Source organism: Paenarthrobacter sp. YAF11_1, assembly GCF_052113445.1.
In the GTDB taxonomy this organism is placed as follows: domain Bacteria; phylum Actinomycetota; class Actinomycetes; order Actinomycetales; family Micrococcaceae; genus Arthrobacter.
On the sequence record NZ_JBFRDF010000021.1, the window covers coordinates 1 to 57,671 of the forward strand.

47 protein-coding genes and 3 tRNA genes (1 of these 50 running past the window's edge) are annotated in these 57,671 nt (G+C 63.7%); 33 read left to right on the top strand and 17 right to left on the bottom strand.

Annotated elements, in window-relative coordinates:
* Positions 1–1,418: phosphomannomutase/phosphoglucomutase (locus AB4Y77_RS21850; protein ID WP_442015336.1), on the bottom strand; the 1,418-nt coding region annotated here is incomplete at its 3' end.
* Here AB4Y77_RS21850 and AB4Y77_RS21855 point away from each other — a divergent pair.
* Both AB4Y77_RS21855 and AB4Y77_RS21860 read left to right on the top strand, forming a co-directional pair.
* Complete coding sequence (locus AB4Y77_RS21855; RefSeq protein WP_442015337.1) at positions 1,336–3,516, top strand: RecQ family ATP-dependent DNA helicase; 2,181 nt, start codon at positions 1,336–1,338, stop codon at positions 3,514–3,516. The genes AB4Y77_RS21850 and AB4Y77_RS21855 overlap by 83 nt on opposite strands.
* A 158-nt stretch (positions 3,517–3,674) precedes the next feature.
* Positions 3,675–5,108, top strand: a complete 1,434-nt coding sequence (locus AB4Y77_RS21860; protein WP_442015338.1) for an MFS transporter — start codon at positions 3,675–3,677, stop codon at positions 5,106–5,108.
* Positions 5,109–5,146: 38 nt separating this feature from the next.
* Here AB4Y77_RS21860 and AB4Y77_RS21865 read toward each other — a convergent pair.
* A tRNA-Ser gene (locus AB4Y77_RS21865) sits at positions 5,147–5,234 on the bottom strand.
* Positions 5,235–5,387: 153 nt separating this feature from the next.
* A complete protein-coding gene (locus tag AB4Y77_RS21870) occupies positions 5,388–7,655 on the bottom strand; it encodes a prolyl oligopeptidase family serine peptidase (RefSeq protein WP_442015339.1) in 2,268 nt (755 codons plus the stop codon).
* Between the two features lie 60 nt (positions 7,656–7,715).
* On the opposite strand from AB4Y77_RS21870, the gene AB4Y77_RS21875 reads away from it, so the two are divergent.
* Positions 7,716–9,722 (top strand): FAD/NAD(P)-binding protein, encoded by a 2,007-nt coding sequence (locus tag AB4Y77_RS21875; RefSeq protein WP_442015340.1) that lies wholly within the window; start codon positions 7,716–7,718, stop codon positions 9,720–9,722.
* A 114-nt stretch (positions 9,723–9,836) separates the two neighbouring features.
* On the opposite strand, the gene AB4Y77_RS21880 is transcribed toward AB4Y77_RS21875, so the two are convergent.
* From AB4Y77_RS21880 to AB4Y77_RS21895, 4 genes are all read right to left on the bottom strand, one after another.
* A complete protein-coding gene (locus AB4Y77_RS21880; protein ID WP_442015341.1) occupies positions 9,837–14,372 on the bottom strand; it encodes an ExeM/NucH family extracellular endonuclease in 4,536 nt (1,511 codons plus the stop codon).
* A gap of 182 nt (positions 14,373–14,554) precedes the next feature.
* On the bottom strand, positions 14,555–15,046 hold the full coding sequence (locus AB4Y77_RS21885; protein ID WP_311214990.1) for a septum formation family protein: 492 nt from the start codon (positions 15,044–15,046) through the stop codon (positions 14,555–14,557).
* A 163-nt stretch (positions 15,047–15,209) separates the two neighbouring features.
* Complete coding sequence (locus tag AB4Y77_RS21890; RefSeq protein ID WP_311214989.1) at positions 15,210–15,995, bottom strand: VOC family protein; 786 nt, start codon at positions 15,993–15,995, stop codon at positions 15,210–15,212.
* 202 nt (positions 15,996–16,197) lie between these two features.
* A tRNA-Ser gene (locus AB4Y77_RS21895) sits at positions 16,198–16,288 on the bottom strand.
* 102 nt (positions 16,289–16,390) lie between these two features.
* Here AB4Y77_RS21895 and AB4Y77_RS21900 point away from each other — a divergent pair.
* From AB4Y77_RS21900 to AB4Y77_RS21935, 8 genes are all read left to right on the top strand, one after another.
* A complete protein-coding gene (locus tag AB4Y77_RS21900) occupies positions 16,391–17,374 on the top strand; it encodes an NAD(P)H-quinone oxidoreductase (protein WP_442015342.1) in 984 nt (327 codons plus the stop codon).
* 30 nt (positions 17,375–17,404) lie between these two features.
* The gene (locus AB4Y77_RS21905; RefSeq protein WP_311214987.1) at positions 17,405–17,947 is read left to right on the top strand and encodes a PadR family transcriptional regulator; all 543 of its coding nucleotides are present in this window, start codon (positions 17,405–17,407) and stop codon (positions 17,945–17,947) included.
* Positions 17,948–18,148: 201 nt separating this feature from the next.
* Positions 18,149–20,419, top strand: coding sequence for a carbon starvation CstA family protein (locus tag AB4Y77_RS21910; RefSeq protein ID WP_442015343.1), 2,271 nt, complete (start codon positions 18,149–18,151; stop codon positions 20,417–20,419).
* On the top strand, positions 20,419–20,610 hold the full coding sequence (locus AB4Y77_RS21915) for a YbdD/YjiX family protein (protein WP_442015344.1): 192 nt from the start codon (positions 20,419–20,421) through the stop codon (positions 20,608–20,610). Before AB4Y77_RS21910 ends, AB4Y77_RS21915 begins: the two co-directional genes overlap by 1 nt.
* 84 nt (positions 20,611–20,694) lie before the next feature.
* On the top strand, positions 20,695–21,348 hold the full coding sequence (locus AB4Y77_RS21920; protein WP_311214984.1) for a bacterial proteasome activator family protein: 654 nt from the start codon (positions 20,695–20,697) through the stop codon (positions 21,346–21,348).
* 8 nt (positions 21,349–21,356) lie between these two features.
* A complete protein-coding gene (locus AB4Y77_RS21925) occupies positions 21,357–21,797 on the top strand; it encodes a hypothetical protein (RefSeq protein WP_089593773.1) in 441 nt (146 codons plus the stop codon).
* A gap of 135 nt (positions 21,798–21,932) precedes the next feature.
* Positions 21,933–22,772, top strand: coding sequence for an aldo/keto reductase (locus tag AB4Y77_RS21930; protein ID WP_311214983.1), 840 nt, complete (start codon positions 21,933–21,935; stop codon positions 22,770–22,772).
* 149 nt (positions 22,773–22,921) lie between these two features.
* The gene (locus AB4Y77_RS21935; RefSeq protein ID WP_311214982.1) at positions 22,922–23,875 is read left to right on the top strand and encodes an Lrp/AsnC family transcriptional regulator; all 954 of its coding nucleotides are present in this window, start codon (positions 22,922–22,924) and stop codon (positions 23,873–23,875) included.
* On the opposite strand, the gene AB4Y77_RS21940 is transcribed toward AB4Y77_RS21935, so the two are convergent.
* Positions 23,859–25,307 carry an amidase gene (locus tag AB4Y77_RS21940; RefSeq protein WP_442015345.1) on the bottom strand — a complete coding sequence of 483 codons (1,449 nt, stop codon included), beginning with the start codon at positions 25,305–25,307 and terminating at the stop codon, positions 23,859–23,861. The genes AB4Y77_RS21935 and AB4Y77_RS21940 overlap by 17 nt on opposite strands.
* Positions 25,308–25,572: 265 nt before the next feature.
* Here AB4Y77_RS21940 and AB4Y77_RS21945 point away from each other — a divergent pair, with 265 nt between their 5' ends.
* The 4 genes from AB4Y77_RS21945 (at position 25,573) to AB4Y77_RS21960 (ending at position 28,904) form a co-directional block, all read left to right on the top strand.
* A complete protein-coding gene (locus tag AB4Y77_RS21945) occupies positions 25,573–26,322 on the top strand; it encodes a DUF5058 family protein (protein WP_311214980.1) in 750 nt (249 codons plus the stop codon).
* Positions 26,323–26,368: 46 nt separating this feature from the next.
* A complete protein-coding gene (locus tag AB4Y77_RS21950) occupies positions 26,369–27,109 on the top strand; it encodes a hypothetical protein (RefSeq protein ID WP_311214979.1) in 741 nt (246 codons plus the stop codon).
* A gap of 49 nt (positions 27,110–27,158) precedes the next feature.
* A complete protein-coding gene (locus AB4Y77_RS21955; protein WP_442015346.1) occupies positions 27,159–28,397 on the top strand; it encodes an amidohydrolase in 1,239 nt (412 codons plus the stop codon).
* Between the two features lie 75 nt (positions 28,398–28,472).
* Positions 28,473–28,904, top strand: coding sequence for a DUF3592 domain-containing protein (locus AB4Y77_RS21960; protein ID WP_159704633.1), 432 nt, complete (start codon positions 28,473–28,475; stop codon positions 28,902–28,904).
* A gap of 54 nt (positions 28,905–28,958) precedes the next feature.
* Here the strand turns inward: AB4Y77_RS21960 and AB4Y77_RS21965 are convergent.
* A tRNA-Thr gene (locus AB4Y77_RS21965) sits at positions 28,959–29,031 on the bottom strand.
* A 216-nt stretch (positions 29,032–29,247) separates the two neighbouring features.
* Here AB4Y77_RS21965 and AB4Y77_RS21970 point away from each other — a divergent pair.
* On the top strand, positions 29,248–29,979 hold the full coding sequence (locus AB4Y77_RS21970; protein WP_442015347.1) for an HAD family hydrolase: 732 nt from the start codon (positions 29,248–29,250) through the stop codon (positions 29,977–29,979).
* On the opposite strand, the gene AB4Y77_RS21975 is transcribed toward AB4Y77_RS21970, so the two are convergent.
* Genes AB4Y77_RS21975 through tmk form a run of 3 tightly spaced genes read right to left on the bottom strand, consistent with a single transcriptional unit; the run spans position 29,976 to position 33,387 of the window.
* Positions 29,976–31,571 (bottom strand): alpha/beta hydrolase, encoded by a 1,596-nt coding sequence (locus AB4Y77_RS21975; protein WP_442015348.1) that lies wholly within the window; start codon positions 31,569–31,571, stop codon positions 29,976–29,978. The genes AB4Y77_RS21970 and AB4Y77_RS21975 overlap by 4 nt on opposite strands.
* An 8-nt stretch (positions 31,572–31,579) precedes the next feature.
* Positions 31,580–32,731 (bottom strand): DNA polymerase III subunit delta', encoded by a 1,152-nt coding sequence (locus AB4Y77_RS21980; RefSeq protein WP_442015349.1) that lies wholly within the window; start codon positions 32,729–32,731, stop codon positions 31,580–31,582.
* Positions 32,728–33,387, bottom strand: a complete 660-nt coding sequence (tmk, locus tag AB4Y77_RS21985; protein WP_311214973.1) for a dTMP kinase — start codon at positions 33,385–33,387, stop codon at positions 32,728–32,730. The genes AB4Y77_RS21980 and tmk overlap by 4 nt, the downstream gene beginning before the upstream one ends.
* An 82-nt stretch (positions 33,388–33,469) precedes the next feature.
* Between tmk and AB4Y77_RS21990 the strand changes: the two genes are divergently transcribed.
* Positions 33,470–34,654 (top strand): trans-sulfuration enzyme family protein, encoded by a 1,185-nt coding sequence (locus AB4Y77_RS21990; RefSeq protein WP_442015350.1) that lies wholly within the window; start codon positions 33,470–33,472, stop codon positions 34,652–34,654.
* A gap of 10 nt (positions 34,655–34,664) precedes the next feature.
* Positions 34,665–35,006 carry a DUF2516 family protein gene (locus AB4Y77_RS21995; RefSeq protein ID WP_311214971.1) on the top strand — a complete coding sequence of 114 codons (342 nt, stop codon included), beginning with the start codon at positions 34,665–34,667 and terminating at the stop codon, positions 35,004–35,006.
* A gap of 32 nt (positions 35,007–35,038) precedes the next feature.
* On the opposite strand, the gene AB4Y77_RS22000 is transcribed toward AB4Y77_RS21995, so the two are convergent.
* Positions 35,039–35,860, bottom strand: coding sequence for a class I SAM-dependent methyltransferase (locus AB4Y77_RS22000; RefSeq protein ID WP_442015358.1), 822 nt, complete (start codon positions 35,858–35,860; stop codon positions 35,039–35,041).
* 70 nt (positions 35,861–35,930) lie between these two features.
* Between AB4Y77_RS22000 and AB4Y77_RS22005 the strand changes: the two genes are divergently transcribed.
* The gene (locus tag AB4Y77_RS22005) at positions 35,931–36,677 is read left to right on the top strand and encodes a phosphoglyceromutase (RefSeq protein WP_311214970.1); all 747 of its coding nucleotides are present in this window, start codon (positions 35,931–35,933) and stop codon (positions 36,675–36,677) included.
* A gap of 30 nt (positions 36,678–36,707) precedes the next feature.
* On the opposite strand, the gene AB4Y77_RS22010 is transcribed toward AB4Y77_RS22005, so the two are convergent.
* Positions 36,708–37,265: a phosphate signaling complex PhoU family protein gene (locus AB4Y77_RS22010; protein WP_442015351.1), complete on the bottom strand. Its 558-nt coding sequence runs from the start codon at positions 37,263–37,265 to the stop codon at positions 36,708–36,710.
* A 199-nt stretch (positions 37,266–37,464) separates the two neighbouring features.
* On the opposite strand from AB4Y77_RS22010, the gene AB4Y77_RS22015 reads away from it, so the two are divergent.
* Entirely contained in the window at positions 37,465–38,790 is a 1,326-nt protein-coding gene (locus tag AB4Y77_RS22015; RefSeq protein ID WP_442015359.1) for a sensor histidine kinase, read from the top strand.
* Entirely contained in the window at positions 38,787–39,467 is a 681-nt protein-coding gene (locus AB4Y77_RS22020) for a response regulator transcription factor (RefSeq protein WP_020608526.1), read from the top strand. Before AB4Y77_RS22015 ends, AB4Y77_RS22020 begins: the two co-directional genes overlap by 4 nt.
* Positions 39,468–39,560: 93 nt before the next feature.
* On the opposite strand, the gene AB4Y77_RS22025 is transcribed toward AB4Y77_RS22020, so the two are convergent.
* Positions 39,561–40,103 (bottom strand): hypothetical protein, encoded by a 543-nt coding sequence (locus AB4Y77_RS22025; RefSeq protein WP_442015360.1) that lies wholly within the window; start codon positions 40,101–40,103, stop codon positions 39,561–39,563.
* A gap of 293 nt (positions 40,104–40,396) precedes the next feature.
* Between AB4Y77_RS22025 and AB4Y77_RS22030 the strand changes: the two genes are divergently transcribed.
* From AB4Y77_RS22030 to rlmB, 6 genes are all read left to right on the top strand, one after another.
* A complete protein-coding gene (locus tag AB4Y77_RS22030; protein WP_011690592.1) occupies positions 40,397–40,879 on the top strand; it encodes a CarD family transcriptional regulator in 483 nt (160 codons plus the stop codon).
* A 111-nt stretch (positions 40,880–40,990) separates the two neighbouring features.
* Entirely contained in the window at positions 40,991–41,773 is a 783-nt protein-coding gene (gene ispD / locus AB4Y77_RS22035; protein WP_311214968.1) for a 2-C-methyl-D-erythritol 4-phosphate cytidylyltransferase, read from the top strand.
* On the top strand, positions 41,773–42,330 hold the full coding sequence (ispF, locus tag AB4Y77_RS22040; RefSeq protein WP_311214967.1) for a 2-C-methyl-D-erythritol 2,4-cyclodiphosphate synthase: 558 nt from the start codon (positions 41,773–41,775) through the stop codon (positions 42,328–42,330). Before ispD ends, ispF begins: the two co-directional genes overlap by 1 nt.
* Entirely contained in the window at positions 42,323–42,679 is a 357-nt protein-coding gene (locus tag AB4Y77_RS22045) for a hypothetical protein (protein ID WP_442015352.1), read from the top strand. The genes ispF and AB4Y77_RS22045 overlap by 8 nt, the downstream gene beginning before the upstream one ends.
* A 35-nt stretch (positions 42,680–42,714) precedes the next feature.
* Positions 42,715–44,172, top strand: a complete 1,458-nt coding sequence (gene cysS, locus AB4Y77_RS22050; protein ID WP_442015353.1) for a cysteine--tRNA ligase — start codon at positions 42,715–42,717, stop codon at positions 44,170–44,172.
* A gap of 80 nt (positions 44,173–44,252) precedes the next feature.
* A complete protein-coding gene (gene rlmB, locus AB4Y77_RS22055) occupies positions 44,253–45,245 on the top strand; it encodes a 23S rRNA (guanosine(2251)-2'-O)-methyltransferase RlmB (protein WP_311214964.1) in 993 nt (330 codons plus the stop codon).
* 831 nt (positions 45,246–46,076) lie between these two features.
* Here the strand turns inward: rlmB and AB4Y77_RS22060 are convergent.
* A complete protein-coding gene (locus tag AB4Y77_RS22060; RefSeq protein WP_442015354.1) occupies positions 46,077–46,886 on the bottom strand; it encodes a carbon-nitrogen hydrolase family protein in 810 nt (269 codons plus the stop codon).
* Between the two features lie 238 nt (positions 46,887–47,124).
* On the opposite strand from AB4Y77_RS22060, the gene glgX reads away from it, so the two are divergent.
* The 3 genes from glgX to AB4Y77_RS22075 are packed head-to-tail and all read left to right on the top strand — an operon-like array spanning position 47,125 to position 50,078.
* Positions 47,125–49,239, top strand: coding sequence for a glycogen debranching protein GlgX (gene glgX, locus AB4Y77_RS22065; protein WP_442015355.1), 2,115 nt, complete (start codon positions 47,125–47,127; stop codon positions 49,237–49,239).
* A 26-nt stretch (positions 49,240–49,265) separates the two neighbouring features.
* Positions 49,266–49,712, top strand: a complete 447-nt coding sequence (locus AB4Y77_RS22070; protein ID WP_442015356.1) for a ribonuclease domain-containing protein — start codon at positions 49,266–49,268, stop codon at positions 49,710–49,712.
* 6 nt (positions 49,713–49,718) lie between these two features.
* On the top strand, positions 49,719–50,078 hold the full coding sequence (locus AB4Y77_RS22075) for a barstar family protein (RefSeq protein ID WP_354232656.1): 360 nt from the start codon (positions 49,719–49,721) through the stop codon (positions 50,076–50,078).
* A gap of 180 nt (positions 50,079–50,258) precedes the next feature.
* Here AB4Y77_RS22075 and glgP read toward each other — a convergent pair whose 3' ends face one another.
* Entirely contained in the window at positions 50,259–52,883 is a 2,625-nt protein-coding gene (gene glgP, locus AB4Y77_RS22080; protein WP_442015357.1) for an alpha-glucan family phosphorylase, read from the bottom strand.
* A gap of 125 nt (positions 52,884–53,008) precedes the next feature.
* On the opposite strand from glgP, the gene AB4Y77_RS22085 reads away from it, so the two are divergent.
* The 3 genes in view from AB4Y77_RS22085 to AB4Y77_RS22095 are tightly spaced (at most 1 nt apart) and all read left to right on the top strand, a layout consistent with a single transcriptional unit that may run on beyond the window.
* On the top strand, positions 53,009–55,093 hold the full coding sequence (locus AB4Y77_RS22085; protein WP_311214994.1) for an alpha-1,4-glucan--maltose-1-phosphate maltosyltransferase: 2,085 nt from the start codon (positions 53,009–53,011) through the stop codon (positions 55,091–55,093).
* Positions 55,093–56,889 (top strand): maltose alpha-D-glucosyltransferase, encoded by a 1,797-nt coding sequence (gene treS, locus AB4Y77_RS22090; protein ID WP_311214957.1) that lies wholly within the window; start codon positions 55,093–55,095, stop codon positions 56,887–56,889. The genes AB4Y77_RS22085 and treS overlap by 1 nt, the downstream gene beginning before the upstream one ends.
* A 1-nt stretch (position 56,890) precedes the next feature.
* Positions 56,891–57,671, top strand: the 5' portion of a protein-coding gene (locus AB4Y77_RS22095; RefSeq protein ID WP_311214956.1) for a 1,4-alpha-glucan branching enzyme. Its footprint extends 2,891 nt past the window's final position; 781 of the gene's 3,672 nt are visible here — the first part of the coding sequence; its start codon is at positions 56,891–56,893; its stop codon lies beyond the right edge, outside the window.

Below are 57,671 nucleotides of genomic sequence, written 5' to 3' on the forward strand. Positions count from 1 at the left end.
TATGCCCGGACCAGTGCGAGGACGCGGTCGCGGATCTTTTCCATGGTGGGCTGGTCCTTGGCTTCGGCGTTCAGGCGGAGGAAGGGTTCGGTGTTGGATGGGCGCAGGTTGAACCACCAGCTGCCGTCCTTGGCCGTGAAGGTGCTGCCGTCCATGTGGTCGATGTCGAYGTCTTCGGTTTCAAAGTCGACGCGGACGCGTTCAACGGCGCCTGCTTTGTCCTCGATCTCGGAGTTGATCTCGCCGGAGGAGACGTAGGGCTCGTACTGGCGGCCGAGCTCGGACAACGGACCGTCCTGCTCGCCCAGGGCAGCAAGGACGTGCATGGCGGCGAGCATGCCGGTATCGGCGTTCCAGAAGTCCCGGAAATAGAAGTGAGCGGAGTGCTCCCCGCCGAACACGGCACCTTCTTCGGCCATGACGGCTTTGATGAAGGAGTGTCCCACGCGGGTCCGCACCGCACGGCCGCCATCTTTGGCGACGAGCTCCGGGACGGCTTTTGARGTGAGGAGGTTGTGGATGATCACAGGAGTTTGTTCCCCCGCAGCCTGGGCGCGGGCGATTTCGCGGCGGGCSACCATGCCGGTGATCGCGGACGGCGAGACAGACTCGCCCTTCTCGTCGATCACGAAGCAGCGGTCAGCGTCGCCGTCGAACGCCAGGCCGATGTCCGCGCCGTGCTTGACGACGGCGGCCTGCAGGTCGCGCAGGTTTTCCGGTTCCARRGGGTTGGCCGGGTGGTTGGGGAAGGAGCCGTCCAGTTCAAAGTAGAGCGGGACAATCTCGAACGGCAGCGCCGGGAGCAGCTTGTCGCCAAGCACYGCCGGGGTKGTCAGCCCTGCCATGCCATTGCCGGCGTCGACAACGATCTTCAGCGGACGGGAGCCCGAAAGGTCCACCAGTTGGCGCAGGTATTCCGAGTAGTCCTTCAACACATCACGCACGCCGATCTCGCCGCGCGTACCCGCGGCCGGGATGGTCCCGGAGTTCAGGTACTGCTCGGCCAGGGCCTGGATTTCCTTCAGGCCGGACTCCGAGGAGATGGGCTGGGCGCCGGCTTTGGCCATTTTGATGCCGTTGTATTCGGCCGGGTTGTGGCTGGCCGTGAACGTGGCACCGGCRGCGTTCAACGCACCGCAAGCGTAGTAGAGCTCATCGGTGGAGATCAGATCCAGCAGAAGGACGTTCGCTCCGCGCGTTGCTGCACCGTTGGCGAAGGCCTGGCTGAACTCCGGCGAGGAAGGACGCATGTCTCCTCCGACCAGGACGGTCTCGCCTTCAAGGCCCAGGACGTCGATGAAGGCAGCACCCACGGCCTCGACGATTTCAGCCGTGATGGACTCACCAACGATCCCTCGGACGTCATACGCCTTAAAGGATGCCGAGAGGTCGAATGTCTTGTTCTGCTCGCTAGTCACGCGCTCAATCCTACTGTGGCACCCGGAGGCCCAGTTCCATGACGGCCAGTACGAGGCCATCGAAGCGTTGGTTGATGCCGGCCGCCGGGCCTTGGTGGTCCAGCGTACAGGTTGGGGAAAATCGGCTGTCTACTTCGTTGCCTCGCTGCTGCTGCGCAGGCGGGGTGCGGGCCCCACTCTGATTGTTTCGCCGCTGCTGGCGCTCATGCGGGACCAGGTTGCCGCAGCCGCACGGGCAGGAGTGCGGGCTGTGGCCATCAACTCCGCCAATGCTCTGGAATGGGACACCGTCCTGGCCCAACTGGCCGCTGACGAGGTGGATGTCCTCCTGGTCTCTCCCGAGCGGCTGACCAACCCCTCCTTCCGGGAGAACCAGCTCCCGGAACTCATCCGCCGTACCGGCCTTTTGGTCATTGATGAGGCGCACTGTATTTCGGACTGGGGACACGACTTCCGTCCGGATTACCGCCGGATTGCGGACCTTATCGCTCAGCTGCCAGCGTCCGTTCCGGTCCTGGCCACCACAGCCACTGCCAATTCCAGGGTGGTCCACGACATCGAGGAGCAACTCGGTGATGGAGTACTGACCATCCGTGGTGCCCTGGGCCGTGAATCGCTGCGGCTCGGCGTCCTGACACTGCCGGATTCCCGGGACCGGCTGGGGTGGTTGCTGACCCACCTGGCAGATATGCCTGGCAGCGGCATCATCTACACACTCACGGTCTCGGCGGCTGAAGATACTGCCAGACTCCTGGCCGAGGCCGGGCACAACGTCCTCTCCTACACAGGACGCACTGATCCTGCCGACAGAGAACGTGCGGAACAACTCCTAAAGGAAAACCAAGTGAAGGCCCTCGTGGCCACGTCCGCGCTGGGGATGGGCTTCGACAAGCCTGACCTGGGCTTTGTCATCCACCTTGGCGCGCCGTCGTCGCCAGTGGCCTACTACCAACAAGTTGGCCGTGCAGGACGTGGAGCGGCCAACGCAGATGTCCTGCTGCTTCCCGGCTCCGAAGACCGCGAAATCTGGCAGTACTTCGCCACGGCCTCCATGCCGTCGGCCGAGAAAGCGAACGCTGTCCTCGCTGTCCTCGGCGAGGCCGGTTCAGCGCTGTCCACGGTGGCTCTGGAAGCCAGGGTGGACCTTCGCCGAACACCGCTGGAACTCCTGCTCAAAGTCCTTGCGGTCGATGGAGCCGTGGAACGCGTTGGTGGGGGCTGGCGATCCACCGGGCTCCCGTGGAACTACGACGCCGAACGCTACGCACGGATCGCCGAAGCGCGGGTGGATGAGCAGGATTCCATGGTCATCTACCAGGACACCGCCGGGTGCCGCATGGAATACATCACCTCAGTGTTGGACGACGAAACGGCTGCCGCGTGTGGGCGCTGCGACAACTGCGCTGGCCGATGGTTCCCCGTGGACGTGGCAGCCTCCGCCGCCGACGCCGCAGGGCAGACACTGCGCCGGGCCGGAATAGCCGTGGAACCACGCCTTCAATGGCCCAGTGGAATGGACCGCCTCGGAGTGGCGGTCAAGGGAAAGATCAAGCCTGATGAAAGCGTGTCCGAGGGGCGGATTCTTGCCAGGCTCACCGACCTTGGCTGGGGTGGGTCGCTCCGCGAACTGTTCGCCGCCGGGGCGCCGGACCGGGCAGTAGACCCTGCCATGCTGCAGGCATGTGTCCAGGTACTGCGCGAATGGTCAGGTGCTGAGGGCGGGACTCCGTGGAGCGGAGTCGGCCGTCCTGCAGCCGTGGTCAGTGTTCCGTCACGGAGCAAGCCTCAGTTGGTTGAGTCCTTGGCTCAAGGAATAGCGGGCATAGGGCGGATGCCCTACCTCGGACAACTGCAACCACAGCACGGCGGGCCCACCGGCGCACGTGGAGGGAACAGTGCGTACCGGCTGGCAGGGGTTTGGGACAGGCTTGTGGTCGGTCCCGATCTCGCCCAGGCTTTGGCAGGTCTCGGTGGCCAACCCGTGCTGCTGGTCGATGACCTCATTGACAGCCGCTGGACCATGACGGTCTCGGCCAGGGCGTTGCGCCAAGCCGGCGTGAGCGCGGTACTGCCGCTGGCGCTGGCCCAAGCCGGATAGTGCCGCCACACGGGTAGTGCCGCCCAAACCGGGCAATGCGCTGGCCCACTCGAAGGCATAACGACGTCATGTTGTGATCGCTCCCACGCTGCCTCTATAGGATCAAGCAAACAGCCTGCTGCCCGTCGCAGGCATACGCTAAAACCCGGACCGGAGCCATGAGCGCAAACCAGAGCAACACCGACGTCGATGCCTCCGACCAGACGACGTGGCGGCCACGCCTGGCGCTGCTGGTGGCTGCAACGTTTTTCATGGAGTTCCTGGACGGGACCATCCTCACCACGGCCATTCCCAGCATCGCCTCCGATTTCCGGGTAGCGCCGGCGGACATCAATATCACCATGACGGCGTACCTGGTGACGGTCGCCATGGGCATTCCGTTGAGCAGTTGGCTGGCGGAGCGGTTCGGTGCCCGCACAATTTTCTGTCTCGCGATATCCGTGTTCACTCTTGCCTCCCTGCTCTGCGCGATCAGCACGGACCTGACCATGCTCACGCTCAGCCGGGTGGCGCAAGGCATGGGCGGAGCCATGATGGTTCCCGTGGGTACCCTGGTGGTGCTCCGGGGCACTCCCAAGTCCGAACTCCTCCGGGCCACCGCCTACCTCGTGTGGCCGGGCCTCCTTGCTCCAGTGTTGGCGCCGATGGTGGGTGGGGCGCTCACCACCTTCCTGTCATGGCACTGGATCTTCATCATCAACATTCCGCTTGGGCTGGCCGCCTTCATCGCTGCCCTCAGGCTGGTGCCGCGGACACAGCTCGACGGGAAGCGCCGGCTGGACTGGTTCGGACTGTTGCTGACAACGCTGGGCGTAGGCGCTTTGGTGGTGGGGTTGGAGACCTTGGGTGGGCACGCATCAAACGTCCTGGCCGCAGGAGTTGTCTTTGCCGGGGTAGTGTCCCTCGCAGGCGCGGTCTGGTGGATGAGCAAAGCGAAAGTTCCCCTGTTCAACCTCAGCGTCTTCGGTACCAGGACCTTCAGGGCAACATCCACCGGGGGTTTCATTTACCGGCTGACCATCAGTTCGGTCCCTTTCCTGCTGCCACTGATGTTCCAGGATGGTTTTGGCTGGGATCCACTGAAGGCCGGTGTCATGGTGGCAGCGGTGTTCGTGGGCAACATTGGAATCAAACCAGCCACTACGCCGTTGATCAAGCGTTTCGGGTTCAAGCCGGTGCTCGTTTTTGCCTCGTTCGCGTCGGCCGTGACGTTTGCGATGTGCGCCTTTCTTGACGCCCAAACACCCGAGCCGCTCATTTTCGCCTTGCTGTTGTTCAGCGGCGCGTTCCGTTCCATCGGTTTCTCCGCCTACGCCTCGGTACAGTACGCGGACATCGTTCCGGGGCAGTTGCCCTCGGCCAACGCCATCTCGGCAACGCTGGTTCAGTTGGCGGCAGCGGCCGGGATCGCCGTGGGTGCTTTGTTCCTGCGCCTGTTTGAGGCCACCGAGGTGTTCGGTCCTGATCAGGTGGCGGCCTACAAGGGAGCCTTCGTCGCCATGGCTGTTCTGATGCTGATCAGCACTGTAGACAGCCTCACCCTCCACCGTCATGCGGGTGCTGAAGTCAGCGGCGGCGCCAAACGGGGTTAAACGCAAAAGGTCCCGGTTCGAAAACCGGGACCTGTTCGCGGAGACGGGGGGATTTGAACCCCCGGTGGAGTTGTGCCCCACACTTCATTAGCAGTGAAGCCCATTCGGCCGCTCTGGCACGTCTCCCTTTGCTATTGCTAGCCCACCAAGGATACGCAGAACGTGCCGTCGAGCGCAAAACGCGGCCATTCTCCCGCCCATTTCGCTGGTTCGCTGCGGGACGGGCCGTGCGAACGGCCTGGCAGGCAGCGAACCAGCGAATCGGGCGGGTCGGAGCTACTAGTTGCTTCCGGCCAGCGAACGCCACAGGAAGTGGTTGCTCCGCGCCTGCAACGCCGCCGCCTGCCTGTTGTCCGAGGCGCCGGCATGGCCACCTTCCAGGGCCTCGTGGAACCACACATTCGGGATGCCCATGGCCTGCATGCGTGCAGCCATCTTGCGGGCTTGGACGGGTCCCACACGGTCATCGGAGGTGGCAGTCCAGATGAACGTCTCAGGGTATTCCACGCCGTCGTGCAGCAGGTGGTACGGCGAGAAGGTGCGGATGAACTCCCACTGCGCGGGGACATCGGGGTCCCCGTATTCGGCAATCCACGAGTAGCCGGCCGAGAGCTTGGTGTACCGGCGCATGTCTAGCAGCGGCACGCCGCAGGACACGGCACCGAACAGTTCGGGGTACTGGGTGAGCATGTTTCCCACCAGAAGCCCGCCGTTGGAGCCGCCGACGCAGCCCAGACGCGAGCGGCTGGTCACGCCGCGGGAGATCAGGTCACGGGCCACCGCAGCGAAGTCCTCGTAGGCGCGGTGACGGTTTTCCTGGAGGGCAGCCCGGTGCCATGAGGGCCCGTATTCGCCACCGCCCCGGATGTTGGCCACTACGTACACGCCGCCGCGCGAGTGCGTGCCGGAGCCGTCCTCGGAGGAAACGCCCACTGTTCGCCGCTCAAGCCACGCCCGGCCGATCGATCCGCTGTAGGCGGGGGTCCGGGAGATCTCGAACCCACCGTAGCCGGAGAGCTGCGTGGGGTTTTGGCCATCGAGTACCAGATCCCTGGACGCCACCTGGAAGTATGGAACCTTCGTTCCATCGGCAGAGACGGCAAAGTGCTGCTGGACCTCGTATCCGGCTTCGTTGAAGAACGACGGCGACCGCTTCACTTCTGCGTGCCGGCTCTCCACGCCGCCGGACTGCTCGCCATCGGCGTCGCCCGCACCACCGGCGGACTGCCCGTCACCACCGCGCGTAAGCGCCCCCCGCGTGAGAGTAGTCGGAGTGGTGAAGCCGGTAGCCACCAGCCAGAAATCGTTGCCGGCTGCGCCCTGGTCCTCGTCGTCCACGGCATAGGCATTGACATCGTGCAGCGGCGGGCACGCATCCAGAAGGGTGGATGCCCACGCACCAGCCGAGTCGACAGTGGACGGGTCCAGCACCCGAATCTCCGAGGAGACGTCGCGCAGGAGGTTCAGCAGCAGGTAGTCCTTGGTCCAGCTCCAGGACTGCAGCGACGTCTGGGTGTCCGGAGTAAACAGGACCAGCAGCGAACGGGACCCCGCAAGGTAGGACTCGAAATCGGCCGCCAGCAGGGACCCCGCCGGGTACACGGAGCCGTCAACGTCCCAGTCTTTCTGCGGACGGAACAGCAGCCAGTCGCGGTGGGCGCTGATGTTGACGTCGGTGGGAACCTCGATTGCCACCCACGAGTCCTCGCTCAGCAGCCAGGTGCTCCGGTTGTAGAAATCGATGTAGTCCACGGCGAAGGTCCGCTCGTAGCCCGGGGTCGAGTCATGGGCCACCATGGCCAGCATGTGGTCCTCGGGAATCTCAAAGAGCCGCTCGGCCTGGGCCAGTGTCTGTCCGCGTCGCAGCTTCACGCCGGTCCGTGCATAGGAGGACGTGGTTGCGGGCAGTCCCTCCGCAGTGCTGGACACCAGCAATGTGTCGGCGTCGAACCAGCTGACGTTTCCCTTGGCCGTGGGGAGGTCAAAGCCGCCCTCCACGAAGGTGCGGGATTCGACGTCGAACTCGCGGTGGCGGTCCGCGTCGCCGCCGTCGGGGGAGAGCGAGACCATGGCCAGGCGGTATTCGTCGCCATCGGCCGGCCGGAGGAAACCGGCGCCATGGAAGACCCACTCCACATCTTCGGCGGCGGCAAGGGCATCGATGTCCAGCAGGACATCCCACTTGGGTTCCTCGGTGAGGTAGCTTTCCCAGGTGGTACGGCGCCAGAGGCCTTTGGGGTGTTCCTGGTCCTTCCAAAAGTTGTAGTAGTAGCCGCCCCGCTTGGAGACCATGGCGATGCGGTCTGTTGAGTCAAGGACTTCAAGGATGCCGGCTTCAACAGCGGCGTACTCGGCGTCCTCGAGCAGTTCCTCGGTGCGGGCGTTTTGTTCGCGGACCCATGCCAGCTGTTCCTCGCCGTGGATCTCCTCAAGCCAGACGTTTTCATCCGTGGGCTCAGGCGACACGTCCGCAGCGTGGCGCGGCCCGGAGGGGCTGGCGGTGTCATTCTCGGGAAGTGGCGTCTGATCAGCTTCTGTGGTGGTCATCGCCCCATCCAAGCAACACTGTTCTGCCGTAAGCAAGTCACGCAGAAGTTAGGCTTGAGCGTGGCTAAATCGCAAACCAACCGTGTCGCCCTGATTGGGGCCGGCCCTCGGGGTACCAGCGTCCTGGAGCGGTTGCTTGCGAATTGGGCTGCCGGGAGTCCTCCGGGGACCACCCTGCACCTTGATGTGGTGGATCCTTTCCCGGCCGGATCGGGCCACGTGTGGCAGCCCGAGCAGTCGCGGTTGTACCTGATGAACACCCAGTCTTTCTATCCGACGCTCATCCCCGAAGACCCTATGTTGGCCGCGCCGCTGGCAGGTGGTTCCTTCGACCAGTGGCGTGAGGCCCGGCGTCGTGACGGCGCGGAACTGAACGACGCTGAGAAGGCCGAGTTGGCCACCCTCGAGTCGAACAATTTCCCCAGCCGCGCGCTGTACGGCAGGTATCTGCGCCAAACCTTGGCGGCGTTGCTCGAACGGCTTCCCGACGGCGTCGAGGTCACCTTCCATGAGACGACCGCCGTGGCGGCTCGCCCTCGGTTGGAGGGCAGGGCCAACAGTGCGGAGGGCAGGGCCAACCGCGCGGGGGACGGCGCTGCGAACGCTATGGCGGACGGGTTCGACGTCGAACTCGCCAACGGCGTCACCCTCACGGTCGGCTCCGTGGTCCTCGCCATGGGGCACATTGAGTCCCGGCTGAATCCGGAACAGCGCTCATTCAAGCGCGCCGCTGACGAGCAGGGCCTGCTGTATTTCCCGCCCGCACCGCCGGCCGACGTTGACTGGCAAACCGTGCCGGATAACGAACCCGTGCTGGTCCGTGGCATGGGATTGAATTTCTTTGACGTCATGGGCCAGTTGACGGAGGGGCGCGGTGGCAAGTTTGTTGATGCAGGTGCGCCGGGAGCCGGGGTATTGGAGTATCGGACTTCGGGGCGCGAGCCGAAAATCATCGCCGCCTCCCGCCGCGGCACGCCGTACCGGGCCAAGGCCGGCCTGGACGGCTACTATCCGAGCAGCATCACCATGCGGTACCTGACCGAAGACGCCGTGGACGTGTTCCGTGCAGCGGGAATCCAACCTGGTTTTGACCATGATCTTTGGCCGCTGTTGCACCGCGACGCTTTGTGGGCATACTACTCAACGCTGGCCCGCTCCCAGCCGACGGCCATCAAGGACCCTGCGCAGTTCCTCGCTGATCTTGAGGACGCGCTCCAACCGCACGCGCACACCACCACGCACTGGGAGTCCAGCGTGGGTGACCTCGTGGAAAAGCACGTTGTGTCCTCCCGCCGGCTGAACCTCCGCGGGCTTGCCGCTCCATTGGCAGGACGCACCTTTGCCTCCCGACGTGAGCTGGACTCGGCCATCACGGCCTACCTGGATGATGATGCGCGGCGATCCGCCCTCGGCGAGGCGGACCCCGTCAAGATGGCCATTGGTGCGCTCCACACCGGCCGGGCCATCCTCAAATCGGTGGTGGCCGATGGCGGCATCACGGACGAATCGTGGCTCTCAGGGTTGCGTGGCTGGTTCGAGTCCTTTGTCGAAGGGCTGGCCAGCGGGGCCCCTGCATTGCGCTCGGAGCAGCTGGCCGCTTTGGCGCGTGCCGGCGTCGTGAGTTTCGTGGGACCCGACCCGGCGTTCAGCGTGGACCGGGCAGCCAAGGTGTTCAGGGCGGTTTCACCGTGGGTGCACGATGCCCCGGCCGAAGCACCTACCTTGATCGAGGCGATGTCGCCGGCTAACAGGGTGGGCAGGAACGTGTCCCCGCTGCTGGAGCAGCTGATGGCTGATGGCCTGGTGCGGACCAAGATCATGATGGGCGGCGAGGGCGCGCCTGTGCAGACCACAGGACTGGACGTTGAGCCGCATCCTTACAGGCCCCTGGCCGCAAACGGGTCCGTCACAAAGAACCTGTATGTTTTGGGTCTTCAACTCTCGGCGGTGCAGTGGGGCACGGCCATCGCCGCGGAAGCCCGGCCCCGGACCGGACCGGCCTACGCCAGCGGACAGCGGACCCTCCGGGATGCCGACGAGATTGCCCGCAGCATTCTGGCCCGCTGAGCCACGCACGGCTACGGTTCGACACAGCGCGCACAAAGATCAGCGAGCACAAAGGCAGGGCCCTCACGAAGGGAAAGTTCGTGAAGGCCCTGCCTTTTGGCGTTCAGGGGGTTGCTAGCCCCGCAGGCACCTCTGGTACTCCAACCAGGCGAACGCGTACCGCAGCCACCCCACAATGTCGTACCACTTGGACGGCTTGGCAGGTGCGGTGCACTGTGGCGGGTTCGGGCCGCTCTCAGCAACCGTCACCAGCGCCTTCACCACGGTTCCGCTTTCGACGGCGGTGAGCACCAACGTGCCGGAGCCGGCCGCTGCCGAGGCGGGAACCTTGAGGTCCACCGTGGCTGCACCTGCAGTCACCGGAACAGCTCCGAGCGTCACCGCCGCACCCTTGCTGTCAACAAAGACCGCGTTGAGGGTGGCGTTGGCGGGGCTGCCGATGGATGTCAGGTTCAGCTTGGAGACGGCCAGTGCGATGGGCTCGCCTGCCTTGACCTCGGCTGCGGTGGAGTTCGCCACGGCGACTGAACGACGGGCAAAGTCCGGCGACACCGGTTTGTGCTCCTGCAGGTATTTGATCCAGGCGTCGCGATCCACCAATCCGGTGTCCTTGGTGTTGCTGCCTTCCTTGAAGACCCGGAAGTTGTCGCCACCGGTGGCAAGGAAGCTGAACGTGCCGATCTTGTACTGCTTCGCGGGATCGATGACGGCGCCGTTCACCCAGATGCCGGTGACCCGGTCGCCTGCGGGACGGGCGGCATCGTAGGTGTAGTTGACGTTCTTGGACAGGCCAAGCTGCTGGTAGGGCCGGCTGGGCACGGTGCCGTCAGCGTTGGTCTGCCACTGTTGCTCCAGGAGTGTCTTGAACTGGGCACCTGTCAGTGACGTGGTCCACAGGTTGTTCACGAACGGCAGGACCGCATTGGCTTCGGCGTAAGTGACGGTGCCATCCGGGGCGTAGTAGAGCTCGTTACGCAGGCCGCCAGGGTTCACGACGCCGATCTCCGCCGCACCCAGTTCGGGTGCCTTGAGCGTCTCCACCAGGGAATCCGCCACCAGGTTGCCCAGCGTGGATTCGTTCGCGCGGTCGTCCCGCTTGGGGGCGCCGCCGGCAGGATCCGGGGTGAAGGCGGTGGTGATATCGGCGGTCACTGCGCCAACGGGCTGGTTGCCGATTTCAGCAGCTTGGGCCAGCGCCTTGTCCACGATGGTCTTCACTGCAGCCACCCGCGGGTAAGCAGCAACCAGGCTTTCGGCGGTCTCGGTGGTCCGATCCACGATTGCGGCCTTGTACGCCGTCACCGACTTGCTGGCGGTGTCCACTGTGAGCGTCACGCTGCCCACGTTCTCGCCGTAATTTCCGGTCTGCACAATGGGACGGGTCTTGCCGGTCGGCTGGCCGTTGGAGTCCAGCACGGGTGCGTCCCAGGCGTATTCCTTGTGGGTATGTCCGGTGAAGATGGCAGCAACGTCTGGAGTGGTTTCGTTGACCAGCTTGGCGAAGGGCCCGCCGGCGGCAACTTCCTGCTCCAGCGTGGCGCCCTCAGGAGTGCCGGACGCGGCGCCGTCGTGGTTTTCCACGATAATCAGGTCGGCCAGATCGTCAGCCTTGATCTTCGCTGCAACTCGGTTGATGGCCTCCACAGGATCCCCAAATTCGAGGTCCGTGATGCCTGCCGGCGTTACCAGGGAAGGAACTTCCTGGGTGACCGTGCCGATGACTGCTACCCGCATCCCGTTCATGTCCAGGACCTTGTACTCCGGCAAAACTGGAGTGGTGGTGCCCTTCTGGTAGACGTTCGCACCGAGGTACGCGAACTTTGCGTTGGTACCTCCGGCGACGACGCGGTCGCGCAGGTCCTGCCAGCCGCCGTCGAACTCGTGGTTGCCCACAGCGGAAGCCTGGAGCTCCAGGGCGTTCAGGACGTCGATGGTGGGCTGGTCCTTCGCTACTGAAGAAGCGAAGAGCGAGGCGCCGATGTTGTCGCCGGCCGAGATGAAGGCCGTAGCGCCGGGGGCAGCTGCCGCGCGGAGCTTCTCCACCGTTCCGGCAAAGAGCACGGTGTTGGTGTCAATGCGGCCGTGGAAGTCGTTGATCCCCAGGAACTGCAGGTCAACGCTTGCGGGTGCTTCCGTGGTCAGGTTCAGGCCCACCACCACAGGATCGTGGTCGCTGGCCCGGAACTCGTCCGCGGCATAGTAGTTGGTCACATTGTTGTTATACCTGCTGTACTCCAGCGCGACGGACTCCACGGAGTTGATGTTCCAGATGTCGGTGCCAGTGACGGCCTTGGCGGCAGCAGGGGAAGCGAGGATGTGGTCCAGGGAACCCACCATGCCGCCGAACAGGTAGGAGTGCTTGCCGGTGCCCACCTCAAGGTCGGAATAGCCGGCGGCGGTGAGGACGTTGATGGGGTCTTCCTTGGCGTAGGCGTTGAAGTCACCGATCAGGAAGACCTTGTCCGTGCCCTTGGACGCCTGGAGATCCTTGGAGAAGGCAAGCAACGATTCAGCCTGCTTGGTGCGGGCAATGTTCGAGGCGCCCTGGCCCTTGTCGGTATCGTCCGGAGTAGCGGCGGAGCCCTTGGACTTGAAGTGGTTCACGATCGCGATGAACTTCTTGTCATCGGCTCCGCCAACCGGTTTGAAGACCTGGGCCAGCGGCTTGCGTGCGCTGGCGAAAGCCACGGTGTCGTTGTGGATGATGGATTCGCCCACAGGCTCAGCCACGGCCTTCTTGAAGATGAACGCAGTGCGGATCATGTCTTCATCGCTCAGCGGGGGAGCGTTGGCGGGCGTGCGTACGTAGTCCCACACGCCAGGTGCCTTGACGTTGAGGGCCTCTACCAGCTTGGACAACGCGTAGTCGCGCTCCTTGCCGAACTGTGCGGAGTTCTCGATTTCCTCGAGGGATACGACGTCGGCACCGGACTTGGTGATGGCCGCTACGATCTTGGCCTGCTGGCGCTCGAAGTTCTCCGCATTGGCAGCACCGCGGGCGTTGCAGCCTTCCTTGACCGTGATCGGGTTGCCCTCGCGGTCAGTGTAGAAGACGCAGCCTGCCAGCTGGTCACCGGTGGTGGGGAAGTAGTTCAGCACATTGAAGGACGCCAGTTTGAGGCTGCCTCCCACATCAGCGGGACCTTCGGGCCGGGTGGCGGTGAAGCCGGCCGGTTGGACCGAGTCAGCGTTGTCCGCGTTGAGTGCGGTGAGTGGCTGGAACTTCCAGGAGTTGTTGCCGTAGCCCAGGATGACGTCGGTCCGGAACTGTGCGGGCGAACCCACGCGGACAGGATCCGAGGTTGTCAGATATGGCAGTTGCTGGGCCTTGGTGGTGGCGTCCTTGAGGAAGTTGGTGGACGCGCCGTCGTCGAGCTTGATGCCGCGCAGCGCGTTGTCCGCCACCACGGCGGCGTACTCCGGTGACCCGTAAACCGCCACTGCGGTGGGCTGGACCAAAGGCGAGGTCCCGGCTGCGAGGCCGATTTCGCCGTATTGGTTCAGGGAGTAGTTATCCGTGACAGTGAAGTCGCCCTGGGGAGCCACGAGCATGCCTTCGAGGCTTTCCCTCGCGGCCTCATTCGCCGGCAACGCAAACGGCGTGGACTTGACCTCGGGGGCCGCTTCAGTGAGCTTCGTCAACCCTGCAGCTTCAACGGTGAGCTGGGTCTGGTTGGCGAATTCGCTGACGACACCTGTGAGTTCCAGATAGTCGCCCTGCTGGACGGTTCCGGTGGTCGAGGGTGAGTAGACGAACAAAGCGTCCGACGACGTCCTGGCCGCCCCGGCAGTATCGCCGCCAGTTCCGGGGGTCTGGACGTAGTAGCCGTTGAACCCGCCGGTTGCGTACAGGGCGGTGATCTTGCCGCGGGTGGTCACGGTGCTGCCGGCCAAGGGGCTGACCGTACCCGTTCCCTGGATTTCGGCAATGGTCTTGACGCCGGGCTCCGGCTCCGGATCCGTGGGCGGCGTCCCGCCGCCATTGGAGGCCGTGGGCGTAATGGTGGCGTTCAGGCTGAAGTCTGTGGCGTTGGAGTCTGTATCTGCCCCGTTGGTCCGGTTCAGGCTCTTGACGTCCGAGTTTCCACTGGGCGCAGTTGCCGCAGCGGTCTCGAAGGTGTTGGAGGTGCCATAGCCAAGGAGGTCGGCGATGGCGGCGTTGCCCGTCACTGATCCAGCCGGCAGCGGGGACACAGCGGTGGCCTGCTTGGCCAGGACCAGCGTTCCCGTGGTGCCGCTGGGGTTCAGCGTTCCGGTGGCCTGGACATCGGCCGTGGGTAGTGCCGGGGCGGTGGAGGTTCCGCTGTTGGTGGCTCCCTGGACCAGGAAGTAGCCCTTGGCGGGGATGCTGCCGGTCAGGGGAGTGATCCCCGTGGGTGCGGCGGTGGCTGTTCCTGAACGGTACTGCAGCGACCAACCTGCCAGGCTGACGGGTGAATCCGAGGAGTTGTAGAGCTCAATGAATTTGTTCTTGAATGCGGCGCCGGCACTGCCACCGCTGAGGTAAGCCTCGTTGATGACTACCGGCGATGAGCCGGCAGGGGCGGACGGATCATCCGCTGCCATGGCAGGCGCGGCCGTCAGCGGGGCGGCAAGCAACCCCGCTGACAAGACCGTTCCTGCCAGTACTTTCCAATGTTGTTGTTGCATCCGCTCTAACTTTCATTAGGGGACCCTGTGGGGCCCTTTGGACGACGCCCGCAATCTTGTGAAGTGGGCGCTGTTCCGGAAGTTACTCCGGGGTAAACCTGGTGCTCGGGCATAGCAGAACACGATGGAATGAATGGGAGGTGGACCGAGGGTGGCCGCAGGGTTCCCTCGGTGCTCCCGCGTTACTTCGCGGCGCCCTTGAGGGTCCCTGCGGTGGCGGCTCCTGCTGCGCCACCGATCAGGCAGACGATCTCCCGGTCTCCGTTTTTCCAGGAATCACCGGTGGGGTGGAGGAAAGTGACGTCCAGCTCGGATTCCTCGAACGGCAAGCCAACGAACGGCGCGAACTGGGCTCCGCAGTACTCTTCAGCCTTGGCACCCACCTCAGCGTCGCCGGGGAACGTGGACGCGTCCATGTTGGTCAGCGCGTAGGCCTCGAGGTCGTGGCTCTGATCGCACGGAATGATGGTGACATCCATAACTTCCTGGCTGTCCGGATTGGCGATGCAGTCGCCCAACTTCACTTTGAAGGCATCGGCCTTGGACGATTCCGTAGGCTTTCCTGATTCGTCCCGCTTGGCGTCGCCGCTGCTGATCAGCGAGCAGCCCGCCAGTGCGATCGAGGCCATGCCCAGAACAGCGGCAGTCCTGAGTGGGCGTGAAAAGTGGTGCATGTGGGTCCTCATTCCCCGGGGGATAGCAGGCAACAGGCCTGCGATCAACAGTGGGGGACCAGACAAGGACCCACGCCGGCTGATCCCCCAACGCCGGCAATGAGCGGATCCGGCCGGCCACCCCTGGGTAGGGGGCAGCCGGGCAGGCCCGATGTGATGAAACCTAGGCCGTTTGGCCCAGGTCCTGGATAACTTTGAAGACAGCTCCCGTGGGGTCCTGCAGCGTCGCCAAACGACCAAACGGAGTGTCCTCTGCAGGTTGTGTGATGGTGGCGCCCAAGGCCGTGGCTTGCTCCACGGTGGCGTCCGTATCCTCCACAGCGAAGTAGACGCTCCACATGGAGGGGACCTGTTCCGGAAGGAAACCGGAGGCATCCATGATGCCGGCCTTGGCGTCGTCTCCGGCGCCAAGGGTGGTGTACCGGAACTCCGGAGTATCGCTCATGACGTCCGTGTCCCAGCCGAAGACCTTTTGGTAGAAGGTGACTGCTGCCTCGTAGTCCTTGGAAAGGAGTTCATGCCACGCGGGAGCACCGGCCTCAGCCGCCAGCTCGTAGCCCGTCATTTCACCGAACTCCCAGGCGCCGATGGACGCGCCCGAGGCATCACCGTACATGGCCATGCTGCCCTGCTCCGGGACTTCCATGGGTTCCAAATACACCTGGCCTCCGTGGGCGGCGGCTGCCTCGGTGGTTGCCTTGATGTCATCGGTGCGCAGGTAAGTGGACCAGACATCCGGCATGGCACCCATGTCAGCCTGCTTCGCCATGATGCCTGCCACCATCCGACCGTCCTTCAATGCCGTGATGTAGCCGCCGTACTTTTCCTCATCCCCGGTCTCATACGTCCATCCGAAAAGCGCGTTGTAGAACGTCTTCGCTTTCTCAGTATCGGACGTCATCAGATCAATCCAGCAGGGTGCACCGGGAGTGATGTCAGGCTTAGGCATGGGTCAGGCTCCTGTTGTTATTCCGCGGCGAAAGCTACGGCATATGTCAATGGTGTGGAGACAGACAGAACACTATGCGGGGGGTCTGACACTTTCAATGATCTTCCGGGTGTCAGTTCTCAGTTGCGCGCTCCTGGCGGCCCTGCGGAACAGCATTTAAACAACAAAGATGCCCCGGGTCCTGGAACCCGGGGCATCTCATTGGCGGAAGGTAAGGGATTTGAACCCTTGGTACGGGGTTACCGCACACTGGTTTTCAAGACCAGCTCCTTAGGCCGCTCGGACAACCTTCCTCGCCTAGTAGTGTTTCATAGGGAGTTGGCTGTTCCAAAACATCACCTCCTCCAACCCCTGCCCCGGGGGCTCGAGGACCAGCAAGAAACCGGGAGTTCGTCATGAAAGCCGTCTACATCTCAGAGCCAGGCGGGCCCGAAGTCCTCGAAATACGCGAGGTCCCCGCACCGGTGCCAGGCGCCGGCGAGGTCCTGATCGACGTCGTGGCTGCCGGCCTGAACCGTGCGGATGTCCAGCAGCGGCGCGGTTTCTACCCGCCACCGCCGGGCGCATCCGACATTCCCGGGCTTGAGGTCTCCGGCCGCATTGCAGCCTTTGGTCCCGGCGTCACCAAGGCGTTCTCCGTGGGGGACAAAGTCGTTGCGCTGCTCTCCGGCGGCGGCTACGCACAGCAGGTGGCCGTCCCCGCGGAACAGGTCCTGCGGATTCCCGAAGGCGTGGACCTCATTACCGCCGCGGCCCTGCCCGAAGTTGCTGCCACCGTCTACTCAAACCTCATCATGACCGCGCAGCTGCAGCCCGGGGAGACAGTACTCATCCATGGCGCCACAGGCGGCATCGGCACCATGGCAATCCAGTTGGCCAAGGCCCACGGCGCAACGGTAGCCACCACTGCCGGAACCGACGAGAAAGTGGGAACCGCCAAGGCCTTCCTGGGGGCCGACATCGCCATCAACTACACCGAAGAGGACTTCGCTGAAAGCCTCAGGGCGCAAAACGGGGGCAAAGGCGCGGACGTGATCCTCGACGTCGTGGGTGCCAAGTACCTCCAGCAGAACGTCGACGCGCTCGCCGAATACGGCCGCCTGATCGTCATCGGCCTGCAGGGCGGGACCACCGCAGAGATCAACCTGGGCCAACTCCTCAGCAAGCGGGCTGCCGTGATAGGTACAGCGCTTCGGCCGCGGTCTGTGGCAGAAAAAGGCATCATCATGTCCGCCGTCCGGGAGTCTGTGTGGCCGATGCTCACCGACGGGAGGATCAGGCCACTCGTGGCCAAATCCTTCCCGCTGGACCACGTCCGGGAAGCCCACCAATATTTCGACTCGGGCGAGCACGTGGGCAAGGTCCTGCTGCTCCTCTGATCCGTCCGTCCAACCGCAGCGAGGAGCCATATGTCCATCCGGCACAGCCTGCTGGCCCTGCTCCAGGACCAGCCCCGGTACGGCTATGAGTTGCGCGTCGAATTCGAGGACCGGACCGGTGCCGCCTGGCCGCTGAACATCGGACAGGTCTACACCACCCTGGACCGCCTTGAGCGCGACGGCCTGGTCAGTAAAGACGGCGACGACGGCGGCGGCCACGTCATCTACAGCATCACTGACGCTGGTGCTGGGGAAGTCGAGGCTTGGTTTGGCGGCGCCGTGGACCGTGGCGCCCCGCCGCGAAACGAGATCGCCATCAAGCTGGCCCTTGCCGTGACGCTGCCCGGTGTGGATACCTCCGCGGTGATCCAATCCCAGCGTGAGGTGTCCGTCAGGGCGTTGCAGGAACACACGCTGGCGAGGAAGGCAGTGTCAGCCAACCAGCGTTCCGTGGACACCGCCGGACTTCTGGTGCTCGATTCCCTGATTTTCCAAGCGGAAGCCGAAGTGCGCTGGCTGGATCTGTGTGAAGCCCGCATGGTGCAGGCGCAGGCCAACGGGGGAGCGGGCTAGTCTCCTCCGGTGCGCGGAGCATGGTCATCCGCCGCAAGGCTGTGACCGTTCACCGCCGCTTTGTTCCACCGCGGCGCGTGCACCCTTTACTTGTCTGTGACGGTTGTTACTGTGCTGGAAGGCACCCGGCGATGCGGTCCCCACCGCGAAGATCGCCACAAGAGCAGTACCCATCACTGCAGCAGTTCTCAAGGAGGAGATATGGGCAAGGTTCCTGACAAGACCGGACTCGCGGAAGGGCTGGATCCTACATTGCCTTCCCCGGCCGTGGATGACTCCGTCCGGGAGGCTGAAGAGAGTAAGTGGACTCCGGCCAAGATCGGGCTGTGGGTGGCGATCTCGCTGCTGGGAGCGGTGGCATGGTTCATGCTTGCGCTGGTACGCGGCGAAACGGTGAACGCCATCTGGTTCGTTTTCGCCGCGGTATGCACCTATCTGATTGGCTACCGCTTCTATTCCAAGGTCATTGAGCGCTACTTGCTCAAACCGGATGATCGCCGCGCCACTCCTGCCGAGTACAAGGCTGATGGCAAGGACTATGTCCGTACTGACCGCAATGTGCTGTTCGGCCACCACTTCGCCGCCATTGCCGGCGCGGGGCCGCTGGTGGGACCTGTCATCGCAGCCCAGATGGGCTATTTGCCAGGCACTATCTGGATCATCATCGGCGTCGTTCTTGCCGGTGCCGTGCAGGACTACCTGGTCATGTTCTTCTCCATGCGCCGCGGTGGCCGTTCCCTGGGCCAGATGGCACGTGAAGAACTTGGCGTTATTGGCGGCACGGCGGCCCTCGTGGCCACCCTGCTCATCATGATCATCATCGTGGCCATCCTTGCCCTCGTTGTGGTCAACGCCCTTGGCGAGAGTCCGTGGGGTGTCTTCTCTGTGGGGATGACCATCCCCATCGCATTGTTCATGGGCATTTACCTGCGCTTCATCCGGCCGGGCAAAGTGATGGAAGTGTCCATCATTGGCTTCGTCCTGCTGATGGCGGCCATCATTGGCGGCGGCGCAGTGGCCGGAACCGAATGGGGTGCAGCCTTCTTCCACCTGGACAAGGTCACCATCGCCTGGGGCATCATCGTCTACGGCTTCATTGCTGCCATCCTGCCGGTCTGGCTGCTCCTGGCGCCGCGTGACTACCTCTCCACGTTCATGAAGATCGGCGTGATCGTGATGCTGGCCTTGGCCATCATTGTGGTTCGTCCGGAAATCACTGTTCCCGCGTTCAGCGAGTTCGCCAGCCGTGAGAACGGACCCGTCTTTTCCGGGGCGCTGTTTCCTTTCCTCTTCGTCACCATCGCCTGTGGTGCCTTGTCAGGATTCCACGCCCTGATTTCCTCCGGCACCACGCCCAAGCTGATTGAGAAGGAACGGCAGACGCGCTTCATCGGCTATGGCGGCATGCTCATGGAGTCCTTTGTGGCCATCATGGCCCTGGTAGCTGCCATCTCGATCGACCGCGGCATCTACTTCGCCATGAACGCGCCTCTTGCCCTCACGGGAGGAACGGTGGAATCCGCAGCGCAATGGGTGAACAGCCTCGGCCTGGCCAATGTGAACATCACCCCGGACGTGCTGGCCCAGACGGCCAAGGATGTGGGCGAGGAGAGCATCATCTCCCGTTCCGGTGGTGCACCTACACTGGCGGTCGGCTTGGCACACATCATGCAGCAGTTCATCGGCGGACCCGGCATGATGGCCTTCTGGTACCACTTCGCCATTATGTTTGAGGCACTCTTCATCCTCACCGCAGTGGATGCCGGCACGCGTGTTGCCCGGTTCATGCTGCAGGATTCCATCGGCAACTTTGTGCCCAAGTTCAAGGAAGCCTCCTGGCGTCCCGGCGCCTGGCTGTGCACCGCCATCATGGTGGGTGCGTGGGGCGCGGTGCTCCTGATGGGCGTTACCGACCCCCTGGGCGGCATCAATACGCTCTTCCCGTTGTTCGGCATTGCCAACCAACTCCTGGCGGCCATCGCGCTGGCGGTGTGCCTGGCCATCACTGCCAAGCGGGGAGTGTTCAAGTGGCTGTGGATTGTGGCGCTGCCGCTGGCCTTTGCGGCAGTAGTGACCATTACTGCCAGCTTCCACAAGATCTTCTCGCCGGTTCCCGCAGTGGGCTACTTCGCCAACAACCAGGCGTTCTCCAAGGCCTTGGCGGACGGCAAGACGGAGTTCGGCACGGCGAAGACCGTTGCAGCCATGGAAGCGGTGGTCCGCAACACCATGATCCAGGGAGTGCTTTCGGTCATCTTCGTGACGTTGAGCATCATCGTGATTGTCGCCGCCCTGCTGGCAACCATCCAGGCCATCCGTGCCGGCGGCGGACAAGACCATGAGGACCCGGCCGTGCCATCCAAGGTGTATGCCCCGGCCGGACTGATCCCAACGTCCGCGGAGAAGGCCCTGCTGGCGGAGTGGAATGCCCTGCCTGCGGAGAAACGCACGCAGAAGGCCGGGCATCACTGATGAATGCCGTGACTAAAGGGCTTCGCTGGTTCGCCGACTATATGGCTTCACTCATGGGTGCTGACGCCTACCGCAAGTACCTTGAACACTTCAATGCCTCGGGCCATGCCGGTCCTGCCATGACGGAACGTGAGTTCTGGCGGGACCGGATGGACCGGCAGGACAGCAATCCCCAAGGCCGCTGCTGCTGAAGGAGAACCAAATTTCGCTACGAACGAAGTCCAAAATGAGGGACTGGACGGGGGTTGGCGTGAACCCCATGAGAGTATGAACGAATGAGCGATCTGAACGACATTCAGCCCACGGATGAGGCTTCGGACGACAAACCCGTGGAGGGAACCACTCTGGACGAGGGCCTTGAGAATCCCGATGGACAGCAGCCCGGCGGGGGAGAGTCCGGGAAGGATGCCAAACCCAAGGGCGGTAATCTTCACGAACTTGTTGACGAGCCAGCCAAAGTGATGCGAATCGGCACCATGATCCGCCAGCTCCTGGAGGAAGTAAAAGCCGCGCCCCTGGATGACGCTGCACGCGGTCGCCTCGCCGAAATCCATGAGCGCTCCATCAAGGAACTCGAAGATGGGCTCGCCCCTGAACTCATCGAGGAGCTGGAACGCATCAGTTTGCCTTTCCCCGATGAAAAGGCGCCCTCCGATGCCGAACTTCGCATCGCCCAGGCACAGCTGGTGGGTTGGCTGGAAGGCCTGTTCCACGGCATCCAGGCAGCCATCGCCGCCCAGCAGGCCGCCAAGGAACACGCTGCCGCGCAGATGCAGCTTCGTCAGCTGCCGCCAGGAACTGTCATCGCGCCGGGCGTCGTCATTGGCGAAAACGGCCAGCCACAGCGTGCCGCAGCGCCGGGAGCCCCTGGTGCTGCTGCGCAGGGCCGGCCGGAAGACCCCGACCACGGTCCGGGTCAGTACCTCTGAGTTCGCACGTGGGTTTCTTTGGGGCCGTCCGCCAAGGACGGAAAGACGATCTGGAGCTCGGCAAGGGGTTGTGGCGACGCGCCCACGACCGTTTCCACCGTGGCCTGGACCGGTACCACCAGGTTCTTGAAGGCGTTGACGATGACCAGTTGTACAACGAACTTGTACAGATCGCCAACGAGCTCGCCGAGTTGTCTCCGCGCGTGAGGACCATTTGCGTGGAGGCGCAACGGCGCTCCCCAAGCGATGGCCTTGATGTTCCGGGGGCGCTGGCAGGTGTCCACCGGGCGTTGTCCAAGGCTGGAAACTCCCTTGCCACCACTGCGGAGGCGGCCGCAATGTTGAGGTTGGCCGTTGGCCCGGTTCCTGTGGGGGCGCTCTCTGTCCGGCGGCGCTCGGAGTCTGTCTTCGAGCAGGTGGCTGACGCGGAGCGTCAGCTCGGAGCCTAACGAACCGACAAATATGCAAAGCGTGCGCAACTACACGCGCACGCTTTTATTCCTCCCGCGCAATAAGTTAAGCGCATAGCTGATCTCCGTAACATTCCGGGCTTTTCACAGGTTTGTGCTGGCAGTATGGCAGACATGACTTCGTCACCAACACTTACTTTCAACGACGGCAACACCATCCCCCAGCTCGGCTACGGGGTGTGGCAAGTTGAAGACGATGTAGCCGAAAAGGTGGTGCGCCAGGCTTTTGAAGCCGGCTTCCGCCACATCGATACCGCCAAGATCTACGGCAACGAGGCAGGCGTCGGTCGAGCCATTGCCTCCTCCGGCCTTTCCGCCGAGGAAATTTTCATCACCACCAAGCTGTGGAACGCCGACCAGGGCTACGAATCCACGCTTGCAGCGTTCGAGGAGTCCATGGACCGCCTCGGCCTCGAGACCCTGGATCTGTACCTGATTCACTGGCAGCAGCCCAAGCAGGAAAAGTACGTTGACACCTGGAAGGCGCTCATCGAGCTCAAGAAGCGCGGCCGCGTCAAGTCCATTGGTGTCTCCAACTTCACCAAGGAAGGCCTGCAGCACATCATCGATGAAACCGGTGTTGTTCCGGCCATCAACCAGGTTGAACTCCACCCGTTCTTCAACCAGGCCGACCTTCGCGAGTTCAACGCCTCCAAGGGCATCCTGACTCAGGCCTGGTCCCCGCTGGGCCAGGGTGGCGAGCTGCTTGAAAGCGCCACGGTTGCTGAGATCGCCGCCAAACACGCTGCCACGCCTGCCCAGGTAGTCATCGCCTGGCACCTGGCCATCGGCAACGTGGTCATTCCCAAGTCAGTCACCGAGTCCCGCATCCAGGAGAACTTCGCGGCGCTCAACGTCACGCTGGACGCCACCGACATCGAGGCCATCAACAGCCTGGACCGCGGTGCCGAAGGCCGCATCGGACCGGACCCGGCAGTTTCCGACTTCGCCTAAGTCTGAAGCCTGGGTTAGGTGCCCCGTCCCCTCCTTGGGGGCGGGGCACCTGCCGTTAAGGCGCGACGGCGGCATCCGCCGTCGTGACGCAACGCACCTCAGTCCGTGGTGAAATTGAGCAACCCCAGCGGACAGAGGACGGAGCTTGCATGGTGGTGTTTGACGCATTGGAGCGGCAGATCGTTGCCGCGCTCCAACTGGATCCGCGCTGCCCGTGGCGGAAGATGGCGGCGGTCCTTGGCGAAGCAGAACGAACGGTAGCCCGCAGGGGTTCACAGCTTGTGGAGTCCGGAGCCGTCGCTGTAGTGGGCATCCGGCCCCGGCCGGCCGTGGTGCTGGTGGAGATGAGGTGCCTGCCCGGCACAGTGCGGGCCGCGGCCCAGGCGCTCTCGCAGCGGACTGACACGACGTTTGTCTACACCACTACCGGAACGGGCGATTGCGTGGCGGAGATCCTCACCGAGCCGTCCCGTATGGCCGATGTGCTGTCTGATGAATTGCCGTCCACCATAGGCCTGCGCGACGCCACGAGCTACCCGGTCCTGCGGTATTTCCGGACTATCCGGGGCTGGCGACCGGAAATCCTCACTGCCGATAAAGCGGAAGCGCTCCGCTCCAGTCTCACCCCCGACTCCGGCGCCCTGGTGCCGCCGCAGGATTTGAGCCGCCAGGACAATGAGCTCGTCGACGCCCTCTGTGCCGACGGTCGGATGAGTTTTGAAGCGTTGGGTCGCCGTGTTGGTGTTTCGGAGGCAACGGCAAGGCGACGCAGTGAGTGGCTGCTGGGAAACAACCAGATCCACTTGCGGGCAATCGTCGAGCCCGCATCCTTTGGTTTGGGAGTCGAAGCTCTGCTCTGGATCCGGGCCTCGCCGCAGCATGTAGAACAGGTAGGAAAAAGCCTGGCAGAGCTTCCTACTGTCCGTTATGCGGCGGCTATCGCCGGCGACTACCAGATCATGGCCGACGTCACGGTAGAGGACATGGCAGCCCTCTACCGCTGCATCACGGATTCGGAGTGGGCACACAACGCCGTCACCGTGGATGTGTCCATCCTGCTGGACGCCCGAAAGCGTGGCGGTCGGGTTATGCGCGGACGGTAGTCAGCGGCTCTCGGGCTGACGTGACAACCGGAGCGACGGCGGCGTACCCGGTTTGCTGTTCGAAGGCGTGGCCGTAACGGAGCAACTGCATGTCCGTGTAGTGGTTACCGGCGAGCTGCAGGCCGATGGGGAGGCCTGCGGAGCTGAAGCCAGCCGGGACGCTGAGCACGGGCAGCCCTGTGGCGGACAACAGGCAGGCTGAGCGCATCCAGTCGAGGTAGGTCTCGGAGGGAACGCCGGCAATGTCCGCGGGATAGCGCAGTGCGGCGTCGAAGGGGAGTACCTGGGCGCAGGGGCTGGCGAAGAGGTCGTAGCGCCCAAAGAATGACTGGACGCTGCGTTCCAGGCGAGTGCGGGCTGCGGCTGTCTCGATCAGGTCGCGCGCGGTGAGGTCGAAACCCTTTTGGACGTTCCAGTGCACTTCCGGTTTGATGACGTCTCCAGCGCGCTCCAGGATGGGCCCCAGTCCTGCGGCGAAGTCCATGGCCCGGGTGTTGCCGAACACCAGGTCGGCCTCGCTGAAATCGGGAGTGGCTTCTTCCACGGTTGCGCCGAGGCCTTCGAAGACCGCGAGCTGCCGTTCGAGGTGCTCCAGGATCTCAGGGTCCACCGGCACCCCAATGCCAAAGTCCCGTGACCAGCCAATCCGGACCCCGCGCATGTCGGCCTCTAGTCCAGCCTGGAAGGCCTCCGGATCAAGGCCTGCAGGATACGGCACCCGGGGGTCCTCGCCTGCCGTCACGGACATGAACAGGGCAATGTCCTTCACGCTTCGGGCCATGGGACCGGTCCTTCCCAGCCACGCGTAGGCGTTGACGTCGGACGGCATGGGGATCACCGCCGTCGACGGCCTGAAACCCACCACGTTGCAGAATGACGCCGGGATGCGGAGCGAGCCGCCCATGTCGCTGCCGTCGCCGATGCTTTGGACGCGGGAGGCGACGACGGCGGCCACCCCACCGCTGCTGCCGCCGGCGCTGAGGGTGGGAGCGTACGGGTTGGTGGTGGTCCCGAAGAGGTCGTTGAACGTGTGGGAGCCGGCACCAAACTCGGGAACGTTCGACTTCCCGGTACTGACCACCCCGGCCGCCTTCAGCCGGGCAATGATGAGGTCATCGGCGTCGGGAACAAAGTCACGCAAGGCAAGCGAGCCCTGGGTGGTGCGCATCCCGGCGGTGTTGTTGGTGTCTTTGTGTGTCATGGGCACGCCGTGCAGGGGCGGGAGGTCTGCCCCCGATGCCGTCATTTGGTCCGCGCGGTGGGCCAGGGCCTGGGCACCTTCGGCGTCGAGGGTCACTACTGCGTTGATCACAGGGTTCACATCGGCGATGCGTTCCAGATGGTCGGCCAGGGCTTCGCGCGCAGAAATCTTCTTTTCCCGGATCGCTGCGGAAAGTTCGACGGCGGACAGCTCGCCAATGGTGTCAGGCATGGTGCTCCTTTGCTGGATGTCTACAGCTTGAAGTGTGCCGGGTCACACCCGGTCGCGGAAGTCTGCACCCGGCTAAAGCAAGCTATGACGGATTCGGCCTGGATCCCGGCTGATTCCGTCAGCTATTGTGTGTGATCCGGCTCATAGTGAATGGTGTTGGTAACCCCATGGCCGATCTGGTTACTGGGTATGGATTTGCCCCACAGCACCAATGCCGCACAGCGTCGTCCGGTCGCGGACTGGGGGCTCACACCCGGAGGTTTCCATGCACCAACCCCTGGCACTGCAACCGTTCGCCCCCACCGATTCAACCGACATCATGGCTATCGCCAACAATCCTGTCCTGTGGATCTGCGTGGCCGGCGTCTTCGGCGTCATCATCATCCAATCCGTGATCTTCATGAAGGCCGCCCGACGCGCAGCGCCATCCGTTGAGATGAGTCCGCAGGACATCAAGACCTCGTTCCGTTCCGGTGCAGTCTCCGCAATCGGACCGTCCTTGGCCGTATCACTCGTAGCCATCGCTTTGCTGGGCCTCTTCGGCGCACCGGCTGTGCTCTCCAGAATTGGTTTGATCGGTTCCGCTGCATACGACGTCTCCGCAGCCGGCATCGCCGCAGGCTCCATGGGCGCGAAGCTCGGCGACGCCAGCTACACGCAGAGTGTCTTTGCCGTCGCGTTCTTCGCCATGAGCATCGGTGGTGCCATGTGGATGCTCGCTACCTTGATCCTGACTCCGCTGCTCCGCAAGGGTGATGCCAAGATCCGCTCCGTGAACCCTGCGGCCATGGCTATCGTCCCCGCGGCTGCCCTGATCGGTGCCTTCTCCTGCCTGGGCTTCACCGAACTCCCCAAGTCCGGCGTTCACGTGGTGTCCTTCCTCATCTCCGCCGCAGTCATGGGGTTGTGTCTGCTGCTGGCCAAGAAGCTCGGCAAGAGCTGGCTGCGCGAGTGGGGGCTCGGCTTCTCCATCGTCATCGGGCTGGGCGCCGCCTACCTCGCCGTCGGCGCCTGATCCCCACTCCCCGCCCCCGTCTTTGAGCACGAAAGGAACACCCCGTATGTCTTCCACTACTTCCGCTCCCATCACCACCGCCAGCAACTCCTCCATGGCTGAGTTCGGCCGCACCACATCCCGCTGGGGTCAGATCACCATGATCTGTGGCCTGCTGATCTCGGTAGCCGGTCCACTGTTCCTTGTCTTCACCAGTGGCCTGGACATCGGCGCCGCACAGCTCTGGATCGCCTTCGCTGCGGTGGCCGCAACTTTCGGCATCATCTGGATCGTGGAGCCACTGACGTACTACCCGATCCTCGGGCCCGCCGCGATGTATCAAGCCTTCATGATCGGCAACATCTCCAACAAGCTCCTTCCGGCCGCTCTGATCGCGCAAACCAACATCGGTGCCAAGCCAGGCAGCAAGCGCGCCGAGCTGGCCGCCGTCGTCGCCATCTGCGGTGCCGCAGCAGTCCACCTGATCTCGCTTGCGATCTTCGTAGGGCTTCTGGGGAGCTGGCTGATCAGCGTCATCCCGCCGTCGGTGCTGCTGGTGACCCGCCTGTATGTGCTGCCCGCCGTTCTTGGCGCAGTGCTGGTACAGGCCATCGTGTCTATGAAGCAGCCCCGCACAACGGTGTTCGCGCTGGTGGTCTCGGCCGTCGTCGTGTTTGTTGTGCTGCCCCTGGCGCCGTCGCTCGCCATGGTGTCCACCGCGATCGCCGTGCTGGGCACCATCCTGCTGGCATGGTTCTTCCGGGGTAAGACCACCATCACCGAAGCGAAGCCGATCCACATCGAGTAGCCGGCCCCAACGCCTCCCCAGCACCCACAACCACCAGGAAGACAGGCCCATGACCCACACCGCCACAGCCCTCCACCTCGACGCCCAACAAACCGCCAAACTGCATTCCCTGTACCGGCACCTCCACGCACATCCGGAACTGTCCATGCAGGAGTTCGCCACGGCCTCCCTCATCGAGGAACAACTGGACGGTTTGGGGATTGAGCACTTCCGCTGCGGCGGCACGGGAGTCGTAGGTGTTCTGAGGAACGGTGACGGTCCCGTGGTGGCGTTCCGCGCCGATTCGGATGGCTTGCCCATCGAGGAAGCCACCGGGCTGGACTATGCCAGCACGGATACCGGCACCCTTCCAGACGGTACGGTGGTCCCCGTCATGCACGGCTGCGGCCATGACACGCACGTGGCCAGCCTGCTGGGCGCCGCCGAAGTGCTGGCAGGGAATCCGGATGCTTGGTCCGGAACCCTGGTGCTGATCTTCCAGCCGGGCGAAGAGACTGCCGCCGGCGCGCTCGCGATGCTCGACGACGGTCTGTGGGACAAGGCGCCGCGGCCGGAGGTGGTCTTCGGGCAGCATGTCATGCCTCGGCCGGTGGGTACTGTTGCGATTTCCAGCGGGCCGGTGGCTGCCATGGCGGATTCGCTGCGGGTCACCGTGCACGGCCAGCAGTCGCACGGTTCCCAGCCGCAGGATTCCATCGATCCCATCGTCATGGCCGCGCACATGGTCACGCGGCTGCAGGGGATAGTGTCCCGCGAGCTGGATCCGCGCAAGTCCGCCGTCGTCACCGTGGGAACCTTCCACGCGGGACTCAAGGAGAACATCATCCCGGCCTCGGCCGAGTTCACTCTCAACATCCGCACCTTCGACGACGACGTCCGCGGCCAGGTCCTCTCTGCCGTTCGCCGCATCATCGAGGCCGAGGCCGCTGCGTCGGGGGCGCCCGCGCCGGTCATCGAGGAAATGTACCGCTTCCCGCAGTGCTTCAACGATCCCGACGCCGTCCTTCCCGTCATCGAGGCACTGCGGCTGGCGTTGGGGGCTGAGGCAGTGGAAATCACCCCGCCGATGATGGGCAGCGAAGACTTCGGGCACTTGGGCACCGCTATCGGGGTCCCGTCAGTGTTTTGGATGTTCGGCGGCACGCCTGCCTCCGGGCATAAAGGACCCGGTCCCGTCCCCGTCAACCACTCGCCGTTCTTCGCACCCGAGCTGGAAGGTGCTCTGGCCGGGGGAGTCTCGGCCGCCGTCGCCGTGTTGATATCCCGGCTGGGTGAGCATCGCGGGTGAGGACCAGTGTGGCGCTTGCCGGCCGCCCATCGCTGACCCCTGACATAATCGTGGGGACTCAACTGGGGGAACTACGTGAAGATTGTTCTGTACATCGTGTGGATGCTGTTCGTTGCGGGCGTCATCTGGGCCTTGGTCCGCAGCTACCGGAAATCCCGCGAGAAGGAAAGGCTGATCACCACTTGGCCCAAAGCCCTGGCCACAGTGACCGGGAGCCGGGCCGGGTGGACAAGTGGAGTAGGCAACAGCAGCCGCAACCGGCGCTTCTGGCCCCGCTATGAATTCCGTGACCCGCGTGGGGTGGTCTACTTGGGGGAATCCGAGGTGTCTTTGGCGAATGAGCCCTTGCCAGGCTCGCCGCTCCAAGTGGCATACAACCCGGAAGATCCCAACCAGTCGTTCCAGCCGGTAAAGGAGTCCCGACTGCTTATCGGCTGCCTGGCACCAGTCTTTGGACTGTTGGCCCTTGGCTCATTCTGGTTTATTGGCGTCTTCCCGCTGGGGTGAAGCCGGGCAAGCAAAAACCCCGCTGGTTCAACGAACCAGCGGGGTTTTTCTCTGAGCTTCCTATCAGAATCGAACTGATGACCTTTTCATTACGAGTGAAACGCTCTACCGACTGAGCTAAGGAAGCACCGCGTTCATCACCGGTTTCCCGGGCGATCACGCAAGACATAACTGTAATAGAGGCACCGTACCCGGGTCAAAACGAGCGCGGCGGCGGCCGTTGCGGGGATGTTCACCCCTGCGTCGGGCCGGGTTCAGGCAGGCGTTTCCCGGCCGCCGGAAGCTGGGGAATCAACTGTGGCGGGCTACACCCGCTACGCAGACAAGCCGAGGGAGCCGCTCAATGACCGGGGACGCATTGACCAGGGACGCCAGCCGCACTTCCAACCGACTGAGGCTGGCGGTGGTGGACATGGTGGGCACCACCATCACCGATGATGGCCGCACGGAGCGGGCCATGTCCCGGGCGCTGGTAGAGCACGGCATCGAACCCGGAAGCAGCAGGTTCGAGAGCATGTTGGGATACGCCCGCGACACCATGGGCTTTTCGAAAATGACCGTGTTCAGCCACCTCTTCGACGACGCAGAGGTGGCAGCCAATGCCAACAAGGTCTTTGAGAAGGCGTACGACGAAATGATCGACGACGGTGGTGTCCGCGCCGTTCCAGGCGCGGAGGACGCCATCCTGTGGATGCGTGAGTCCGGCATGCGGGTGTGCCTGGCCACCGGCTTCGGCCGCCACACGCAGAACATGGTGCTGGAATCCCTGGGCTGGATGGGCTTGGCCGACCTCAGCCTGTGCCCTGCCGACGCCGGACGTGGACGGCCTTACCCGGACATGATCCTGACTGCCGTGCTCGCCCTGGACCTTGACGACGTCCGCGAAGTAGCGGTGATCGGCGATACGAGTTCGGACATGTTGTCGGGCATCCGTTCAGGTGCATCCCTCATCGCCGGCGTGCTGACGGGCTCGCACTCCGAGGCGACGCTACGCGCAGCCGGAGCCACGGTCGTGGTGGATTCCATCAAGCAACTCCCACTGCTGGTGGAGAAGCGCGAAGCCAGGCACCTCTAGCACATGAGGCCGTCCTGCGGCAGCTTGCCATCAACAAAGTACTCGTCGACGGCGGTGCTGACGCAGGAGTTCGACCGGCCGTAGGCAGTGTGCCCCTCACCTTCCCAAGTGACCAGTGAGGCGTTTTCCAACTGCTTGCGCAGCGACTGGGACCACTCCAAGGGAGTGGCGGGGTCGCCGGTGGTGCCCACCACCACGATGGGGGCGGACCCGTTGTATTCAACAGGTGCAGGCGTACGGGTGTTCTTGTACGGCCAGTCCTTGCAGTTGACTCCGCCGTAGGCAAAGAAGGAACCGAAGGTGGGGGAATCCTGGATCAGGCGGGCTTCCTCGGCCCGCATGCCCGCGGTGTCAGTAACCATGGGGTAGTCCAGGCAGTTGATGGCTTGGAACGCGAAGGCGGAGTTGGAGCTGTAGCTGCCGTTGGCCTCACGGTCCGCACCCAGGTCGGCAAGCCGCATCATCTGCGACACATCGCCGGAAAACGCGCTTTCCAGTGCCTGTGTGAGGGCGGGCCAGCTTTGGTCGTTGTACAGCGGCAGGATCAGTCCGTTGACGAAGTCATTGCTGGTCACTAAACGGCCGTCCTTGGCGGTCTGGGGGTTCTGGTCCACGGCGTTGATGAGGTCCCTGATCTCCTGGACGCCGTTATCTACGGATCCACTGAGCGGGCACTGGTTCTGGCCTTGGCAACTGGCCACGTAGGTACGGATCGCCCGTTCGAACGCCCGTGCTTGTCCGGCAGTCAGTTCCTCGTTGCTGATGGACGGATCCACGGCCCCATCCAGGACCAGACGGCCCACGTTGTCCGGGAAGAGGGCAGCGTAGGTGGATCCCAGGAAGGTGCCGTAGGAGAAGCCCAGGTAGTTGAGCTTGGCGTCGTTGAGCACGGCGCGAAGGACATCCAGGTCCTTGGCCGCGCTGACGGTATCGATATGCCCCAGGACATCCCCGGTCTGCTCTGAGCACTGCTCGGCGAAGGACTTGTTGAAGGCCAGTGCGGCTTCCAGTCCTTCGTCGGTGTTCTTCCGGAACACTTTTTCGCGGGCAGCATCACGTTCGGCGTCTGTCATGCAGGTGACGGGAGCGGAGCGTTTCACGCCGCGGGGATCAAAGCCCACCAGATCGAAGTTGTTCTTCAGCTTTTCGGTGAAATTGGTGTTGCCTGCATCCTTGATGTAATCCACCCCGGAGCCGCCCGGGCCGCCGGGGTTGACCAGGATTGATCCCTGCTTGTTGCCGGTGCTGGGCAACTTGATGACGGAGAGCGTGATTTCACCGGACCCCGGGTTGGCGTAGTCCTTGGGCACCTGGACTTTGCCGCACTGGAAGCCATTCTCGCAAGAACTCCACTCCACCGGCTGCGAGTAGAACTTCTCCAGGCCCTTGGGCGCCGAGGCTGCTATGGAGGGATCCACAGTGCTGGTGGAGGGCTTGGCAGTGGGGGCCGGCAGGAACGGCACAGTGCAGGCGCTCAGCACCAGAGCGGCAGCTACGGCAACACAGGCAGCCACGAAGCCGCGACGGGCCCCACGCTGGGCGGACCGGTCCCTTGAAGGGGCACCGGCGGGCCGGCGGGGTGCGGACGTCATGGGTTCTCCTATTGCTGGATGAGGCTCGTGGCCATGGACTCGACCGCCAACAGGGGAGCCACGTTGGTGGTGGTGATTCGGACACGGGCTTTGTTGATGGCGTCCATCCGGGCCAGGGTGGTTTCCGGGGTTGAACTGCCGGCGTAGTCTTCCAGTTCGCTCTTGAGCTCAACGTTGACCAGTTCCACCGCGTTCCCCAACTGAATGATCAGTACGTCCCGGTAGAAGGACAACAGATCCGTCAGAGTGCGGTCCAAGGAGTCGGTGATGGACCGCTTGGCCCGCCTTTTCTGGTCGTCCTCAAGCTGTTTGACCTGGCTGCGCATGGAGGGCGGCAACGTGCCGGACTCGGGGGCGCCGAGGCTTGCCAACATGGCAATTTTTTCTGCCGCATCGCGCTCGTCATTGGAGCTGTTGGCTTCTTCAGTGGCGATTTTCACCAGCTTCTCGGCCATCATCACAGCAGCAGTGACGCCGCGGAGGCCCAGGGGAATCCGTACGGTATCCAGACGCCGCTGCCTGGCGTCGGAGTCGCGCGCAAGCCGCCGGGCAATACCGATGTGGCTCTGCGCAGCACGTGCCGCGCGGTCAGCGAGTTGGCGTTCGACGCCGTCGCGCCTGACCAGGAGATCGGCGACGTCGGAAGCCGGCGGAAGCCGAAGGCTCACCGGACGGCACCGGGAACGGATGGTGACCAGGACATCGGCGGGGGAGGGGGCACACAACATCCAGATGGTGCGGGGCGTGGGTTCCTCGATCGCCTTCAACAGGACGTTGGTGGTCCGCTCGGCCATGCGGTCCGCGTCCTCCACCACGATGATCCGCCACCGGCCAGTGGCAGGCCGGTCACCTGCTTTGGAGACCAGTGCACGGGCCTCGTCAATGGTGATGGTGACTTTCTCGGTCCGCACAAACGTCACATCGGAGTGGGTCTCGCCGAGAATCGTGTGGCAGGCCGCGCAGTCACCGCAACCGCGAAGGGAGACGTCGTCCTGCTCGCAGTTCAGCGCAGCAGCGAAGGCCTTGGCCGCGTTGGAACGGCCGGATCCCGGAGGACCGGTGAACAACCAGGCATGGGTCAGGCCGGTTTCGCCCTGCGCCGCCTGTTTCAATTGCGCTACAACGGGTGCCTGCCCTTGGAGGTCGTCCCAGACACTCACGGACGGTCGCCCGCAACCCGTTCGGCCAGCAAGGACTCCACCCGCTCCAGGATCTGGGCGGCGAGGGCCTCAACGTCGGCATTGGCCGGGAGGACCAGGTAGCTCGACGGTGCAGCCTCGGCGAGTTCCAGGAAAGCATGGCGGATGGCGGAGTGGAAAGCATCAGGCTCGGACTCCAGCCTGTCCTCCGCGGCGTCCCCGGCAGTCCGGCGCCGGCGGCCATCTGAGGGATCGACGTCGAGCAGTACGGTCAGGTCCGGGCTCAGGCTTTCCGTGGCCCACTGGTTGAGCGTCAAGACACCCTCGGCACCCAAGCCGCGTCCGGCACCCTGATAGGCCACTGATGAGTCGATGTAGCGGTCAGTGATGACCACCATTCCCTCGGCCAGCGCAGGGCGGATCACCTGGCTCGCGTGGGCGGCCCGGGCCGCAGCAAACATGAGCGCTTCCGTGCGGGCATCGATGGTTCCGTGTCCATGATCCAGGACCAGGGAACGCAATTTCTCGCCAATGGGGGTGCCCCCGGGTTCCCGTGTGCGCAGCACGGAACGTCCCCGCGACTGAAGGGCGTCAGCGAGCCGGGCTGCCTGCGTGGACTTGCCCGCTCCGTCCCCGCCTTCGAAGGCGATAAATAGACCTGGGCTCTGAATACTCACGCGTCTAGCCTACCGAGCTTCACTGACATCAAGACGCGTAACGCCTTTCATCCACAGCCTCGCCCGCCACTAGGCTGAAACCATGAGCCTTTCCGATCAGCACGCCGCCGATTTGTCTCCGGAAACCGTTGTAGTTGCTGCCGGACGCCCCGAACGCGCCCACGATGAGCCGGTGAATCCGCCCATCGTCCTGTCCTCCACATACTTCGGCACGGGTTCATTAGGCGACGGGGACCGCGGCTACGGACGGTACGCCAACCCCACATGGGACCCGTTCGAGGACGCACTCGCCAAGCTGGAGGGCGCTACCCTCCCGGGCCTGCTGTATGCCTCCGGACTCGCAGCCGTCAGTTCCGCGCTGTCCCTCGTTCCCGCCGGGGGCGTAGTTGTCATGCCGTCCCACAGCTACGCAGGTTCCCTGGTCATGGCCACGGAGTTGGCCGGGAAGGGTTTCCTGGAGCTGCGCACGGTGGACATCACGGACACGGATGCCGTGAAGGCCCTCATCAGCCCGGACAAAGGCAAGAAGGCCGATCTCCTCTGGCTGGAGAGCCCTACCAACCCCATGCTCGGAATCGCCGATATCCGCGCACTGACCGACGCCGCGCACGCAGCGGGCGCAATCGTGGTCACGGACAACACTTTCTCCACGCCCCTGGTGCAGCAACCGCTCAGCCTGGGTTCCGACGTCGTACTTCACTCGGTGACCAAATACCTGGCCGGACATTCGGACGTCGTCCTTGGCGCGCTGGTGACCTCCAACCCGGAGTTGCGTGCCACGCTGCTGCACCACCGCATCATCCATGGTGGAATCGCCGGCCCGTTCGAAGCCTGGCTGGCGTTGCGTGGCCTGCGCACGCTGGCGCTGCGGATTGAGCGCTCGCAGGCGTCCGCGGCAACCCTTGCCGAACGCCTCCGCAGCCACCCCAGGGTAGAAAGCATTCGCTACCCGGGCCTGCCCACCGATCCCGGACACGAGCGCGCCAAGGTACAGATGAAGGGCTTCGGCTCCATCCTGTGCATCCAGATTGCCGGAGACGAACACCGCAACGGTGCCGACGCTGCCGATGAACTGGTCCGTGCGCTGCAGCTGTGGCTGCCCGCAACGTCGCTGGGTGGCGTCGAGTCACTGATTGAACGTCGACGCCGCCACACAGCCGAGCCACTCAGCGTTCCGGAGAACCTGGTCCGCTTGAGCGTCGGAATCGAAAACGTTGAAGACCTTTGGTCCGACCTTGAGCAAGCGCTGAAGTCGCTGGACGGCTAGGCTAAAGGGCGTGGACGGAAAACTCTTGATTGCCTTTGTCACCAGCGGGGTCTATTTGATCCTTGGCCTGGTGGCCCTCGCCCTGGAAGTGTGGGCCTTCGCTGACTGCCTGCGCCACCGCCCGACGCTCTTCGTGGCCGCTTCCAAGCGGACCAAGACGTTCTGGACTGCCCTCACTGGCATTGCTTTTGCCATCGGCGCACTGACGGTCTTCACCGGCGGAAACGGCTTGGGCCTCTTCGGCATCGCTGCTGTCACCGCAGCCTGCGTATACCTCGCTGATGTCCGTCCTGCCCTGCGCGAGGCCGGCAGCGGCGGCAACCGCAACGTCGGCCCTTACGGTCCCTGGTAAGCATTGCCCCTGGTTAGCGCTGCAGGAAAGCGTTACCTGGGCGCCACGGCGTCCCACGCCACGGTCACTTCACCGAGGCGCCACCGCGCCGGTCCGTCCTGAAGCGGCCAACCGGCGTCGCGCAACGAACGGCACATACCTGTCCACCGTTGCCGGTTTCCGAACGACGCCAAGGGTGCCGCCTCCAGCCAGGCCTTGTCCATCGCCTGCAGGAACGCGTGAATTGGTTCGCCGGGAACATTCCGGTGAATCAGGGCTTTTGGCAGTCGCTCAGCGATCTCCGAGGGCAGCTCGAAACTGCCGAACCGTACCGAAAAACTGAGGCTCAACGGGCGCTGGGAATCCAATGCCACCCACGTCACCCGGCGGCCGATCTCATCACACGTACCGTCAATGAACAGGCCCCCCGGCGCCAGCCGCGACTGCACCAGCCGCCAAATCCCGGCAACGTCGGCTTCCTCGTATTGGCGCAGCACGTTGAAGGCACGGACCAGCACTGGATTTCCGGGCACGGGAACCTCAAAGCCCCCAACGTGGAAGCTCAGGCCGGGCCGCTCCAGTGCTTTGGCGGTCCTGACGCGCTCCGGTTCGATCTCGACCCCGCAGACGCGCACGTCAGGCCTTACGGCCTGCAGGCGTTCGAAAAGTTCGACGGCGGTGGTCGGCGAAGCGCCATAGCCCAGGTCCACCACTAAAGGCTCGACGGCGGCGCGCAGCCGCCACGCCTGCGGCCCGGCCAGCCAACGGTCCAAGCGGCGCATGCGGTTGGGATTCGTGGTGCCGCGGGTGATGTTTCCAACAGGCTTTCCGCCCCGACTGCGGGGAGAGCCCACCCGTTCCGCTTTTTGCACCACGGCCACCACTTTATCTCGCGCGGACGTAATGCCGGGCAGGCAATGGAGCCGCTCAGCTAGGATGAAAACCATGACTTACAAGCTGATTCTGCTGCGCCACGGCCACAGCGACTGGAACGCCAAGAACCTGTTCACCGGTTGGGTGGACGTTGACCTGAACGATCAAGGCCGCCAAGAAGCAGTGCGCGGTGGAGAGCTCCTGGTTGAGAACAACATCCTCCCGGACGTCCTCTACACCTCGCTCCTGAAGCGTGCCATCAACACCGCCAACATGGCACTGGACAAGGCCAACCGCGGGTGGATCCCGGTCAAGCGCGACTGGCGCCTCAATGAGCGCCACTACGGCGCCCTGCAGGGCAAGGACAAAGCCCAGACCCTGGCCGAGTTCGGTGAAGAGCAGTTCATGGAATGGCGCCGCAGCTACGACACCCCGCCGCCGCCCCTGTCCGACGACAGCGAATTCTCCCAGGCACACGATCCCCGCTACGCGGACCTCGGCGACGCCCTCCCGCGCACCGAGTGCCTCAAGGATGTCCTGGTCCGTCTGCTCCCTTACTGGGAATCGGACATCAAGGAAGACCTCAAGGCCGGCAAGACCGTCCTGGTCACCGCGCACGGCAACTCGCTGCGCGCCCTGGTCAAGCACTTGGACGGCGTCAGCGACGAAGCCATTGCCGGCCTGAACATCCCCACGGGCATCCCGCTGGTGTATGAACTGGACGAGGACTTCCAGCCCATCAACCCCGGCGGAACGTACCTGGACCCCGACGCCGCAGCCCAGGCCATCCTCGCGGTAGCCAACCAGGGCAAAAAATGACGCTGTAGTTACACCAACGACGGCGGCCGGTCACCTSAGGTGGTCCACGGTGGTGGACGGGCTTTCGCTCCACTCCGGGGCGGCGATGGCCTTGAAGACGCTGAGGTGGAGGTCGTCCACCGCGATGTTGATCTTGAGGATGTCGCGGGCCACCTCGAGGTCGCGGGTCTCAAGGAGTTCGATCACCTTGGCGGTGATCTCGATGTCGTGCTGCGCCATGGCCTTGAAGGTCTGGGTCAGCGACGCGGGGATCACGGTGGCCGGGTAGCGCAGGCGCGCCAGCTGGGCTACGTGGCGGGCGAGGTCACCCATGCGTTCCAGCGACGCACTCATGCGCAACGAACCTACGATCATACGAAGGTCGCTGGCCACGGGGCCCTGCAAGGCAAGGATGTCGATGGCGCGCTCGTCGAGGCTGTTCTGCAGGAAGTCGATCCGTGCGTCTGCCGCGATGACGTCCTGGGCAAGATCCACATCTGCGCCTTCGAAGGACGTTGTTGCCTTCGTGATTGCTTCGTGAACCAGCTTGGAGATCTCGATGAGGTCGTCACCTACCTGGGTGAGCTCCTCCTGAAAAACCTTGCGCACTAAGGCGTCCTTTCCTTGGAAATCCGGTTCCCTCGATGCGGGCCGGACTTCAAAACCATTGGCAGTCCAACCAGTAACTGTGTCAGGACCCAGTGAACTGTTCGGCACCTTTAGATGAACGTTAGTTGAACCGTCCGTGTTTGGCGCCGGATCACTGCTTGCCCGTCTTTCCACAGCATAAGCTGGAGCCGTGGATCCATTGCTCATAGGTGTCGTCGCCGGCCTCGTTGGCCTGTCGTTGGGCGTCTTTGGCATGCTCGCGTTCAGGATCAGCGAGCGGCAGCGGAGCATCGTGGACCTGGACGTTACCGAGCCCCGCCTTCCTGACGGGGCCGCGGAGGTGCTTGCCGTCGTCGGGCGTGCGTTCGTTGTGGTGGACGTGATCGACGGCGTGGTGCGCGCCAGTCCCGCTGCGTACGCCTACGGCTTGGTCCGCGGACATACTGTGGTGCACAAACAACTCTTGGACATGACTGCCAAAGTCCGCCGCGACGGCGTGATCCTGGAGCAACAGTACGAGCTTCCCCGGGGTCCATTGGGCAAGGGCACCATCGTGGTGCAGGTGCGGGCCGCCATGCTGGGCCAGGAATACATCGTGCTCCTCGCGGACGACCGCACGGAAATCACCCGCACCGAAGAGATCCGCAACGACTTCGTGGCCAACGTGTCCCACGAGCTCAAGACTCCCGTCGGCGCGATCTCGCTCCTGGCTGAAGCCCTGGAAGCCTCGCCGGATGACGAGGAAGCCGTACGCCGCTTCGCCAAGCGCATGCACAAGGAATCCGGCAGGCTCGCAGCCCTGGTGCAGGACATCATTGAACTCTCCCGCCTGCAGGGCGCCAACGTCGCCCAGCAAGGGCACACTGTGGACATCAACACCGTGATCACCGAGGCAGTGGATCGCTCGCAACTGCCGGCGGAGAGCAAGAACATCCAGATCGTGGTGGGCGGCCATGCCGACTCACTGGTCTTCGGCGACCGCGACCTGCTGGTGACTGCGCTGCGCAACCTGATCGACAACGCCATCCGCTACTCGCCCGAAAACACGCGGGTGGGAGTGGGCATCCGAACCCGGGAAGGCGTTGTCGCCATCTCCGTGACGGACCAGGGCGAGGGCCTGACGCCCGAGGATCAGGAACGCGTCTTTGAACGCTTCTACCGCGTCGACGCCGCACGTTCACGGCACACAGGCGGCACCGGTCTTGGCCTGAGCATCGTCAAGCACGTAGTCTCCAACCACGGCGGCGAGGTGACCGTCTGGTCCCAGCCCGGCCAGGGATCCACGTTCACCATCCGCCTGCCCGAGATGGAAGGCCAGGACGACGACGACGCCCTGCCGGCTCCCGCTGCTGCAGCGGACGCGCCCGGGGAACGACTTAAGGCGCCTGCCGCCGCCGTCGAAACCCGCCAGGCGGTTCACCAAGCCAACAATGCGATTCAACAAACCCCTGTCGCGGGTACACCCCGGATCGCGGGTCAACAAGGGGGCGCCAGCGGCGCCCAAGAGCAAGGAGCCAGCGCTTGAGCCGGATTTTGATTGTGGAGGACGAAGAGTCCTTCAGCGACCCCCTGTCCTATCTCCTGGGCAAAGAGGGCTTTGACGTCGAGGTAGTGGACAACGGCAGCGATGCCCTGGTGGAGTTCGACCGGAACGGTGCGGACCTGGTCCTCCTGGACCTGCAACTGCCAGGAACTCCGGGAACGGAGGTGTGCCGTCAGCTGCGCCAGCGATCCAGCGTGCCCGTCATCATGTTGACGGCCAAGGACTCGGAGATCGACAAGGTAGTTGGCCTGGAACTCGGCGCCGACGACTACGTCACCAAGCCCTACTCTTCCCGCGAGCTCGTGGCCCGTGTCCGTGCGGTCCTTCGCCGCCAGGGCGAGCCGGAGGAACTCATCACGTCCACGGTGCAGGCTGGTCCTGTCCGCATGGACATTGAACGGCACGTGGTCAGCGTCAACGGCGAACAGGTGTCGCTGCCGCTGAAGGAGTTCGAGCTGCTGGAGATGCTGCTCCGCAACTCGGGCCGGGTGTTGACGCGCGGCCAGTTGATTGATCGTGTGTGGGGTTCGGATTACGTTGGCGACACCAAGACGCTCGACGTTCACGTGAAGCGCCTCCGCAGCAAGATTGAGCCCGATCCCTCAGCACCCCGCTACCTGGTGACGGTGCGTGGGCTTGGCTACAAGTTCGAGCCGTAAAGACTTCGCGGCAATAGCAGCGGTAATGACAAAGGAAGGGTCCCGCCTCGGCGGGACCCTTCCTTTGTTGTATGGCTTGTAGCGTGCTGCCTGCTAGTGGCCGGCTGCTGCAGACTCGGTGGACGTCGACGTCGACGTCGACGTCGGCGTTGCCGTAGGGGTCGGTGTGCTGGGCAGGTACTTGCGGTACTCGGCCAGCGTGCCGTCAACCACCGGAACGTTGATCGTGGCGGAGTCCGAACCGTTGCGGATGGTGACCGGAGTCAGCCCACCGGGGATCACGCCCGCGGTGCTCAGGATGGCGGCGTCCGTGGTGTCGTTCAAGAACGTTTCCGAGTTCGCCTTGACGGGAACCTCGGTCTGGGCGCCGTTCGCACCGCTGATGGTGAGCGTCGCGTCCGTGCTGGACTGGTTGAACACAGCACCGATCACACGGCCGGGCTCGTTCTCACCGGAGGCAACAATCAGGATGTTGCGCAACTGCAACTGACCGAGATCAGCTTTGATCCCGTCCGATGCCGAGTACTGGTGGGTAGTCTGCTGGGCGTTGACGAATCCGCAGCCGGTGACGGACAGAAGACCGACGCCGATTGCAGCCGCCGCAATTGCCAGCTTGCCGCGCTGGACAGGGTTCATCGCAGTATTGCGCACGACACCTACTCCTCAAGAGTCATTGGAACACTTTTCAGCCATAGCCTATCGGCAAACCCGCCAAAAAAAGGATTCGGGAGGCCATTATGGCGCCGGCGCGGGAGGAGATCTTGGTCGCACGTTGCTTGCTCGAAGCATCTTTCCCGGATTACGTCAAGACCATGGAGGAAGTCGTTTAAGGCCTTTTTCCCTGTATTGGCGCGGTAGAACGGCCTGCTGGGTGCCAGTCGTATGCCTTAATCGTGATAGACTAATCTGCGGGAAAGGGGAAAGTCCACATGGTTTTTGAGGTCGGCGAGACAGTAGTTTACCCTCACCACGGTGCAGCAAAAATTGAGGAAATCAAGATGCGCACCATCAAGGGCGAAGAGAAGATGTATCTCAAGCTCAAGGTGGCTCAGGGTGATCTGACCATTGAAGTTCCAGCAGAGAACGTTGACCTTGTTGGGGTCCGGGACGTAGTGGGCAAAGAAGGCTTGGAGCACGTATTTGACGTTCTCCGCGCCGAGTTCACTGAAGAGCCTACCAACTGGTCACGTCGTTACAAGGCGAACCTGGAGAAGCTTGCTTCAGGCGATGTCATCAAGGTGGCGGAGGTCGTTCGCGATCTTTGGCGTCGTGATCACGATCGCGGCCTTTCCGCAGGCGAGAAGCGGATGCTGGCCAAGGCGCGGCAGATTCTGATTTCAGAACTGGCCCTGGCTGAGAAGACCGACGAAGAGAAGGCTGCAAGCGTTCTTGACGAGGTCTTGGCTTCCTAAGAATTGAGCCCCGGTGGTGCGAAAGCGCCGCCGGGTTTCTTTTTGCCCAAATACGGTCGGAGGTACTTGAACATCAAGTATCTTCAAGTACTTCCAAGTAACCTTGGGCGCATGAGTAATCCTTCCAAGCGCGCCGTTACGGCCGTGATCGTGGTTGCCGCCGGTTCCGGTGAGCGCCTCGGCTACGGCATGCCCAAAGCCCAGGTTCCGCTGGGCGGCGAAGCCATCCTGATGCATGCCCTCCGCGGGGTGGTCGCTGCGGACGTCGCACGCCAGATCTGCATTGCGGTGCCTCAAGGCGACACGGAGCTCCGCGAACTGATCGCCGACTTCACCATTGACCTGGTGGATGGCGGCCCGGAAATCTCAGTGGTCGACGGCGGAACATCCCGCGCGGATTCAGTCCGCGCTGCTTTGGCTGCTCTGGAGGACGGCACGGAATTCGTCCTCGTGCACGATGCCGCCCGCGCACTGGCCCCTGAGCGCGTTTTTCAGCGGGTAGCCGACGCCTTGGCCTCCGGCGCGAAAGCCGTCATTCCCGCCATGCCGGTGGTGGACACCATCAAGACCGTCGCCGAGACGACGGGCACGGACTCGTCCATTGCACCGGAGCTAGTCACGGGAACGGCGCCGCGCGAACACCTCAGGGCCGTGCAGACGCCGCAAGGCTTCGAGCTGGCCACCCTGCGCCGCGCCCACGAGGCTGCTGAATTCTTTGACGACAAGCAAGCCGCAGCCGTGACGGACGACGCGATGCTGGTGGAGCTGGTGGGCGTTCCGGTCCACGCCGTCCGCGGGGCCAGCCAGTCCCTCAAGATCACCACTCCGCTGGACCTCATCATCGCTGAAGGCCTCCTGGAAGGTCCGCTGGGGATTCGCTGGGTGGAGGGCTGATGACTTTGAGCCAGGACATGATCCTGCCCCGCACCGGTGTTGGCATCGACGTGCACGCTTTCGCCCCCGCCGACGACCCCCAGCCGCTGTGGTTGGGCGGGCTGTTTTGGGAAGGCGAACAAGGACTTTCCGGGCATTCGGATGGCGATTGCGTGGCCCACGCGGCAGCCGACGCGCTCTTCTCCGCCTGCGGGATCGGCGATCTCGGCACGCACTTCGGTACGGACCGGCCCGAGTTCGCTGGCGCCTCCGGAGTCAAACTCCTGGGTGAAGCGGCCCGCATCGTTCGCGCGGCCGGCTTCGAGATCGGCAACGTTGCAGTGCAGTTCGTGGCCAACCGTCCCAAGTTCGGCCCCCGCCGGGAAGAATCCCAGGAGGTCCTGACCGAGGCCGCGGGCGCGCCTGTCAGCGTCACGGCCACTACAAGCGACGGCCTCGGCTTCACCGGCCGTGGCGAAGGAATTTCCGCTGTTGCCACCGCACTTGTGTACCCGGTCACCGGGCATAAGGTACAGGCGTCCGAGCCGGGTCCCGCGAAAGGTGCGCCGCATGCATGAGCCACGTAGCGGCGTCGTGCGTTCCGCAGTGGCGCTGTCCGCGGGCCTTGCCGCTGGGATCCTGCTGGGCGGTTGTGCGGGGACACCGAAGATGGACGTGGCGGCCAGCTGCGAATTCCTGAACAACGACACCTTCAAGCCTGACGGCAACCAACAGCAGCAGTCCAAACAGATCGCCGCGCACTATCACGAGATCGCTGACAAGCTGGCTCCGGAGATCGGCAACCCGATCAAAGACATGGCGGCGATCATGGACGAAGCTGCCGCTTCATCGCTTGGCGCAGCCACCAAGGACCAGCAGGAGAAGCTCACGGTCCAGTTCAATAAGATCGGCGAATACTGCAAGTAGGCAGGTCACGCCGCGTCATCGGCTAATCTGGAGCGGTGACCCTGCGCTTCTATGACACCGCCTCCGCCGAAGTCCGCGACTTCGTTCCCCTCGAAGACGGCAAGGCCAGCGTGTACTACTGCGGGGCCACCGTTCAAGGAATGCCGCATGTGGGCCACCTCAGGTCGGCCATTGCCTTCGACCAGCTGACCCGCTGGCTTGAATTCCGTGGCCTCCGCGTCACTGTGGTGCGGAATGTCACGGACATCGACGACAAAATCCTTGCCAAGTCCGCCCAGTCCTTCGGGCCGGACTGGGACGCCGAACCCAGCGCGCGCCAAGCTGAAGAGTGGTGGGCGTTGGCCTACCGCTACGAGCAGGAGTTCGAGGACGCCTACGACTCCCTGGGGGTCCAGCGGCCAACCTACGAGCCCCGGGCCACCGGCCACATCCCGGAAATGCACGCGCTCATCCAGCGCCTCATCGACCGCGGCCATGCCTACCCCGCGCTGGACGATTCCGGCGATGTCTACTTTGATGTCCGCTCCTGGAGCAAGTACGGCTCGCTGACGCGGCAAAATATCGATGACATGCAGGGAGCCCCCGACGCCGACCCGCGCGGCAAGCGCGACCCGAGGGACTTCGCGCTGTGGAAGGGATTCAAAGACGGCGAGCCCGTCACCGCCAAGTGGGAGTCTCCCTGGGGTGCGGGACGTCCCGGCTGGCACCTCGAATGCTCTGCCATGGTCACCAAATACCTTGGCCACCGGTTCGACATCCACGGTGGGGGACTGGATCTTCGCTTCCCGCACCACGAGAACGAGATGGCCCAGTCCCAAGCTGCCGGCGACGGGTTCGCCAACTTCTGGATGCATAACGGCATGGTCACCTTCGAGGGCGAAAAGATGTCCAAGTCCATCGGCAACACGGTGAGCCCTGCCGAAATGCTGGAGCTCGCATCGCCCCGCGTGGTCCGCTACTACCTGGGTCAGGCGCACTATCGATCCATCCTGGATTACCGGCCCACCTCGCTGCAGGAGGCTGCGGCCGCCGTCGAGCGTATTGACGGTTTCATTGCCAAAGCGTCGGCCAGGATCAGCGGCGGCTCCTCCTCGGAGGTAGCACCGCAGGCCAACATGCCGGCTGCTTTCATTGCCGCCATGGATGACGACCTCAACGTTCCGCAAGCCCTGGGCGTGCTCCACGAGACCGTCCGGGCGGGCAACACTGCGCTGGCATCCGGCGACCTCGATGCCTCCAAGGCTGCCCTCTACAGCGTCCTTTCGATGACCGAAGTGCTGGGCTTGGATGCGGTCAAGCGTCCGGAAGCTGTGCAGGGACGCGAGCACGCCGCATTGGAAGTGCTGATCGACGCCCAACTCGCAGCCCGTGCTGCCGCCAGGGCCAACAAGGACTGGGCTGCATCCGACGCGATCCGCGACACCCTGGCTGCCGCGGGCGTCGTCGTCGAAGATGGTGCGGATGGGGCCACTTGGAGCCTTAAGCGCGACTGATATACCGGCGCGGCGGCCGAATTGCATCGGGTCAGTAGACTTGATTCCAGACTTACTCACAAAATCAAGGATGGAATCTCATGGCCAACAATGGTCGCCGGTCGGTCAAGCAGAAGAAGGGCCCCACCACCGGAACCGGTGGCCACGGCCGCAAGGCCCTGGAGGGCAAGGGTCCCACGCCCAAGGCGGAGGAACGCACCTACCACAAGGCATACAAGAACAAGCAGCTGGCGGAACGCTCAGCTGCCAAGCGCGGACCGGGCACCCGCCCCGGTGGCGCCGGCGCACGCTCCGGCCCCAAGGGACGTGCAACGGAAGAATTGGTCACCGGCCGTAACTCGGTGGTCGAAGCCCTCCGCGCCGGCATCCCCGCCAAGGCGCTGCACGTCGCCATCCGTATCGAGATGGATGACCGCGTCAAGGAATCCCTCAAACTCGCGGCCGAGCGCGGCATCCCCCTGCTCGAAACCGGCAAGGTCGAGCTGGACCGCATGACCGAGGACGCTGTCCACCAGGGCCTCGTCCTGCAGATCCCGCCGTACGAGTACGAGGACGCCTACGACCTCGCCGAGACAACCCTGGCCAAGTGGAAGAAGGGGCACATCTCCAACGCCCCCATCTTCGTTGCCCTGGACGGCATCACCGATCCCCGTAACCTCGGTGCGATCATCCGCTCCGTGTCCGCGTTCAGTGGCCACGGCGTGATCGTTCCTGAGCGTCGCTCCGTGGGCGTCACCGCGTCCGCGTGGAAGACCAGCGCCGGTGCCGCTGTCCGCGTACCTGTGGCCCGCGCGTCGAACCTCAACAACGCGCTGAAGCAGTTCAAGAACATGGGCATCTACGTCCTGGGCCTGGACGGCGACGGCGACGTTTCACTGCCCGACCTCAGCGTTGCCACCGAACCCGTGTGCATCGTGGTGGGCTCCGAAGGCAAGGGCCTCAGCAGGCTCGTCCGCGAAAACTGCGACCAGATCGTCTCCATCCCGATCGACTCAGCCATGGAATCGCTCAACGCATCCATGGCCGTCGGGATCTCGCTGTACGAAGTGTCGAGGCAGCGCGCCGCTAAGTAGTCCACGCTCAGGCGCCGCAGGAGCGGGGGTCGCAGCTGCGGCGCCCGCCATCCTCGCTCAGGCGCCGCAAGGGCCATCCTCCGCATGCTCGCTCGTTCCTCGCTTGGAATCATGCTTCCGGATGGCCCTTGCGGCGCCTTTCGTGTGCCTGCAGTGCCGCCGACGGGTACCAACGCTATCTCACATCCCTCGGGCTTGATCCGCACGCTCTCTCACATCCCTCGGGCTTGATCCGCACGCTCTCTCACGTCCCTCGGGTTTGGGGCGGACGCTCTTTTCATGTCCCTCGGGCTTGATCCGCACGCTCTTTCATGTCCCTCGGTATTGGGGCGGACGCTCTTTCATGTCCCTCGGTTTTGAGCCGATCGCTCTTTCATATCCCTCGGGTTTGAGCCGATCGCTCTTTCATATCCCTCGGTATTGAGCCGGACGCTCCGAACTCTTCGGAGCGGCCTACTTTTGGTTCGCGGTAAAGAATGCGTTGACTTTCCCAGGAACTCGACCTGGGCCGCCAACGCTTATTTTCGGCAAAGGGTTCCGGTGCCCGATGCCTGTGAAGCCAGTTCCCAACTTGCTTTCCTCTACTCCGATCTCCTCGGCGACCTGTTTCATTGACCGATCCGTGGAGAGAATCAGCCGTACTGCCTCTCACGGAACGCGGCCTCATATTTACTTCTGGGCGTGACCATACGGCCGCAAAGGGCTAGTGACRTGAGAGAGGGCCGGCCGGGAGGGCTAGGGATGTGAGAGAGGGCCGGCGGGGAGGGCTAGTGATGTGAGAGAGGGCCGGCCGGGAGGGCTAGGGATGTGAGAGAGGATCGGTGGGGGGAGCTAGAACTGGCGGCGGTTGGCCAACACAGGGAGTTTTTGGCGGGCTTCCTCCACCACGGCGGGGTCCAGGTCGTGGAAGATCAGGCCGGGTTCGCCGTCGAGGGCCTCCAGGACCTGGCCAAACGGGGATACGACGGCGGAGTACCCGACTCCTGTGGGCGCGGCACCTTTGGGCTCAACGCCCTGGGTAGCTGGATCGCCCTGGCCGCACGCGAGCACGAACGTGGTGGTGTCCACGGCGCGGGCACGGGCGAGAAGTTGCCACTGCTCGGCTTTGCCCGGCCCGGATCCCCAGGACGCCGAGACGATGTTCACCACCGCGCCGCGATCGGCGTTGGCCGTGAACAAGGCAGGGAAACGGATGTCGTAGCAGGTGGCCAAACCAAAGGTGAGGCCGCCGGCGTCGAACGTCACGGGGTCTGTACCCGCCTCAACGGTGTCCGACTCAGCGAAGCCGAACGCGTCAAAGAGGTGGATCTTGTCGTAGCTCGTTTCGACGCCAGGGCCGGTGGCCAGCAGGGTGTTCCGCACGCGACGCGCCCCTGACTCCGAAGGAGCGCCGGGGGTGAACATGCCGGCCACGATCACCATCTGCAGTTCGTCGGCGATGGCGCGCACCCGGCCGGCCCAGGGGCCATCCAGAGGTTCGGCGATGTCCAGCAGCGAGTTCCCGAACGCGCGCATCATGGCCTCGGGGAAGACCACCAAGTCGGCGCCGCCGTCTTTCGCCAGTCGGGCGTACTCCTCGAGGAGCCGCAGGTTGTCGGCCAGATCCCGGCCGGTGATGACTTGGGCGAGTGCCACGCGCACGATAAAACCTCCAGTTGTCTCCGTCCCAGTATGCCAAGCGGGCGGGACAACAGCCGGTCCATGCGACTTATTCACGTAGCCAACCGGCCGTGAAGGCGGCTCCCGAACAGCGTTCCAGCACGTGAGCGGCCCAAGTAATCCGGCCCTCAGCAGGCAAGTAATCAAATTGCGATGTGGAACGTCGTCACATGCGCGGCCGGCGCGGCACATACTTGGCGTGGAACTAAACTTGCAAGCAATGGTTATGCCTATTTTTGACACAGCAGCCGCCGTCGACGCCTCGCGGCCACGGCCCCTCGGACTGAGCACGCCCCAGCCCGGCCTTGACGATGCCGAAATAACGCAGGACCACCAGGTGAACGTGGCAGTTTTCGCGCCCGACCTGAACGAGGTGGAGATCGCCTTCCAGGCTCCTGGAGAGCCGTGGCGTGCCCACATCCTTCCCAACATAGAAGACGGCGTGCACTTCGGGCTGGTCAGCGGAATGCCGCCGGGCACCCGCTACGGTTTCCGTGAGGCATCGTCCGAGCGCGGCTTCCCGCTGTCCTTGCCGGCTGTGGACCTGGACGACGACGGCGAACATCGCCTGTTGCTCGATCCCTATGGTCGCGCTGTGGACCAGCGGGGCGAGTTCCTCACCAGTGTGCACGTGGAAACAGGCTTTGACTGGGGCGACGACCGTCCACCCCACATCCCCTTGCGGACTTCCGTCATCTACGAAGCACATGTCCGCGGCCAGACCATGCTGCACCCGGACATTCCGGAGCATCTCAGAGGTACCTACGCCGGTATGGCCCATCCGGTGATGATCCAGCACCTCACTGAGCTCGGAATCACGGCCGTCCAGCTCCTGCCCATCCATTTCCACCTGGATGAGTCCCACCTCCAGGACCTTGGCATGACCAACTACTGGGGCTACAACACGGCCGCCTTCTTTGCACCGCACTCGGACTACGCCACGGAGTCAGCGCGCAACGCAGGCCCCCACGCGGTTCAGGACGAGCTCAAGGGCATGATCAAATTGCTGCACGCGGCGGGCATCGAGGTCATCCTGGACGTGGTGTACAACCACACCGCCGAAGCTGGACCGGATGGACCGCCCCTAAGCTTCCGTGGGCTCGCAGAGAAGCGCTACTACCGGCACGATGCCCATGGGCGCTACCTGGACACCACCGGTTGTGGAAACACCTTGGACTTCAGCGATCCAGTGGTGGTGGACCTGGCCTTGGATTCCCTGCGGTACTGGGTGAACGACTTCCACGTGGACGGCTTCCGCTTTGACCTTGCCGTGACCTTGTGCCGGGACGCGGGCAACACCTTTGACCCCAAGCATCCCTTCCTGCAGGCCATCGCGGAGGACCCGGTACTGTCTGGGGTCAAGCTCATTGCAGAGCCCTGGGACGTCGGTTACGGCGGCTGGCAGACAGGCCGTTTCCCCCACGGTTGGTCCGATTGGAACGACCATTTCCGCGACGGCGTCCGCAGCTTTTGGCTGTCCGACCGCGCCGCCATCGAAGCAGGCGGCCAAGGCGGTTCCGTGGCGTCGTTGGCTGAACTCATGGCCGGTTCCGCGAACCTCTTCGCATCGTCCGGACGGACCCGGCTTGCTTCGGTCAACTTCATCACGGCCCACGACGGATTCACGTTGAAGGACCTGGTGAGCTACGACCGTAAGCACAATGAGGCCAACGGTGAGCAGAACCGCGACGGCCACGGCGATAACCGCAGCTACAACCATGGTGTGGAGGGCCGGAGCGAGAACGAGGCCATTGTGGCCGCCCGCGCCCTGTCCATCCGCAACTTGATGGCCACCCTTCTGTTGTCCTTCGGCGTCCCCATGATTACTGCCGGCGATGAACTCGGCCGGACCCAGCAAGGCAACAACAACGCCTACTGCCAGGACAACCCCACGGCATGGCTGGATTGGAGCCGCACCCAGGAAGCCAACGCCATGTTCAGGACCACACGTGAGCTGGTTCGGCTCCGCCGCTGGTTCCTGCGGCACCAGCCTGAGAGTTTCCCCGGCAACGCGAACAACTCCAGCCTGCAATGGTTCGACGACAAAGGTCAGCGAATGACTCCCGCACGCTGGAACGATCCCAATGTGCGCTCTGTCCAACTCCTGATGGGGCATGAGGACAGCGAAATCCGTGGCTTGATCGTGGTGAACGGAAGCAACCAGGATGTGAAGATGGTGCTGCCGGAGATTCTGAGTGAAACCGGTATCGGCAAGCGCATGTTTGAGCTCCGCTTCACGACTTCGGTGTTGCACGAGCGCCGGAAGGGCGCGTTGGTGGCCTCAGGCGAGCGGGATATCCTGCAAGCCAACACCATCAACATCTACCGCACGTAGCCACACAGACATCAGGAGTTCTTCGCATGAACCGCAGCCGCAGCAAACTGGTGGCGTTCGCGGGTCTGGTGATCGCCGTCGTCGTGCTGGTGGTCGCCATGGTGGGCGGTGGTGCGCTCACGGCACCAACCACGACGCCGGAACCTGGCCCTGCGTCGTCGTCGGCGGCTGCAGTGGCAAACCCTTCGACGCTGCCAACCATCAACGCATCGCAACTGCCCAAGGAAGCCCGCCAAACGCTGGCCCTGATCGCCGAGGGCGGCCCCTATCCGTACAAGGAAGATGACGGGAATTTCGGTAACTTTGAAGGTCTGCTGCCGAAGAAGTCCGGCGGCTTCTATAAGGAATACACAGTCATCACCCCAGGAAAGCAGAATCGTGGAGCCCGCCGCATCATTGTGGGCAAGGACGCCGCCAAGTACTACACCGCGGACCACTACGAATCGTTCAAGTTCATCGTCGAAGGCAAGTAGGAGCCCATGAAGATCTATTCTGCAGACACCTGGACCCTTGAAGAACTACGGGAGCAGATTTCCGACGCCGGCCGCAGGACCGTGATGGTCCCCCCGGCAACCACCAAGCAAGCGGTCCTGGAAGTCTTCGCCCAGGTCCTGGACTTCCCTGAGTACTACGGCGTGAACCTGGACGCCCTGAACGACTCCCTGCACGATTACGCCGACGCCCTCTCAGAGGACGACGGCGGACCCGTCACCATGATCTGGCAGGTCCCGGCCGCTTACCGCACAGACCGGTCCTTCGGGGTAGTCTGCGAAGTCCTCCAGGACGCAGAGCGCTACGCCGGCCGCGACCTCGCAGTCATCGCCGTTTTCGAGAATTAGTCGCGAACCGGCCACACCTAACCAAACAACAAGCCGGATGCCAGTTATCCGGAAGCGTGCGTCAAAGCGCAAAGTGGGCCCACGCCGTCAGGGTTCCCTGGCCGAGCTTGCGAGGCTAGGGGGACAGTGGGGTACACGCGGAGGATGACTGACATCCGGCGGATGTCGTCTGGTTAGGGCCTAGGCGTTCGCGATCAGCCCCAGCTCAGCCTTGGAAGCCAGCGCCGAGTGCTTCGGGAACACCCGGACGGTGTAGCCGAAGGAGCCGGACCGGTTGATGACCACGGAGCCGTTGAACAGGTGTCGTCCGTTGCCGAGGTCTTCCAGGGAGTCCAGTTCGGCCACCACGACGTCCTCGAGTTCATCGGATTCCTCGGCACGCCCAAAGGCTACCTCGACGGACACATCGTCCGGGGTGAGGCTGTTGAGGGCTACGTAGGCGTTGACCTGGAGGCTGTCGCCCACCTGGGGTTCCTCGGAGACCCCCACGGAGTCAACGTGTTCCACCACTACCTGGGGCCATGCGTTCCGGACCTTGGTGGTCCAGGCGGCGAGTTCCTTGGCTTCCTTGAAGGCTCCGGCAACGGCCCTGCGCCCGGAGACAGCGGCCGGGCAGTAGAGGTTGTTGACGTAGTCGTGGAGCATGCGTTCCGCGGAAACGGCGGGGCCGAGGTTCGCCAGGGTGTGCTTGATCATGGACACCCAGTGGGTGGGCACGGTCTCGCGGCTGGACTCGGACGGTCCTGCAGCGCCGGCGCCTTGGGCAACGGTGGTGCCGTAGAAGCGCGGAGCTACCTGGTTTTCGAGGAGCTCGTACAGTGCGGATGCTTCGATGTCGTCGCGTTCGTCGGCTGATGCGCCGTTGTTTGCGGTGGGGATCGCCCAGCCGTTTTCGCCGTCGTACATTTCGTCCCACCAGCCGTCCAGGACGGACAGGTTAAGCGAGCCGTTGATGGCGGCCTTCATGCCGGAGGTGCCGCAGGCTTCCAACGGGCGCAGCGGGTTGTTCAGCCACACGTCGCAGCCAGGGAACAGGGTCCGCGCCATGGCGATGTCGTAGTTGGGCAGGAAGACGATCCTGTGGCGGACTTCGGGATCGTCGGTGAAACGCACCAGGTCCTGGATCATCTTCTTGCCGGCGTCGTCCGCGGGGTGCGACTTGCCGGCGATGACCAGTTGGATGGGGTGTTTCGGATCCAGCAACAGGGCCTTCAAGCGTGCGGGGTCGCGCAACATGAGGGTGAGTCGCTTGTAGGTAGGCACGCGCCTGGCGAAGCCGATGGTGAGCACGTCCGGGTCCAGCACGGAGTCGGTCCAGCCGAGCTCGGCGTCGGCGGCGCCGCGCTTCTTCCACGAGGCCCTGAGCCTGCGTCGGACGTCGTCGATGAGTTGGGCGCGCAGCTCCCGGCGGAGCGCCCAGACGTCTTCATCGCTGACATTGTAGGCAAGGTCCCAGCGGCCCAGCGCTTCAGCCTCGGCACCGAACTGGTTCCGGGCCAGGGTGGAGATGCGGGGGTCCACCCAGGTGGGGACGTGGACGCCGTTGGTGACGGAGGTGATGGGGATCTCGGAGTGGTCGAATCCCGGCCACAGGCCGGCGAACATTTCGCGGGACACCACGCCGTGCAGCTTGGCCACGCCGTTGGCACGCTGCGCCAGGCGCAGGCCCATGACTGCCATGTTGAAAACGGAGGGGTTTCCGCCGTCGAAGTTTTCGCGGCCGAGTTCCAGGATGCGGTCCGTGGGCACGGCAGGTGCCAGCCCGGCTTCGAAGAAGTGCTTGATCTGGACGGTCTCGAAGCGGTCGATGCCGGCGGGGACGGGCGTGTGCGTCGTGAAGACGGTGGATGCGCGACCGGCTGCGAGGGCCTCGTCCCAACTGAGGGGCACGGTGGGATCGGACATGGCTTCCTGGATGCGTTCGATGCCCAGGAAACCTGCGTGGCCTTCGTTGGTGTGGAAAACTTCCGGCGCGGGCGTGCCGGTGAGTTCCTGGTAGACGCGGAGGGCTTTGACGCCACCCATGCCCAGGAGGAGTTCCTGCTGCAGCCGGTGGTCGCCCCCGCCGCCGTACAGGCGGTCCGTGATGCCGCGGGCGGCTTCATCGTTGGAGGGAACGTTGGAGTCCAGCAGCAGCAGCGGAACGCGTCCGACGTCGGCACGCCAGACGTGCGCGTGGAGCTCGCGGCCGTTGGGCAACGGAAGGGAGATGTGGACGGGCTTGCCGGGCATGCCGTCCTTGCCGGGGTGGCGAAGAAGCGTGAGCGGCAGGCCGTCGGGGTCCAGCACCGGGTAGGTTTCCTGCTGCCAGGCATCCCGGGACAGGGACTGCTTGAAGTAGCCGGCCTGGTAGAGGAGCCCAACACCGATCAGCGGCACGCCGAGGTCTGAGGCGGCCTTGAGGTGGTCTCCGGCCAGGATGCCGAGGCCGCCGGAGTACTGCGGAAGAACTTCAGTGATGCCGAATTCGGGGGAAAAGTACGCAATGCAGGCGGGAGCGTCTTCGCCGAGGCCTTGGTACCAGCGCGGTTCGCTGAGGTACCGGTCCAGGTCGGAGGCAGCGGCCTGAACGCGCTCCACCACGTCGCCGTTGTTGGCGAGGTCCTGCAGTTGTTCGCGGCTGATGGACCCCAGAAGGGCAATGGGGTCGTGCTGCGACGCCTCCCAGAGAGCCGGGTTGAGGCTCGCGAAAAGTTCCCGTGTGGGCCGGTGCCAGGACCAGCGCAGATTGGTCGCCAATCGGGCCAGGGGCCGGATGGGCTCGGGGAGGACGGTACGGACTGTAAACCTTCGAATAGCCTTCACGAGCGCCACACTAACGGACGGACATGGCAGTCGGAACCGGATTGGGTTTCTTTTAGGTAAAAGTCATCTTGCGTCGAGTAGATAGGTCGTGTGCTTAGCATTCTGTGATTTTTGTCGCTAACGTCGTGGTTGTGACGAAAACCGCGCGAACCATCACCGCTCTGAAATCCAAGACGACTACGGACATCACCCAGGGACTGCGCTTCGGCCGGTTCCCCATCACTGCCGTGCAGCCGGTGGTTGAGGGTGGCCGTTTCCCGGCGAAGGCCTTGCCGGGCGAGGACCTCGTTGTTGGCGCCACGGTCTTCCGTGAGGGTCATGACCAGCTCGGCGTGTCCGCTGTACTGCTCGATCCCCGGGGCAAAGAACGTCAGCGCGTCCGCCTGACCCCTGCAGAGGGCGAGAAGTGGAAGGGCCTGGACCGCTGGGAGGGCCTGATCACGCCCACCGGCACCGGAGCCTGGTCCTTCGTTATCGAAGCTTGGCACGACCGTTACGGCACCTGGCACCACAACGCCGAGGTCAAGGTAGGCGCCGGCATCGACGTTGAGTTGATGCTCGCCGAGGGCGCTGCCCTCCTCGCGGAAGCAGCCGACGACGCCGGACGCAGCGCTGTGGAGAAGCGCACCATGCGTGCCGCTTCCGTCGTGCTGGCCGATACCACCAAGACTGCCGAGGAGCGCCTTGGCGCCGGTTTCAGCCCCGAGGTGCTGGCCGCCGTCGTACGTGTTCCCATCCGCGAACTGGTGACCGTTTCCGAACGATTCCCGCTGCAGGTGGAGCGCGACCTCGCGGGTCGCGGTTCCTGGTACGAGTTCTTCCCCCGCTCAGAGGGCGCTGTGCTGGATCACTCCACCGGTGTCTGGACCTCCGGCAACTTCCGTACGGCAGCCAAGAGGCTCGACGCCGTGGCGGAGATGGCCTTCGACGTCATTTACCTGCCGCCCATCCACCCGATCGGTTTCCAGCACCGCAAGGGCCGCAACAACACGTTGACGCCGGGACCGCAGGACCCGGGGTCGCCGTGGGCCATCGGTTCCAAGGACGGTGGCCACGACGCCATCCACCCTGAACTGGGCACTTTTGAAGATTTTGACGCCTTTGTGGCGCGCGCCAACGAATTGGGGCTTGAGGTCGCCCTGGACCTTGCCCTGCAGGCAGCCCCGGACCACCCGTGGGTGACGTCCAATCCTGAGTGGTTCACCACGCGGGTGGACGGTTCGATCGCCTACGCAGAAAACCCACCGAAGAAGTACCAGGACATTTATCCCCTGAACTTCGACAATGACCCGACGGGACTGTCCAAGGAAATTCTGAGGATCGTGCAGTTGTGGATCAGCCACGGCGTAAAGATTTTCCGCGTGGACAACCCGCACACCAAGCCTGTCTGGTTCTGGGAATGGCTGATCGGCAAGATCAACAAGAAGAACCCCGAGGTTGTCTTCCTGGCGGAAGCCTTCACGCGCCCGCCGATGATGCACGCCTTGGGGCGTGCGGGCTTCCAGCAGTCCTACACCTACTTCACGTGGCGGAACACCAAGACCGAGCTGGAAGAGTACTTCCACGAAGTCAGCCACGAGAGCCCGGCGTTCTTCCGTCCAAACTTCTTTGTGAACACTCCGGACATCCTCACCGAGTACCTGCAGTATGGCGGGCCGGCGGCCTTCCGCATCCGGGCTGCACTGGCCGCAACGGCCAGCCCGCTCTGGGGTGTCTACGCAGGGTACGAGCTCTACGAGCACGTGGCCCGTCCGGGTGCCGAGGAATACATCGACAACGAAAAGTACGAGTTCAAGGCGAGGGACTGGGAAGGCGCAGCCGAATCCGGACGCACCCTGGCGCCGTATATCACCAGGCTCAACACCATCCGCAAGAAGCACGTGGCGCTGGGCGACCTGCAGAACCTGACGCTGCACAGCAGCACCGATGATGCGACGATCGTTTACTCCAAGCACAAGACGCTGCCCGATGGCACCAAGGACACCTTGATCATTGTGGTCAACGTGGATCCGCACAGCACCCGCGAGAGCACAGTCTCCCTGGACCTAGCGGCCCTGCAACTGGACCCACAGGACCTTAACGACGACGGCCGGTTCCGGGTGGATGACCTCATCAGCGGCCAGAGCTGGGAGTGGGGCGAGCACAACTACGTCCGGCTGGATGCACACGTTGAGCCGGCACACATCCTGAGCATCCGGAGGCAGCCTTAGTGAGTTTTTCTCCGCAGAACCCGAGCCAGTACTTCACTCCGAAGAACACCTTCGAGTTGAACGCCCCCGGTCTCCAGCATGATCCACACTGGTACCGCAAGGCAGTCTTCTACGAGGTACTGGTGCGGGCCTTTGCGGATGCCAACGGGGATGGCTCCGGTGATTTCCACGGGTTGATCGAGAAACTGGACTACCTCCAATGGCTGGGCGTTGACTGCCTCTGGTTGCCGCCGTTCTTCCATTCACCGCTGCGCGATGGCGGCTACGACATTGCGGACTACACATCCGTGCTGGATGAATTCGGCACCATCAGCGACTTCAAGCGGTTGGTTGCCGAGGCACATGCCCGGGGCGTGCGGGTGATTATCGACCTCCCGCTGAACCACACCTCGGACCAACACCCGTGGTTCCAGGAGTCGCGGAAGGACCCCACGGGTCCCTACGGCGATTTCTACGTATGGAGCGATACGGATGAGAAATACCAGGACGCCCGCATCATCTTCGTTGACACCGAAGAATCCAACTGGACGTTCGATCCCATCCGCCGGCAGTTCTTCTGGCACCGCTTCTTCAGCCACCAGCCGGACCTGAACTTTGAGAACCCCAAAGTCATCGAGGCCCTCTATGACGTGATCCGGTTCTGGCTGGACCAGGGGATTGACGGGTTCCGGGCAGACGCTATTCCGTACCTGTTCGAGGAAGACGGAACCAACTGCGAGAACCTGCCGGCGACGCACACTTTCCTGCAGGACCTTCGGCGCATGGTGGACGCGAACTATCCCGGTCGGGTGATCATTGCGGAGGCCAACCAACCGCCGCATGAAGTGGTGGAGTACTTCGGCACCGAGGAAGCGCCCGAGTGCCACATGGCGTTCCATTTTCCCATCATGCCGCGGCTTTACTACGCACTGCGGGACCAGAAGGCCGCACCCATCATCGAGACCCTGCGGGAGACTCCGGACATACCCAAGGGTGCCCAGTGGGGAACTTTCCTGCGCAACCATGATGAACTGACCTTGGAGATGGTCCCGGCTGAGGAACGCGCCGCGATGCTGGGTTGGTACGCCCCTGATCCCCGGATGCGGGCCAACATCGGCATCCGCCGCCGGCTCGCGCCGCTGCTGGACAACTCCCGGTCCGAAATTGAGCTCATCAATGCACTGCTCCTTTCCCTGCCCGGCAGTCCCTTCCTGTATTACGGGGATGAGATCGGAATGGGCGACAACATTTGGCTCGATGACCGTGATGCTGTCCGCACGCCCATGCAGTGGAACCCGGACCGCAATGCAGGTTTCTCCGGAGCAGATCCGGGCAAGCTGTACCTGCCGGTCATCCAGTCGCTGGTGTACAACTACGGCATGGCCAACGTTGAGGCCCAGGCCGCGCACTCCGGTTCGCTGCTGCGCTGGACCCGGCAGATCCTCAGCGTCCGCAAGAACCACCCGGTGTTTGGCCTGGGCGGCTTCCGGCACATCGAAGCCGATCATGAAGTGGTGCTGGCCTATGTACGGGAATTGCCGGCAGGCAACCCCGAGGGCGAGGACGCCGAAACCATTCTGTGCGTCTTCAACCTCTCCCAGCACCCTGTAGCGGCAACGTTGGACATCCCTGAATTCGCGGGCCGCGGCCTGCGCGATATTTTCGGCGGTCAGCCATTCCCGGCCGTCGGCGACAACGGTCATCTGACCGTGATGCTGGGCAGCCACAGCTTCTACTGGCTGCGGGTGCGCTCGGCCTTTTCCAATCCCTCCTCGCCTTTTACCCAGGCGATTCCCGTGGTGACCTCCAAAGGATGAGATGAGCAAGGCAAACTTGAACCCCTCCGTTGAAGGACTTCTCCGTCACTGGCTGCCAGGCAAACGCTGGTTCCCGGTCAAGAGCCCCGACTTTGCGCTGGAGCAGGTGGGCGCTGTGAGCCTCCCTGGCACTGGCGGCGGCACTGCTTTTGAGGTGGTGCTGCTGGCGGTGACCCACCGGACGGCCGACGGCGGTCCCCGGACTGACGTGGTGCAGGTTCCGTTGAGTTATCGGAGCCAACCACTGGTGGACGCCCCGGCGGCCTTGTTGGGCGAGTTCACGGACGACTCGGGCCTCCGGCTGGTGTACGACGCCGTCTACGATTCGGATTTCGTCACCGCCTGGCTGGAGCTGATGCGGAGCGAAGGCAGCGTGGGAGGCGCGCGCGGACACCTCACGCGTGGCCGCGTCGCGCTCCCGGAAAACCCCACTTCCGTACGGGTACTGTCCGGCGAGCAGTCCAACACCTCCGTCATCATCGACGACGGCGATTCGGCCGCGATCGTGAAGATCTTCCGCGTGCTGGCGGCAGGTAAGAATCCCGAAGTTGAGCTTGGCGCCGCACTGACCGCCGCCGGGACCACCGAGGTTCCTGCGACGCTCGGCTGGATCAGCGGCTCGTGGGAGGGGCCGGCATCGAACGGATCCGCGCCGGCCACCGGCGAACTGACTGTTGCACATGAATTCCTGCTCGGAGGTTTGGACGCCTGGCGGTTGGCCGTGGAAGCAGCCGCAGCCGGCAAGGATTTCACGGCTGAGGCCCGCGGGCTCGGGGCAGCGA

Excerpts from the sequence above, each read along its gene's own strand:
- rlmB (WP_311214964.1), top strand. The coding sequence starts at position 44,253 with ATGGCCAACAATGGTCGCCGGTCGGTCAAGCAGAAGAAGGGCCCCACC.
- AB4Y77_RS21880 (WP_442015341.1), bottom strand. The coding sequence starts at position 14,372 with ATGCAACAACAACATTGGAAAGTACTGGCAGGAACGGTCTTGTCAGCG.
- AB4Y77_RS22005 (WP_311214970.1), top strand. The coding sequence starts at position 35,931 with ATGACTTACAAGCTGATTCTGCTGCGCCACGGCCACAGCGACTGGAAC.
- AB4Y77_RS22025 (WP_442015360.1), bottom strand. The coding sequence starts at position 40,103 with ATGAACCCTGTCCAGCGCGGCAAGCTGGCAATTGCGGCGGCTGCAATC.
- AB4Y77_RS21885 (WP_311214990.1), bottom strand. The coding sequence starts at position 15,046 with ATGCACCACTTTTCACGCCCACTCAGGACTGCCGCTGTTCTGGGCATG.
- AB4Y77_RS21920 (WP_311214984.1), top strand. The coding sequence starts at position 20,695 with ATGAGCGATCTGAACGACATTCAGCCCACGGATGAGGCTTCGGACGAC.
- AB4Y77_RS21930 (WP_311214983.1), top strand. The coding sequence starts at position 21,933 with ATGACTTCGTCACCAACACTTACTTTCAACGACGGCAACACCATCCCC.
- AB4Y77_RS21905 (WP_311214987.1), top strand. The coding sequence starts at position 17,405 with ATGTCCATCCGGCACAGCCTGCTGGCCCTGCTCCAGGACCAGCCCCGG.
- AB4Y77_RS21975 (WP_442015348.1), bottom strand. The coding sequence starts at position 31,571 with ATGACGTCCGCACCCCGCCGGCCCGCCGGTGCCCCTTCAAGGGACCGG.
- AB4Y77_RS22030 (WP_011690592.1), top strand. The coding sequence starts at position 40,397 with ATGGTTTTTGAGGTCGGCGAGACAGTAGTTTACCCTCACCACGGTGCA.
- AB4Y77_RS21915 (WP_442015344.1), top strand. The coding sequence starts at position 20,419 with ATGAATGCCGTGACTAAAGGGCTTCGCTGGTTCGCCGACTATATGGCT.
- AB4Y77_RS21935 (WP_311214982.1), top strand. The coding sequence starts at position 22,922 with ATGGTGGTGTTTGACGCATTGGAGCGGCAGATCGTTGCCGCGCTCCAA.
- AB4Y77_RS21970 (WP_442015347.1), top strand. The coding sequence starts at position 29,248 with ATGACCGGGGACGCATTGACCAGGGACGCCAGCCGCACTTCCAACCGA.
- AB4Y77_RS21890 (WP_311214989.1), bottom strand. The coding sequence starts at position 15,995 with ATGCCTAAGCCTGACATCACTCCCGGTGCACCCTGCTGGATTGATCTG.
- AB4Y77_RS21955 (WP_442015346.1), top strand. The coding sequence starts at position 27,159 with ATGACCCACACCGCCACAGCCCTCCACCTCGACGCCCAACAAACCGCC.
- AB4Y77_RS21950 (WP_311214979.1), top strand. The coding sequence starts at position 26,369 with ATGTCTTCCACTACTTCCGCTCCCATCACCACCGCCAGCAACTCCTCC.
- AB4Y77_RS21940 (WP_442015345.1), bottom strand. The coding sequence starts at position 25,307 with ATGCCTGACACCATTGGCGAGCTGTCCGCCGTCGAACTTTCCGCAGCG.
- AB4Y77_RS21945 (WP_311214980.1), top strand. The coding sequence starts at position 25,573 with ATGCACCAACCCCTGGCACTGCAACCGTTCGCCCCCACCGATTCAACC.
- glgX (WP_442015355.1), top strand. The coding sequence starts at position 47,125 with ATGGTTATGCCTATTTTTGACACAGCAGCCGCCGTCGACGCCTCGCGG.
- AB4Y77_RS22075 (WP_354232656.1), top strand. The coding sequence starts at position 49,719 with ATGAAGATCTATTCTGCAGACACCTGGACCCTTGAAGAACTACGGGAG.
- AB4Y77_RS21990 (WP_442015350.1), top strand. The coding sequence starts at position 33,470 with ATGAGCCTTTCCGATCAGCACGCCGCCGATTTGTCTCCGGAAACCGTT.
- AB4Y77_RS21870 (WP_442015339.1), bottom strand. The coding sequence starts at position 7,655 with ATGACCACCACAGAAGCTGATCAGACGCCACTTCCCGAGAATGACACC.
- AB4Y77_RS21860 (WP_442015338.1), top strand. The coding sequence starts at position 3,675 with ATGAGCGCAAACCAGAGCAACACCGACGTCGATGCCTCCGACCAGACG.
- AB4Y77_RS21855 (WP_442015337.1), top strand. The coding sequence starts at position 1,336 with ATGGACTCACCAACGATCCCTCGGACGTCATACGCCTTAAAGGATGCC.
- ispD (WP_311214968.1), top strand. The coding sequence starts at position 40,991 with ATGAGTAATCCTTCCAAGCGCGCCGTTACGGCCGTGATCGTGGTTGCC.
- AB4Y77_RS22045 (WP_442015352.1), top strand. The coding sequence starts at position 42,323 with ATGCATGAGCCACGTAGCGGCGTCGTGCGTTCCGCAGTGGCGCTGTCC.
- ispF (WP_311214967.1), top strand. The coding sequence starts at position 41,773 with ATGACTTTGAGCCAGGACATGATCCTGCCCCGCACCGGTGTTGGCATC.
- AB4Y77_RS21910 (WP_442015343.1), top strand. The coding sequence starts at position 18,149 with ATGGGCAAGGTTCCTGACAAGACCGGACTCGCGGAAGGGCTGGATCCT.
- AB4Y77_RS22070 (WP_442015356.1), top strand. The coding sequence starts at position 49,266 with ATGAACCGCAGCCGCAGCAAACTGGTGGCGTTCGCGGGTCTGGTGATC.
- AB4Y77_RS21900 (WP_442015342.1), top strand. The coding sequence starts at position 16,391 with ATGAAAGCCGTCTACATCTCAGAGCCAGGCGGGCCCGAAGTCCTCGAA.